Source organism: Tunturiibacter gelidiferens (assembly GCF_013410115.1).
Classification (GTDB): domain Bacteria; phylum Acidobacteriota; class Terriglobia; order Terriglobales; family Acidobacteriaceae; genus Edaphobacter; species Edaphobacter gelidiferens.
Window position 1 is genome coordinate 2,811,637 of the sequence record NZ_JACCCV010000001.1, and the last position, 57,671, is coordinate 2,869,307.

36 protein-coding genes and 1 tRNA gene (2 of these 37 only partly in view) are annotated in these 57,671 nt (G+C 53.4%); 20 read left to right on the forward strand and 17 right to left on the reverse strand.

Going from position 1 to position 57,671, the window contains the following annotated elements; all coding sequences use genetic code 11:
- The 8 genes in view from HDF12_RS11800 to HDF12_RS11835 are tightly spaced (at most 24 nt apart) and all read right to left on the reverse strand, a layout consistent with a single transcriptional unit that may run on beyond the window.
- Positions 1–357: the beginning of a methyltransferase domain-containing protein gene (locus tag HDF12_RS11800; RefSeq protein ID WP_373563900.1), read on the reverse strand. Its footprint begins 1,587 nt before the window's first position; only the first 357 of its 1,944 coding nucleotides appear in the window; it begins with the start codon at positions 355–357; the stop codon falls past the left edge of the window.
- Complete coding sequence (locus HDF12_RS11805) at positions 354–1,817, reverse strand: B12-binding domain-containing radical SAM protein (protein ID WP_179583066.1); 1,464 nt, start codon at positions 1,815–1,817, stop codon at positions 354–356. Before HDF12_RS11805 ends, HDF12_RS11800 begins: the two co-directional genes overlap by 4 nt.
- Positions 1,814–2,812 carry a class I SAM-dependent methyltransferase gene (locus HDF12_RS11810; protein WP_179583068.1) on the reverse strand — a complete coding sequence of 333 codons (999 nt, stop codon included), beginning with the start codon at positions 2,810–2,812 and terminating at the stop codon, positions 1,814–1,816. Before HDF12_RS11810 ends, HDF12_RS11805 begins: the two co-directional genes overlap by 4 nt.
- Positions 2,809–3,627, reverse strand: a complete 819-nt coding sequence (locus HDF12_RS11815) for a class I SAM-dependent methyltransferase (protein WP_179583070.1) — start codon at positions 3,625–3,627, stop codon at positions 2,809–2,811. The genes HDF12_RS11810 and HDF12_RS11815 overlap by 4 nt, the downstream gene beginning before the upstream one ends.
- A complete protein-coding gene (locus HDF12_RS11820; RefSeq protein ID WP_179583072.1) occupies positions 3,624–5,021 on the reverse strand; it encodes a B12-binding domain-containing radical SAM protein in 1,398 nt (465 codons plus the stop codon). Before HDF12_RS11820 ends, HDF12_RS11815 begins: the two co-directional genes overlap by 4 nt.
- On the reverse strand, positions 5,022–6,524 hold the full coding sequence (locus HDF12_RS11825) for a B12-binding domain-containing radical SAM protein (protein ID WP_179583074.1): 1,503 nt from the start codon (positions 6,522–6,524) through the stop codon (positions 5,022–5,024).
- 24 nt (positions 6,525–6,548) lie between these two features.
- A complete protein-coding gene (locus tag HDF12_RS11830; RefSeq protein ID WP_179583076.1) occupies positions 6,549–8,051 on the reverse strand; it encodes a B12-binding domain-containing radical SAM protein in 1,503 nt (500 codons plus the stop codon).
- Positions 8,045–9,562: a B12-binding domain-containing radical SAM protein gene (locus HDF12_RS11835; RefSeq protein ID WP_218892353.1), complete on the reverse strand. Its 1,518-nt coding sequence runs from the start codon at positions 9,560–9,562 to the stop codon at positions 8,045–8,047. The genes HDF12_RS11830 and HDF12_RS11835 overlap by 7 nt, the downstream gene beginning before the upstream one ends.
- A 141-nt stretch (positions 9,563–9,703) precedes the next feature.
- Between HDF12_RS11835 and HDF12_RS11840 the strand changes: the two genes are divergently transcribed.
- The 11 genes from HDF12_RS11840 (at position 9,704) to HDF12_RS11890 (ending at position 25,171) form a co-directional block, all read left to right on the forward strand.
- Positions 9,704–10,684, forward strand: a complete 981-nt coding sequence (locus HDF12_RS11840; protein ID WP_179583078.1) for a phosphoenolpyruvate carboxykinase (ATP) — start codon at positions 9,704–9,706, stop codon at positions 10,682–10,684.
- A gap of 569 nt (positions 10,685–11,253) precedes the next feature.
- Positions 11,254–11,622: a cupredoxin domain-containing protein gene (locus tag HDF12_RS11845; protein WP_179583080.1), complete on the forward strand. Its 369-nt coding sequence runs from the start codon at positions 11,254–11,256 to the stop codon at positions 11,620–11,622.
- A gap of 76 nt (positions 11,623–11,698) precedes the next feature.
- Entirely contained in the window at positions 11,699–12,907 is a 1,209-nt protein-coding gene (locus HDF12_RS11850; RefSeq protein WP_218892354.1) for a nucleotidyltransferase family protein, read from the forward strand.
- 220 nt (positions 12,908–13,127) lie between these two features.
- Positions 13,128–16,187 (forward strand): SLBB domain-containing protein, encoded by a 3,060-nt coding sequence (locus tag HDF12_RS11855; RefSeq protein ID WP_257025525.1) that lies wholly within the window; start codon positions 13,128–13,130, stop codon positions 16,185–16,187.
- Between the two features lie 155 nt (positions 16,188–16,342).
- Positions 16,343–17,620 (forward strand): GumC family protein, encoded by a 1,278-nt coding sequence (locus tag HDF12_RS11860; protein ID WP_179583084.1) that lies wholly within the window; start codon positions 16,343–16,345, stop codon positions 17,618–17,620.
- A 231-nt stretch (positions 17,621–17,851) separates the two neighbouring features.
- Positions 17,852–18,709, forward strand: a complete 858-nt coding sequence (locus tag HDF12_RS11865) for a glycosyltransferase family 2 protein (RefSeq protein ID WP_179583086.1) — start codon at positions 17,852–17,854, stop codon at positions 18,707–18,709.
- Between the two features lie 9 nt (positions 18,710–18,718).
- Complete coding sequence (locus tag HDF12_RS11870) at positions 18,719–19,888, forward strand: glycosyltransferase family 4 protein (protein WP_179583088.1); 1,170 nt, start codon at positions 18,719–18,721, stop codon at positions 19,886–19,888.
- Positions 19,889–20,301: 413 nt separating this feature from the next.
- The gene (locus tag HDF12_RS11875) at positions 20,302–20,985 is read left to right on the forward strand and encodes a response regulator (RefSeq protein WP_179583090.1); all 684 of its coding nucleotides are present in this window, start codon (positions 20,302–20,304) and stop codon (positions 20,983–20,985) included.
- A 46-nt stretch (positions 20,986–21,031) separates the two neighbouring features.
- Positions 21,032–22,834 (forward strand): sensor histidine kinase, encoded by a 1,803-nt coding sequence (locus HDF12_RS11880; RefSeq protein WP_257025526.1) that lies wholly within the window; start codon positions 21,032–21,034, stop codon positions 22,832–22,834.
- Positions 22,835–22,837: 3 nt separating this feature from the next.
- Positions 22,838–24,418, forward strand: a complete 1,581-nt coding sequence (locus HDF12_RS11885) for a hypothetical protein (protein ID WP_179583092.1) — start codon at positions 22,838–22,840, stop codon at positions 24,416–24,418.
- 60 nt (positions 24,419–24,478) lie between these two features.
- The gene (locus tag HDF12_RS11890) at positions 24,479–25,171 is read left to right on the forward strand and encodes a cupredoxin domain-containing protein (protein ID WP_257025527.1); all 693 of its coding nucleotides are present in this window, start codon (positions 24,479–24,481) and stop codon (positions 25,169–25,171) included.
- A 537-nt stretch (positions 25,172–25,708) separates the two neighbouring features.
- Here HDF12_RS11890 and HDF12_RS11895 read toward each other — a convergent pair.
- The gene (locus HDF12_RS11895; RefSeq protein WP_179583096.1) at positions 25,709–26,014 is read right to left on the reverse strand and encodes a hypothetical protein; all 306 of its coding nucleotides are present in this window, start codon (positions 26,012–26,014) and stop codon (positions 25,709–25,711) included.
- A 256-nt stretch (positions 26,015–26,270) separates the two neighbouring features.
- Between HDF12_RS11895 and HDF12_RS11900 the strand changes: the two genes are divergently transcribed.
- Positions 26,271–28,388 carry an alpha-amylase family glycosyl hydrolase gene (locus HDF12_RS11900; protein WP_179583098.1) on the forward strand — a complete coding sequence of 706 codons (2,118 nt, stop codon included), beginning with the start codon at positions 26,271–26,273 and terminating at the stop codon, positions 28,386–28,388.
- Between the two features lie 460 nt (positions 28,389–28,848).
- Here the strand turns inward: HDF12_RS11900 and HDF12_RS11905 are convergent, their stop codons facing one another.
- Both HDF12_RS11905 and HDF12_RS11910 read right to left on the reverse strand, forming a co-directional pair.
- On the reverse strand, positions 28,849–29,625 hold the full coding sequence (locus HDF12_RS11905) for a LytR/AlgR family response regulator transcription factor (protein WP_179583100.1): 777 nt from the start codon (positions 29,623–29,625) through the stop codon (positions 28,849–28,851).
- Positions 29,622–30,758, reverse strand: coding sequence for a sensor histidine kinase (locus tag HDF12_RS11910; protein ID WP_179583102.1), 1,137 nt, complete (start codon positions 30,756–30,758; stop codon positions 29,622–29,624). The genes HDF12_RS11905 and HDF12_RS11910 overlap by 4 nt, the downstream gene beginning before the upstream one ends.
- 357 nt (positions 30,759–31,115) lie before the next feature.
- Here HDF12_RS11910 and HDF12_RS11915 point away from each other — a divergent pair, with 357 nt between their 5' ends.
- From HDF12_RS11915 to HDF12_RS11925, 3 genes are all read left to right on the forward strand, one after another.
- Positions 31,116–32,333, forward strand: a complete 1,218-nt coding sequence (locus HDF12_RS11915) for an efflux RND transporter periplasmic adaptor subunit (protein WP_179583104.1) — start codon at positions 31,116–31,118, stop codon at positions 32,331–32,333.
- A 57-nt stretch (positions 32,334–32,390) separates the two neighbouring features.
- Positions 32,391–35,486: an efflux RND transporter permease subunit gene (locus HDF12_RS11920; RefSeq protein ID WP_179583107.1), complete on the forward strand. Its 3,096-nt coding sequence runs from the start codon at positions 32,391–32,393 to the stop codon at positions 35,484–35,486.
- A gap of 482 nt (positions 35,487–35,968) precedes the next feature.
- Positions 35,969–36,715 (forward strand): hypothetical protein, encoded by a 747-nt coding sequence (locus tag HDF12_RS11925; RefSeq protein WP_179583109.1) that lies wholly within the window; start codon positions 35,969–35,971, stop codon positions 36,713–36,715.
- A 387-nt stretch (positions 36,716–37,102) separates the two neighbouring features.
- Here HDF12_RS11925 and HDF12_RS11930 read toward each other — a convergent pair.
- The 5 genes from HDF12_RS11930 to HDF12_RS11950 form a co-directional block, all read right to left on the reverse strand.
- A tRNA-Ser gene (locus HDF12_RS11930) sits at positions 37,103–37,190 on the reverse strand.
- A gap of 70 nt (positions 37,191–37,260) precedes the next feature.
- Positions 37,261–38,940: a carboxypeptidase-like regulatory domain-containing protein gene (locus HDF12_RS11935; RefSeq protein WP_179583111.1), complete on the reverse strand. Its 1,680-nt coding sequence runs from the start codon at positions 38,938–38,940 to the stop codon at positions 37,261–37,263.
- 95 nt (positions 38,941–39,035) lie between these two features.
- Positions 39,036–40,667, reverse strand: a complete 1,632-nt coding sequence (locus tag HDF12_RS11940) for a carboxypeptidase-like regulatory domain-containing protein (RefSeq protein WP_179583113.1) — start codon at positions 40,665–40,667, stop codon at positions 39,036–39,038.
- Between the two features lie 188 nt (positions 40,668–40,855).
- Positions 40,856–41,146, reverse strand: a complete 291-nt coding sequence (locus HDF12_RS11945; protein ID WP_218892356.1) for a hypothetical protein — start codon at positions 41,144–41,146, stop codon at positions 40,856–40,858.
- Positions 41,147–41,479: 333 nt separating this feature from the next.
- Positions 41,480–43,573, reverse strand: a complete 2,094-nt coding sequence (locus HDF12_RS11950) for a sigma 54-interacting transcriptional regulator (protein WP_257025529.1) — start codon at positions 43,571–43,573, stop codon at positions 41,480–41,482.
- A 361-nt stretch (positions 43,574–43,934) separates the two neighbouring features.
- On the opposite strand from HDF12_RS11950, the gene HDF12_RS11955 reads away from it, so the two are divergent.
- The 4 genes from HDF12_RS11955 (at position 43,935) to HDF12_RS11970 (ending at position 52,216) form a co-directional block, all read left to right on the forward strand.
- Complete coding sequence (locus tag HDF12_RS11955) at positions 43,935–45,221, forward strand: radical SAM protein (RefSeq protein ID WP_179583117.1); 1,287 nt, start codon at positions 43,935–43,937, stop codon at positions 45,219–45,221.
- A 63-nt stretch (positions 45,222–45,284) separates the two neighbouring features.
- Complete coding sequence (locus HDF12_RS11960) at positions 45,285–47,072, forward strand: activator of (R)-2-hydroxyglutaryl-CoA dehydratase (protein WP_179583119.1); 1,788 nt, start codon at positions 45,285–45,287, stop codon at positions 47,070–47,072.
- A gap of 45 nt (positions 47,073–47,117) precedes the next feature.
- Positions 47,118–50,831 (forward strand): BadF/BadG/BcrA/BcrD ATPase family protein, encoded by a 3,714-nt coding sequence (locus tag HDF12_RS11965; protein ID WP_179583121.1) that lies wholly within the window; start codon positions 47,118–47,120, stop codon positions 50,829–50,831.
- Positions 50,832–50,923: 92 nt separating this feature from the next.
- Complete coding sequence (locus HDF12_RS11970; protein WP_179583123.1) at positions 50,924–52,216, forward strand: beta propeller repeat protein; 1,293 nt, start codon at positions 50,924–50,926, stop codon at positions 52,214–52,216.
- A gap of 227 nt (positions 52,217–52,443) precedes the next feature.
- Here HDF12_RS11970 and HDF12_RS11975 read toward each other — a convergent pair whose 3' ends face one another.
- Positions 52,444–55,938, reverse strand: coding sequence for a TonB-dependent receptor (locus HDF12_RS11975; RefSeq protein ID WP_179583125.1), 3,495 nt, complete (start codon positions 55,936–55,938; stop codon positions 52,444–52,446).
- A gap of 833 nt (positions 55,939–56,771) precedes the next feature.
- On the opposite strand from HDF12_RS11975, the gene HDF12_RS11980 reads away from it, so the two are divergent.
- A protein-coding gene (locus HDF12_RS11980) for a tetratricopeptide repeat protein (RefSeq protein WP_179583127.1) crosses the window boundary here: on the forward strand, positions 56,772–57,671 show its 5' portion. It continues 243 nt past the right edge of the window; 900 of the gene's 1,143 nt are visible here — the first part of the coding sequence; the start codon lies at positions 56,772–56,774; its stop codon lies beyond the right edge, outside the window.

A 57,671-nucleotide genomic window follows, 5' to 3' on the forward strand; every position in this document is an offset into this window, starting at 1 on the left:
TTCCAGGTAGCTCAAAACGAATGATGACACCACGAGGTCCATCGCGGCGGTTGGTATAGGTAGAGCGACACAGCTTCCGAGTCGTAAGGAACACGCTGCCCCAAGCTTAGTTGCAGCACGGTGCAGCATTTTGTGAGAGGAGTCAACCCCAGTTAGACTCGCGGGTCCACGAGATGCCAAGAGTTGAAGCCATCTGCCCGTGCCGCATCCAGCGTCCAACACATCAAGGCCGCTGACATCCGGGAGTATCTGACTGAGAAAACGTTGCTCCAGCATGAGCAGCGGATTGGGCTGCTCGTCATAGACCTGCGCCCAGGTATCGAATACATCAGACGAAGAATAGGCTGTCGCAGTCACAAACTTTCTCGCTTTGGCTTGCGGAGGCTGATGAATTCGTTGGCCCAATGAAGTTCAATTGGGAAGTGATAGAAGCGAAGTGCATATCGCCATGAGCTGAGACTCTTCAAGAGAAAGCGACTCCACCTCGGCGCACGGATATCCTGTACAGTCGGCCATCGTGAGCCGACAACGATCTCGAAGTTGTCGATGAGGTTTTTGGTCTTACGTTTAAGCCACGGAGCTTGCGTGTCAATGCGTAGAGTAAAGTCCATCCACCGCTTCGAAGCCCACTCTGCGGGAGTAGACGGCCACGCGATCTGGCCGTCAATATTACCGTACATATTGTCAGGTTGAGGCACCGGCGTGTAGTGATAGATGATGATCTCAGAGTCGGGATTAATCTTCTTCAGTTTACGTATGAAGGCAAGGGTCTCACGGGTGTCTCGTTCCGGGTCTCCCGGATTTCCGATGACGAAGGAGAACTCGGGAATGATACCAAACTGTTTTATCCGCTCTGCAATCGTTATTGTCTGCTCTGTTGTTATGCCTTTTTTCATCTCTTTGAGAGCCCAGTCGGAGCCTGACTCAGCACCAAAAAAAATCATGGTGCATCCTGCCCGTTTTAGCGCCGCGAAGGTTTCGTCGGTGTAACGTGACATGACATCGACTCGGGCCTCGCACCACCAGCGAAGGTTGAGGTGTTCAATTCGCTTCGCAAGCTCCAGGGCGTGATCCTCCCTCAGGAAGAAGTTCATATCGTAAAACTGAACGGAATCGGCTCCGTACTCTGTTACGAGATGCGAGAGAATGGCAGCCGTGCGTTCTGGCGACTCCATGCGTTCTTTGTTCCCATAAGCAGCGTGAACTCCACAAAAGCTGCAGTTAAAAGGACAACCAATACTGGCGTGATGGACAGCAGTGCGCTTGCCAAAAAAAGAAGGCCGAAGATATTTGTTGACGGGCAATTTGTGAAAGGGCGACCAAGGGAACTCATCGGGCCCCTTCATGGGCCGCTCGGCGTTGTTTCTAGGTAGGCCAAAGATGTCTTTGTAGGATAAGCCGAGAATGGACTCCGGTGTGCGTTTCCCGCGCAGTGCATCCAGGAGTTCCAGCAGTGTATCTTCGCCCTGACCCCTAACAATGTAGTCTACGTACTTTGCATTGAGTGCAGCGTCTGGATAGACGGAAGGGAAATAGCCTCCCCACACGATCTTCACGTGAGGATAAGCGCGGCGAACATCCCGTGACGTTTCCATCGCGGCAACCATCTGTGGCCCTGGCATCACAGAGACGCCGAGAAGTTCGACGTCGTGTTGTTCAATTAGCCGCAATACGGCTGCTGTCGGGTTGTCGTCTACATTGCCGTCGATAATCTCATATTCTTCTCGTCCCTCAAGAACTGCGGCAATAGCCAACACAGCGAGAGGAAGGCGGCGGTTGCGTGGTTTTGTGGCACGTGGATTGAAAAGGATGATCATTTCTTGACTCTAGCGGTATAGATTCGGAATTGAGACGGTTCGCGTCTGCCGAGCATGTTCGCAAGTAGCGGCCGCATAAGCCAGCGCATTCCGTAATTGGGGGTGTGTGCTTGCCAGCGAAGACTAAAGCAGGTCTCTATTCTTCGCAGACGTTCGTCTGTAAGGAATTCAAGACTTCCGAGGCCGTCGGACGGAAAACCGTAGCGTTGAGTGAAGGTCCTACGACGTTCAATGACCATCTGTCGACCGCTCGCTTCGTTGCTATACCACGGGGTATCAGCGATGAGAATCGTTCCCCCGGTGCGAGTACAACGTAAGGCTTCGGCTATGGTCTTCTCGTAGTCTTCGGAATAGTGAAATGATGCGTTATAAATAACAAGGTCAAACGAATCGTCCGTAAAAGGGAGGACGTCAAGCTCTGCCTGAAGACGAGGGAAGAGTGCAGCAAGCTGTTTCCGATAGTGAATTGCGGCGCCTACGCCATCGCGATCATTAGTAAGCAGATCTACCGCGACAGGCGCATGACCTGCAAGAGCCAGGCGATAGCTCATCCATCCATTACCTGCGCCGAGGTCGAGAATTTGAAGCGGTCTTTGGTTCTCGATCCGTAAATTATGAAGAATATTCTGTTCGATGTAATGAAACGTCCTGGCTCGCATGGTCCATTGCTGACTGTTGTTCCCAGACAAGTCGCGATAGGGAAGCGCCAGATAGTAGTCCGCACTTATGCTGCCACGGCCTTCTGCAGAACGAATGAACTCATAGTCTTTGATGAAGCGGGAGAAATGAGAGACCCGTTCAGGAAGTAGAGCTCTCCAGATGCCTTGCTCCCTCGATAGCTTCAGGCAACAATCCGAGCATACCAACATCATGTCACCTTTACTCGTATGCGGAAGAACTCCTATCTGTCCGTGACAGCGCGGGCATTGAAGGCGAATCTCGCCGTCTTCGGTAGCACTGCAAGAGATCGATCTAAGATGAGTCGTCACCATCATGCCTGAACTCTTTCGAAACGAATGAGCATGTGATCGCCAAGTACGCGAAACCCTGGACGGCTTGAGAGAACTTTATCGATCGCCTGTAGGATATTTAGTGATTTTGGATATTTGCGGATCCATGGTTCAACATAAGACGGTGGAACTGTGATGCCGATACCCACGCAGGAACGCATTATGAATGCTGGTGAAAATGATCTCCGCAACTGGCGTAAAGTCGGGTAGTAGACGTTAAAGGGAAACTCGTCAACCTTGACTAGTGTTCGACCCGAGCATCTTCGAAACGCTTTACTGAGCTTCCCGCGAAGCGAAAACCAGATCATCTCTGAGATGCAAAAGCGGGTGGAAAGGCAGACAATAAGCGGAGCACCCGGAGGCATAAGAGCTGCCAGGTCCCCTGCTGTATGGTTTAGATCGACGACACAATTAAGGCCGGAGAAATTTGAGAAGGCTCCGTCAAATTGTCTTTCGGGTCGGATCTGATGTATCAGTTCAATCGGCAGTTGACTGAATCGCACGAGAGGGTTCGGAGCCTCAGGGCGAAGACGTTGACTTGCGATCCGGATCATTTGTTCGGAGGCATCAAAGGCGGCCACTGAGATTCCGCTGCGGGCGAGGAACATCGCATCTTCCCCAGTGCCACAATTCAACTCGAGAACATAATCTCCAGGTCGGAACGTCTGACTCAATACATTCCACACGACGTCTCGTTGAGCGCGGCCAATAAGAGACTTGGTGAATAGATCGTCGTATCTTTCGGCTAAATGGTCGAAGGCAAGTATGGCTTGAGGCTGGACGGTAGCCATGTTAGTCATGCTTCCACCTCCATAGAAGTGGAAAGCAAACCAGCGCGAGCGGCCATGATGTCACGACGCAGACTGGCCGCTCGGTCGGATTCAGCCTCCGATGTGTCGGCTATGCGTGCGAGTTGGACCTCGTCTTGAAGGAGTTTATCCGCATACTTGTAGAACTTTTGAGAGTGGCGCCCCTTGATCTTGATGTCACGGTCGGAACTAACACCCCATGGCTTTAGTTGGACTAGACGGTCGGCGATCTTCTTGTAGTAGGGTGTTCCCTTGATGGGATAAGACACAGTTGTAAAAAAAATGTCGGGCTTCGTTATGCTGACATGCTTGATCGTGGCTTCGATGTCCTCTAGCTCTTCGCCTTCATAGCCCCACATAAGGAACATTCCGCTTTCTATCCCTCTTTCGCGGCTCATAGCGACGGCCCGTTGTACCTGCTCGATTGTTACACCGCGATCCATGGAATCGAGGATGCGTTGCGACCCGCTTTCAGAGCCGATCCAGATCCGAAAACATCCAAGCTCAGCGAGGAGATCGAGCATCTCCGGATTCAAACGATCCGCCCGAGAGATGCATTCGAACGGGATACGGAGATGACGACGACGCATCTCGCCAGCGTAGACGCGAAGCCACTGATGATTGATCGTGAAAACGTCGTCAGATATCCAGACCATGTCCGGGGAGTAGGTGTGGAGTAGCCATTCAACTTCATCGACGACAAGCAGCGGATCGCGACGGCGGTGGGTTTGGCCGAAGACCTGATGACTACACCAGCGACACTTGTAAGGGCATCCGCGCGCCGTGATGAAGTTGACCGAACCTTTACCATGCGCGTCTCGCCAGGTCTTGACGTAGCGACCGACATCAATAGCATGGCGGGCTGGCCATGGTTGACTGTCGAGATCGGCGATCTGATTGCGCTGTGCCGTTTCATGCATATTGCCAGCCGCATCAAGATAGGCGAGCCCAGGGATGCGGGTGCATGCGGCTGTATCGGTAGCTCGAAAGGCTTCGAGCAAATCCTGTGTGGTGAGTTCGCCCTCACCAAAGACTACATAGTGTGCCCCTGCCTGGAGATATTCGAGGGCGTACGCGCCAGGCTCCGGGCCACCGACGATGATCTTCCAACCGGCCTCGCGGGCCACTTTCAAGATTTCGACGACATTACCACGTGTCATAAGATTGGCATAGATGCCAACGACCGAGGGCGTCTCAGTACGCAGATGTTTGAAGAGGGTTTCGCGACTCGAAAACGTGGTGTCGAAAACATCTACTTTAAAACCTTGTTTCCGTAGATGAGAGCACAGGTACAAGATACCGAGCGGAGCGTAGGGCTTCAAGATATGAAGCTCTTTGGGATCTTCATATAAAAAATAGCCGTGAGTAAGTAGAAGCTCTACCATCTAAACCTGCCTCTCAGCCGGAATAATGTTCTGCAGAGGAACAAACTTTCTTTTGTCGGAACGACTGGTGATTTCGTCGGCGGGGAATGCTGCGAGCTTAGAATTTCTGCTGACAATTTCAAGTTCAAAAACATGTTGCCAAAGAGAGACCGGATCAATCTGACTCCTGAGCTTGTTTGCGCTGTTCCAGGAGTCGACCTCCGCATGGAGCGCGTTTCTTAGTGCTACGTAAAAATCGTTCTTATAGGCTGCGAAGAACATAACGCACAGGTCGTCGCTATCAGTCCAATTTCGTTTGGTTCCAATCTGCTCCTGAACGCGCTCGAAGAAACCTGTTCCAGGCAGGGGGTAAGAGAAAGAGATGCCGATATCATCTGGACGTGTGCTGCGTACGAGTTCGATGGTCTGTTGAATGTCTTCCCATGTCTCTCCTGGATAGCCGAATTGCAGGAAAAAGCACGCACGAAGCGCTTCGTTGGCGAGGAGAGACCGCGCGGTGATGATATCGGTTACGCGTAGCCCCTTATCCATTGCATCGAGCACCTTCTGCGAGCCAGATTCGACGCCCATCCAGATTTCCGTACATCCTGCTCGCTTGAGTCCCGCAACAGTCTTAGGAGTCATCAGATCAGCACGAGACTGAATTTTGAAGGGGAGAGCGCACTTCATTGCTTCAATTTCGTCTGCGAAATCCTGCACCCACTGATGATTCAGGGCGAAAACGTCATCACCGAACCAGATGTGCTCGACTCCGTATACTTCCTTTAGTTCGCGGATCTCCGCTGCCACAGATTTGGCGGAGCGGATCTGGAATTTGTTTCCTGAGATTGGCTTCGCACACCAGTTGCACCTATAAGGACATCCGCGACTGGCGACGATATTGGTTGAAAAGCGACCATGCGCGGTGGTCCAAGCTTGACGGTAGGGGGCTAGATCAATAAGTTCGCGGGCCGGTCTTGGCAGAGCACTCCAGGATGCGTTCTTCGGGACTTCTCTCGAACTTTTGTGAAGTTTCCCTGCGGCGTCGAGATATAGGAGACCAGGTATGTCCGAGTACGGCCGTGCAGAAAGAACGGCGGAACATAGCGTTACGAGTGTCTCTTCGGCTTCTCCCAGCAGAATGAAATCAACCTCGTTGCGGAGGTACGACTCGCCTTGGTCGGTCATGTCAGAGCCATGTGCAATGACAACGGATCCTGCCTCCTTTGCCAGTCGAGCGAGTTGCCAGGCCAGTTCGCGCATACGCGTTAGGCACATCTTTGAGAGAAAATTGAAGTCGTCTTCGTAGATCACCACAATCTTGGGACGATGTTGCAGTAAGGCCGTTGAGAAGCCAAGGTCGGGGTCCCCGAGCATCGTGTCGAACACGGCAACAGAAATGTTCCCAGCTCTCAGTGCAGACGCAGCGTATAGCGTACCGAGGGGAGGATACGGCTGCATCTTTCTTACCTGCTTGGGATCATAAGGAAGGTGATAAGAATGGGTTAATAGAACATCAGCCACAGATTACCTCCTCCCTTTGTCTGATTAGCACGCATTGACGGTCTCCTTAGGGAGTTCCTGACCAGTCACCAGCGAACGGCGAAGCACGATGCGTTCAGATAGATTAGAAAGCCAGAGTTCCCATGGAAATGAGTAGTTGCTCGAACGGAGCCGCCAACGGATTGGTGTCTGAACGATGAACCGCACGGCGTACCGCAGCCGGGAGTAGCTTTTTTGCTGACGATCGATCTGATTATTGAGTAAAAAGTACTTGAGCATACGTTGCAGTCGAGCGAGCTCATTTCCCTTAAGCCAAGGCAGCATGTTTGCACCCAAAGGCATCTCCATCCATTCATGAAGATTTTTCGGCTCAGGAACACCCAGTTCGCGCAACTGGGGCCAGATAGGAATTCCTGGATAGGGGGTAAAGATATTTGGCGAGAAACTAACATTGGCAAACTGACGACCAATGTCGCTCATGGTCTGAAAGGTCATGATGCGATCTGCTTCTGTCTCACCTGGATATCCGAAGATTAAGTTGAAGGTTACGCGAATTCCACCCAGTTGTGCCTTGCGCGCAGTTTCATACATCTCGTCGACACGTTGATGACGCTTGTTCATTAGCTTGAGCACGGAGTCTGAAGTTGATTCTGTGCCAAAGCCCATGTGTGAGACGCCGCTGGCGCCGAGCAACCGAACTTCATCCTCACTCATGCGACAGAGAAAGTCGGTAGAGGCCTGAAACGTCCACTTAAACTTCACTCCGGAATCAATGATGCCGCGGGCGATCTGAAGAGCTCGCGGCAACTGAACAGGAAAGTTAGAGTCAAGCAGTGCCACTTCTTCAATGCGGTAGCGAGTGACGAGCTCGATCATTTCCGCTACTGTCCGATCGGCGGAGAGAGCATTAAATCTCCGTTTGTAAAAGACCATGTCTGTACAGTAATTGCACGCATAGGGGCAACCAACGCTGGTCGCATACGCGAGTTTGCGAATGCCGGCGATTTCTTCGTAAGCATCAAAATTAGTAAGGTCGAATGCGGGGAGCGGAAGCGAGTCTAGAGATTCAATCTTCCGATCAACGTTGTGAGTATGTTGCCCGTTGCTCTTCCAAGAAAGCCCTGCAATGTTACGAAGAGATTTCTTATTAGCCAGGGCTTGGGCGGTTTCGACAAGTGTTATTTCACCCTGACCGCGGACAACCATATCTACAAAGCTTTCACCCAAGGTTTCATCGGGAAGCAGCGACGGGTGCCATCCCCCAAAGATGACTGGAAGCCACGGCGCGTGGCTTTTGACTATGCTTGCCACTTCTATAGCGCCGCGAATCATTGGGCCGGTCAGAACGGAGATCCCAACGCAAAGAGCATCCACGCTCTCGCACTCTATACGGGTTAAGTAATTCGGTTCGATCGCGGCATCAATCATGACGACATCGAAGTTTGCTTCACGCAGACTGGCTGCAAGAGTGAGTAGGCAAAGCGGTGCACCAAGCGGAGGCCCGTCATATGGCGGATAAAACAATACGACTTTGCCCTGACTCAGCATGTAACCTCTCCCGGTTCTGGGTTCGGTTCTAGTCGGCGAGCATCCACAACTGGCTTGAAACCCGCCGTCCGCTCCTTGAGCTTGTCATTGAGCCAAAGCTCGACGGGGAATCGATATAGGCCATGATCAAGTCGGAAGCGAGCTGGAAATGATATGCACTTCTGAGCAAGGCGAGTCATGCGAGTCCGACGGTCAATTCCGATCGGAATGCGATCGAAGGCAATACGTAGGTAATCGCGCATAACCTGTAACTCTTCGTGATCATGTCCGTTCAGCCAAGGGAGTTTGGTGTAACGCGGAAAGAACTCGGCCCATTTTTCAAGCGAGTCAGGAACCTCAATACCAAGCTCGGTAGCGTTGTTCATTACATTGGTGGCTGGATAGGGAGTAAAGATATTAGTCCAGAATTCCGTGCCCGGAAAGCGTCGGCATACATCCATAATGAAATTCATGGTCTCTCGACGCTCTTTTGCTCCCTCTCCAGGGTAGGCAAAGATAATGTTGAAAGAGGGACGCATTCCTGCGGCTAAGCACCGTGCCGCGCTTTCGTAGATATCTTCGAAGTTTTGAAAGGTTTTGTTCATGGCCTTCAGGATCTTTGGAGATCCGGAGTCGACACCTTGGCAAATTTGATGCAAGCCGCTGCGACGCAGCAATTTCAAATCCTCCAGCGAAAGCCTAGAGGTCAGATTTGTAGTTGCTTGGATACTCCACTGAAACTCTGCCTCGGCCTGCACTAGGCCCTCGCTGATGGCTCGCGCACGATCCAAGTCAACTAAAAAGTTATCGTCCACAATCCAAAGCATGCTGAGGTTGTACCTACGGCTTAGGTCAACAGTTTCTTCAACGAATTGCTCCGCCGGAAGAGCGTTCCATTTACGCTTATAAACCGCACCGTTGGTGCAATAGGCGCAATCGAAGGGGCAGGCAAGGCTGGAGGTGTACATTGCCCAGCGCCTTCCACACATTCGCTCATAGGCATCAAAGTCCGCAATCTGATAAGACTTTGGAGGTTGTTCCACAATAGGCCTTAGCGCGCGCTCGGGGGTAAATATAAGTTTATTATCTCGCTTGAAACCGATGCCGGAGACAAAGTCTGGAGAGGACTGGTTCTCAATGTGGCCGACCAATTCGAGGAAGGATTCTTCTCCCTGTCCACACACTACGTAGTCGATGTACCACGATTGCAGTGTCTGTTTTGGCAAAAGAGAAGGGTGCCACCCCCCAAGGACAATCGGGAACTCGGGGTCTCGAGCCTTAATAGCTTTGGCAATTTCAACGGTCTCACGGATCATCGGCCCGGTCACTAAAGAGATTCCGAGACAGATAGAGTCACGCACCTCTTCCAACACGCGCTGCTTATAATTTGGGGTGATAGTAGAGTCGATCAGAACGACCTGATAGCCGGCTCGGATCAATGGAGTGGCTACGGCGAGGATGCCTAGAGGTGCGGTCGCGTCAGAACTAGCGAAAGATGGGAAAAAGAAGACAATTTTGCGGGCCTTAGGCAATGCAATCTCCTCGCTTATTTTGGACGATATGACTTGAGATCGATGCAGTTGTCACATCCCTGTCAGCAATTTGTAAAGTTTCTAAGAGAGGCCGGAATTCTTCCGTCCATTGAGATAAAGTGAGATCCGACAGGTGTTCCGATGACTTCATTTTCAACAGATGAAACAGTTTTACCCCATAGCAAGGAGCTTAATTTCGCAGGTGCGGGTTGCGATCTGCACACAAACTCAGGTGAACTACTGAGTTTGTTGAGTAATATTTCGATTCCCACCAATCCCATCCTCACGAGCCGATTCAGCATGCGAGTTTTGGTCAACGAGGCTTCACCAAAGCCAATGGGAGAGCCGCACTTCCGTGGTTTACATCATGTGGTAACAGCTTCGTTCGGCAGTGACAACATTTTTGTCTTCGATATCTTACGTCGAACGGTTAACGCCAGTGTCTCGACGGTAGCGGCCAGAGACTTACGCTTCTGGAAGGAAAAGCTGGTCCCAATTTCTCTAGGCGTTCTAGGCGCCGCCATGGGAATGGTTCCCATGCACTGCGCTTGTCTGGAGTCCGATGGTGACGGGTTACTAATCGCTGGCCTCTCAGGAGCCGGAAAGTCCACGTTATCTGTCGCACTCTCACAAGAAGGCTTCAGTTATGTCTCTGATGACTGGACTTATATCTCACGGTTCCGTAGTTCGGTGGTTGCACACGGCACATCAGCCCCAGTAAAGCTATTGCCCGATGCTGTCATTCATTTTCCAGGCCTAACACGATACAAGCTTCAGACATCAATGAATGGCGAGTTAGCTTACGAAATAAACATCGCCGAGACATTTGGTACGCGGATCGAGAGAGCTTGTGAGCCGCGGTGGCTGATCTTTTTAGAAAGAACGCGACAGTCTGGAGCGAAGTTCACCACGGTGAGATCGTGCAAAGCCCATAGCTACCTTGATTCGAGCATGGAAAGATTGCCTGTTCAGCTGTTCGAAGCCTCGGCGATGCGTGACCTTACTGTCGAAGCCGTCTCACGGTTGCCGTGCTGGCTATTTCGATATGGAGGAACTCCCAGGTTCGCCGCGAGGCATCTCCGGGCGTTTGTAGCCAATCGCCAGGAGGAAGTGCTCGTTTGATGAGAAATCAAAGCCGCCCTCCTGATCTTCTACGACGTTTCGTCGCCACGCCATATCTGTTCACAAATGGCACCGGGCCCGATCGATTTTCTGTCCAATCGAATGACTTAGAGATCGCCATAGCCATTCGACGTCTCTGGATTAATGAAACCCATGGAAATAGACCGGCCGTCGTCTCCTGGAAGATTCTTCGAGACATAGTGCCCCCCGATAGCCTCGCAGAGATATCCATTCTCCACGATAAGAAACTGCGGACATTGATGATAGGTACAGGAACAATTCTGCTTTTTGACCTCGAAAGGGCAGAGTTTTTTGGGTTCATCTGTGCAAACATCACGGTCCAGCAACTAACTTCATCACTAATTCCCTTGCTGTTGGAGCCCTAGAGAGAGCCAGAAGAATATCTTTCGGGCTTTTACAAACAAGTGACAAACAACACATTGCACAATGACAACTGATTCACATAGCTCTACTAACCTATGGATAACGCGGTCGTCTGCGAGTCGGCGCGAGCTTTGTGTAAGCGGATTGTTAACCCTTGCCCCCAGCCTCGAAAGGTCGTGGTGTAAATGGAACTACCGGTCTCGGCAAAAGTGTTCATGGTTGGCATATTCACTCTTGGCGCTTTAGCACTATCTGGATTCACCGCAGCCTCGGATGCACCAAAGACAGTTATTGTTTCAGTAAAGCGGTATGCGTATGAGCCGTCAGAGATTACCTTGAGAAAGGGCGAGCCGGTCATCATCGAACTAAAAACTCAGGACGTCGCTCATGGTGTCAAATTCAAAGAATTGAACCTTACCACCAGGATTGACAAAGGGAAAACTGCGGAGCTCGCTTTCACGCCAACCCAGACCGGAGATTTTGTAGGCCACTGTTCAGTGTTTTGCGGGTCCGGGCACGGCTCGATGACCTTAACTCTTCATGTGACAGAATGACGATGCAAAAGACAGCCCTAGTAAAAGTGTTAGCCTCTCTAGCTGTAATCACAGAATAAACGCAAATAGGAAGGTTATGCCGCGAATGAATTACCGATTGGCACAGGCCGTGATTGCGACGTTCCAAACCGAGGATTCGCGGATGCTTGGCGAGCGCATTTCCAAATTTAGTTATCGGGCTTGGAAGGGAACTTATCCCTGGTTGGATGCGAGTGGTCTGGCAATTTATTTTTTAGACCGGCTCCATGTCCTGCACATGAACGATGCGATCCCTCCGCGCGTGTTGCTCCGTCTCAAAAAAAATGCTGCGGATAACCAGGAAAAGACGAATCGCTTGTTCGAGGAGTTTCTGAAGATTAATAGGGATTTCAAAAATGCAGGGATATCCTACGCCAACCTTAAAGGTTTCACTTTGGCTCCCGATGCGTTTTCGGAGGCTGCGCTGCGTTGTCAGCTTGATCTCGATTTTTTGATAGCTAATCACGACATCTCTCGTTGCGAGCAGATAATGCGACGACACGGGTATTTATTAACTGGTATCGGGAGTAATGTAAGGGAGTTCAAAGCAGGCGGTGAAGGTATGCCATGTTTGAGAAATCTCTATAAGGTGAAACCGCAGCGTTGTGTAGAAATACATTTTGCCGACGACCGTGGTTGGGACTGTATCCATTTTCAGGATGACCGACTATTCAGGCTGAGCTCTCGGCGTTGGCGAGATCTGGAATTACCAATTCTTTCTGATTCTGACAAATTTATCGCGCAGGCGGTCCATCTTTTTAAGCATCTGAAGGGAGAATGGACACGAGCTGCGTGGATTCTCGAATTCGTGAATTTTGTTAAGTTTAATCAGGAAAACCATACCTTATGGATTGAAGTACAAAGACATGTATCGAAGAGCGAAGAGATTGCCCTTGCAGTGGGAGTTGCGACACTCGTTTCGCGCGAGAATTTTGCCATGCCCTGCCTGCCGGAGGTGTTAACGTGGACAATCAGTCAATTACCTCGGCCCGTCAGTCTATGGATCGAACGGTACGGAAAAAGAATAGTGTTAGCAAAATTTCCAGGAACGAAGCTCTATCTTTTGCTCTGCAGAGCTTTGTCACACGCGGGGCGTGGGGAGCTCTGCGAAGTTAGCGATAAACTGTTTCCTCTGCGTCGACCCGCTAAGATTACGGTCACCAACAGGGAGACAAGATTATCGCTTCGGTTGCGTGGAGCACTAGATGAAATTGGATATTTTTTTTTCGGTTGCGCTTTCACCTGGAACAGGGTTGCTGTTACTTAATCGAAGCAGCTCGTTGGAGGAAGAGCAACACGTCTTCGGAAAGATAGGCTTCAGCTCGCCGTCATCGCCGCTTGGCGATATACCCACTGCTAATCTATTTAGAACAATCGTGATAGAGCGATTCAGGTAGGGAGTTGTAGACCTTGGTCGCATTTTTATCTGGATAGTGTTTACGTAGTTTGTGTCGTGGCCACTAATCGTTCTGTCTGTCGAGGCCATTATGAAAATGAATGTAGAAGATGGTGGCTTTGACTCCAAATTTTGTAGAAAACCTGTGAAGCACGTAGCCGGAACTGATCGGCGACGTATTCGAGTGCAGGAAGGAAGGCTACAAGTCTTTTATATGAGCTTTTTTGAGCTGGGTAGGAGACGGTGGTTCGCTATCTTCTTTTGCTGTTTGCTTTCATCAACGTCCGTCTGGTCACAGCAATTACAGGCCCCGACTTTGCCGGCCGGCCTGCCATCTGGTTCGCCTTCGTTGTCACCATCTCCAAGGACTCCCAATTCCAACCCAACCGATGATGACAGTGCAGGCCGCACAAGATTGAGTGCCGAAGGGGATAATACAAGTCAGGGAACAAACGGCGTCCTGACCACAGATCAAGTCCTCAAAGTCTTGCAGTCTCGACCAGAATTGATAGTGGACATCAAAGAGGTAATGGCCGACTATCTGCAACAGCAGGGAACTACAACGCAGTCAGATGCTATTACAGATGACATGCTGTACAAGGGCATATCCACAGATACGGGACTACGCGCCGTAATTACAGTATGGCTGAGGGCGCGTGGCTACTTGTCCGGTTCAGATTTAGATAGACAGAGTTCAGATATGCAAGAGTTCGACGAGTCTCTCAACCCAACGACCTCACTCGGTTCTGGAGGTCCTGATTCTTTGAGGGGCGGTGTAAAAGATGCAAATTCTCCTGGTTTCGACCGGCCGGATAATGTTAGTTCCGATGTTGTCCGGAAAAAAGGTGGATCAGGTTCTTCGGAACGGGGAGATCTCTCGCCACCGATCAAGTCTGATCGCAACAGTGGTAATTCGACTGAGGTAATTCATCAGACAACTCCTTACAACCTTCAGTCGCTTCGCGATTTATACTCCCAAATTCCGGAGCAGACTTCGAAGCTCAGACGCTTCGGGTCGGATATGTTTCTTGAGAGGGGATTGACTGCCAAACAGATGTCAATTGATGTGCCGGTCGGCCCGGAATATATTCTGGGGGCAGGCGATGGACTGATCATTAGTCTTTGGGGAGGAGTGTCACAGACCTTTCCAAGGAACATTGATCGTGAGGGGACAATTGTACTGCCCGACGTCGGGGCCGTCCTAGTCGCGGGACTGCCTCTCGGCCGCGCTCAGGAGTTAATTCAGCAGGAATTGGGGAAGCAATTCAGAGACGCGAAGGTTTCGGTAACTCTTTCGCGTTTAAGAACCATACGAGTGTACATAGTTGGTGATGTTCAACGTCCTGGAGCATACGACCTTAGCTCGCTAGCGACTCCGCTCAACGCGCTATATGCAGCCGGTGGACCAACCAACCTTGGCTCATTACGTATAGCTCGCCAATATCGCGGAAAAGAATTGGTGCGCGAGGTAGATCTCTATGACTTTTTACTTCACGGTGTTCGGCCGGACGGGGAAAGACTGGAAGCGGGCGACACGATTTTGATACCGCCCGTCGGACGACAGGTTGCAGTAGCAGGGATGGTTAAGCGCCCCGCGATCTATGAACTAAGAGGCGAGAGAGAACTATCTGAAGTGTTGGACGAAGCCGGTGGTTTGCTGGTGGCTGCTGCGATGAGCCGCATAACAATCGAAAGAATTGACGAGCAAGGGCACCGGGCGACGCTGAACCTGGATATACCGGAAGGAAGTACGAGAGAGGCGTCGCAGATAAGGATCGAGCAGTTTGCCGTTCTAGACGGCGATCGCGTTAACATCAACCCGATACTGCCTTATAGCGAAAAGGCGATCTACGTTGAGGGACATGTTGTCAGACCTGGAAAGTTTCCCTACCACGATGGAATGAAGTTGAATGATGTTCTTCGGTCGTACCAAGACCTCCTTCCAGAACCCGCGGATCGCGGGGAAATTGTTCGTCTGATGCCACCTGATTTGCGTGTTGAAGCTATTTCATTTAGCGTGCCCGACGTTTTTGTCGGGAACGAAGAACTTGACTTAAGACCTTTCGACACAATCCGGATCGCAGGTCGCTATGAAGCAGACGCTCCCAAAGTTCAGGTACACGGAGAGGTAATCCACCCCGGAGAGTATGCGCTTTCTCAGGGAATGACCGCCGCACAACTCGTTCGGATGGCAGGCGGCTTCAAGCGGAGTGCACTACTTGATGCCGCCGATCTTGCTAGTTATGACGTGAAAGATGGACGACAGGTTATAAGCCGTAGAGGGGCAATCCGAATCGGAGCGGCAGTCAACAATTACGATTCGGCCTCAGACGTAATACTCAAAGCCGGGGACGTGCTGACAATCCATCAAATATCGGGCTGGAACGATATTGGATCTTCAGTAAGTGTGTCCGGTGAAGTTGCTTATCCCGGTTCCTACGGTCTGCAAGAGGGGGAAAGATTGAGTTCAGTTTTGAAACGCGCAGGTGGGTTTCGATCTTCGGCTTACCCCTCAGGGGCAGTATTGATCAGACTTCAGGTAAAAGAGCTTGAAGACAAGAGCCGAAATGAGTTGATCCATCAGATTGAGACAACATCCGCTGGTGCGAGGCTGGCTCCGAGCCTCTCCGCACAGGACGATGCGGCGACATTGCAGTTACTCGTCCAGCAACAAAAAGAAGTGGTTTCTCGATTGCGCAACCAACCAGCAATTGGACGTTTGGTAATCAAAATTAACAGAGATATTTCAAGCTGGGAAGGCACATCCGCAGATGTCGAACTGCGTAATGGAGACGTCCTCACTATACCTAAAAGGCCAGGTTTCGTTTTGGTCACTGGTCAGGTCTATAACGCGTCTGCAATCACGTTCGTTCCGGGGAAGACCACGGGCTGGTATCTCCAGCGAGCGGGGGGTAGCACCGAAGGCGGTAACCGAAAAGAAATTCTTGTCATCCGGGCTAACGGCCTCGTGGTAGGGAGACGTTCGAATAACTGGCATGAGCCAGGGGTTCTTGATACAAAGCTTGATCCGGGCGACGTCGTTGTTGTTCCCCAGAAGGTCTTCGGTGGGTCGGCCTTGTGGAGAAATCTGTTCGCTTCAGCGCAGGTATTCTCTTCGGTGGGATTCGCAGCAGCGTTGGCGCTTCACTAGGAATTATGACGTGAGTCCAAAAGTGCTAGTTTCAGGTCTTTGTATAGACTAAATTTTATTTTATCGAGCGACACCTAGTATTTTAATATGACTCTTTATCTAAGACAAGCGGTTGGTGGTTCACGGAGTCCAGACTCATCACTGTCGAGGTAGCAATGCAGGCAAGCTTATCAACGCCCACGTCTCAAGCGCCCTCTCCGAGCCGCAACAAGCAGCAATCGGATGGTGTCGAGAAAACCTGGGTGACAAACGCGTCACTGTTCTGGGATAACCGGCGTATTTTTCTCCGCACAGCTGGAGCCACCTTCGCAATTAGTATTTTAGTCGCGTTCTCACTGCCTAAGCAATACGAGTCCGGAGCACGAATCATGCCGCCAGAACAGGGCGGCAATGGTGCTGCCATGCTTGCTGCTTTAGTGGGTAAGAGCTCAGCTAGCAGTCTCTCAGGTTTAGCTGGCAGTCTCATTGGAGTAAAAAACAACAGCGCCCTGTTCGTTGCGTTGTTGCATAGCGGAACAGTATCCGGGCATCTTATCGATAAGTTTGACCTGCAACGGGTCTATCACAGACGTTATCGAGATAGTACTGCAAAGCGATTAGCACATCTGACCAAGATTACTGAAGATTCGAAAAGTGGCGTGATCACAATCGTTGTAACAGATGGTGACCGCGAGCGTGCGCGAGACCTGGCTAACGCTTATCTAGATGAACTGAATAGATTAGTCGCTCGAGTTAATACTTCCGCCGCTCGTCGCGAACGCGAATTTATTGAGCAGCGCCTGAATACTGTCCAAACTGAACTAGAGCGCGCACAGCTGGAACTGAGTGACTTCTCCAGGAAAAACACCACAATTGATCTGAAAGAACAGACCAGAGCCACCGTAGACGCTGGAGCCAAGCTCGAAGGGCAACTTATAGCTGGCGAAACGGAACTGAGCGCTCTGCGCCAGATTTATGGCGATCAAAATGTCCGGGTACGCGCGGCGGAGGCAAGAAATGCAATCCTGCAACACGAACTACAGCGCGCCAATGGACGGAGCATTCAGGGAGTGGAAGAAGATAATCTTGATTCAACTCATCCATATCCAGCTCTACGAGAACTCCCTCGATTGGGTGTTCAGTGGGCCAATCTTTATAGGACTGTTCGCATTCATGAAACCGTCTTTGACCTACTTTCAGAAGAATATGAGACGGCTCGTATCGACGAAGCCAAATCCATTCCGACAGTCGGAATCATTGATTTTCCCGGTCTTCCCGAGCGAAAGTCTAGCCCGCATCGCTTCCTCATAGTCTTAAGCTCTACTGCACTCTCAATTGCCATGACAGCAATATACCTCTTGGTGACGCGATTTTGGCTCGAACTGGAGGAGTGTGATCCACGCCGAGTGCTGGTCGCTCGAATCAGAATGACGATGCACAACGGATGGGCTTGAGGATTGGTATGGGAACGTATCGACAGCACAGGCGCATAATTCTGCGTCTCCGAATGTCGTATTTGCGATCGGTGCGAGACGCAGGGCGACCGCTGGTTCACGGGCGGAGACTATCTGGTCGCTGCCAATCAGCTGTATCTCCGAGCACAAATTACACAACTAACGTTAATGACGTCAAGTAAAGGATAATCCGCCACCATCGGAAACCATATCTTTCATAGTGACAAATCAATGAAAAGTTCCCTGTCAATCTCGGTTGTCACACCATCATTTAATCAAGTTAGCTTCATTCAAGAAGCTTTGGAAAGCGTACGTCTTCAAAATTATCCGGTCTGCGAACATCTAATAATCGATGGAATGTCGACTGACGGCACAATCGACTTATTGCGGAGTCTACCGAGCGACAAGAATTGCACCAACATTACTTGGGTTGCCGAGCAAGATAGCGGACAGAGTGAAGCTCTAAACAAGGGGTTCCGCTGGGCTCAGGGCGACATCATTGGTTGGCTAAACTCCGATGACCGTTATCGACTCGGATGCTTTGAGCATGTAGTGAAGGTGTTTGAAGAGAACCCAGACGTTGATGTTTTGTATGGAGACTACCGCGTAGTAGATGAGTCGGGGCGGCTTATTCAAGTTCGTCCGGAGATCAAGTTCAGTAAGTTTGTGCTTTTTTACCATCGGGTGTTATATATCCCGACAACAGCTACGTTCTTTCGAAGACGAATTTTTGATGATGATAACTGGCTTGATGAGAATCTTCAATATGTCATGGACCTCGAGTTTTTTATACGCTTAACCTCGAATGGATATCGTTTTAGACATCTTTCAGAGATACTTGCAGATTTCAGGTTGCAGCCTGCCAGCAAGACGTGCCGCAATCCAGATAAACAACGTCGGGAGCACGAGCAGGTAATCTTCACATCTGTGCCATTGCTTCGAAGTATTGAACCAAAGTGTGTTAAGATCTGCGTTCTTTTGTTATTTCGACCATTAGCTGCTGTAAGACGATACGCAGAAAAACTACTCCGCGGTTCCTATCTGAGACAGTTGTGGTCGACCTACGTTAAAGCCGATTCAGAAATGTAAAGCGAAGCTATGAATATATTGATTACTGCGGTTTCGTCATCTACTGGCCCATCAGGTATTTGTAGACACGCATACAGTCTCGCGTGCTGTGCGGCTAGCCGTAAAGAGATCTCTCAGGTCACCTTGGTTGTTGGAAAGTGGCAAGAATCGTACTTTAAACACTCTTTTCAAATGGAAGACATGAAACTGAGCGTCGTAGTTGTCGATATACACAATGACGCTTTTGCACGAAACCTTTGGTACCTATGTGAGCTGCCAAGACTTGCAAATGCCGTGGCTGCAGATATCATTCATCTTTCGTTTCCCGTTCCCATCCGACGTGCCACCCTAAATCGACCCGTGGTGGTTTCGTTACATGATCTTTACCCATATGATGAACCAGACAATTTTGGATTCCCGAAGGTTTATTTTAATAGAGTATTTCTTCAACAATGTCTGGGGGAGGTTGACTTAGTCACCTGCGTTTCTGAAACTACCCTGTCGCGATTGAATACAAGGTTCCCTGCGGTTGCGAAGAAAAAAGGAGTAGTCGTTTACAACTGCGTAAACATTAAATCCAGCAGACACAGCTATTCCGTCATCACAGACCGACCGTTTTTTCTGATGGTCGCCCAGCATCGCGCAAACAAGAATATTACAATGGCACTCCGGGTTTTTGGGGAACTCTTGAAAAGAGAAAGAATTGACAGGCGAACGCTGTTGCTTTTGTTAGGTAATCATGGCCCTGAGACTACTACGATCAAGTCCGTCATTGAGCGAGAAGCTCTGGGAGACAGCGTAAAATTAATAGATGGCGTAAGTGATGAGGAGTTGATATGGCTTTACAAGAGCTGTGACATATTATTAGCTCCTTCTTTTATGGAGGGGTTTGGTCTACCGATCGTCGAGGGACTGCTGTGCGGAAGTCGTGTCGTGTGCTCCGATATTCCTACGTTCCGTGAGGTAGGCGGTGAGGCGTGCTATTATTTCGATCTTTATTCCGACAAAGGATCGTCTGGGTTGGCAACGGCAATCTGTGATGCATTGACGAAGCCGAAGCGTAAAGCAGAAGATCTTGAGAGGTTTTCCTTAGAAGAAATCGCTCGAAACCTTATGACTGTTTATTTTGGACTCCAAGAAAACTCGATTGAGGAGACGAATAGAGGTGAAACCGTAGCGCTGCATCCCGCTGGTTCTTGATTCAACTCTCAGTTTCGGCTCTCATTTATGGTTAGCCGCCAATCTAGATGTGTCGGTTTTACAGGATTCTCGCTTGCCGCGTTTTGTTGTTCTGCGGCGAGAGTTCTGGTGATGGTGATCGTCAACATCATGCAGAACGTCTGCAACAGACAGTTTGGTCACGCGTGTTATTTTCGGGCTCCCGGCGTCCTATGCCACATAAAATAATCTGCCGGAGAAGGCAATATTTATGCGTTCCTCGTTTGGAAGTGAATCTGGGAGCTCTGAATGTCTCCAAGTTGTCAGAGCTTTGTCATTTGATTATACGAATCAAACACTTAGGTGGGTGATCGTCAAAGAAACTTGACTTCTCTCGATAGAATATAAGAATCAGGAATCGGTGGGCGACCGAGATTCCTCGAGGAGCGAAAACAGTGAGCTTGATCTTGGTAATCGAAGACGATCCTAGAATTCAAAAGGCGCTTCATCGGCAGTTCACCACCGAGGGTTATGACGTACATGTGACCGGCGACGGCGCGCAGGGTTTGGCGACCTGTAAAAGCTTAAGGCCTGCCGGTGTTGTACTCGATCTGATGCTGCCAAGCATGTCAGGCCTGGAGGTGTGCAAGGGGATCAAGAACTGGTCAGCTAGTACTCCAGTTGTGGTTCTCAGCGCAGTTTCTGAGGTCGCAGATAAAGTTTTGCTATTGGAGTTGGGCGCAGACGATTATGTCACAAAACCGTTTAGTCCGCGCGAGTTGATGGCGCGGGTGCAGGCTGCAATTCGACGAACCCGCAAGCCGGTAGCGAACACTCGCGTTAGCTTTGGAAACGTGACTGCAGATTTCTCTGGCATGGAAGTTTTTAAAGATGGTGCGACTGTAGTTCTCACCGCACACGAGATTAAGCTTCTCCAGTATTTTGTCGAACACGCGGAACGTGTAATTACTCGAGAAGAGTTGCTGAACGATGTCTGGAACTACACGTCATACCCGACGACGCGCACGGTGGACAACCACATCATGAAGTTACGGCAGAAGTTAGAAATGGATCCGGCAAAGCCTGTATACTTCCGCACTATCCATGGCATTGGCTACAAATTTGTACGCGGAAGCTGATATCCCCACCGATCATGGGAGACCGAAACTGATGGACAGGCTGCGGATGAGGACGACGCTGCTGATCCCTTTGCTCATTCTCTCGTTCGGTTGCACACTGCTGAGTCTTCTGGTGATCCGCACCATCGTTCAACAGCAGACTCGGACGGATCTCGCATCTGACCTCCAACACTCAGTCAAGACCTACCAGAACCTACAACGTCAGCAGCGTGAACTCTTAGCGCGCGAGTCTGCACTTCTAGCTGACCTGCCAAGTCTGAAGTCTCTAATGACCACCTACGATCCCATAACCATCGAGGATGGCGGAATTGAGTTCTGGCAGGTGAGTGGATGCGACTTCTTCGCGCTACTTGATCAAAACGGAAGACTCATAGTTTCCTACAACCGCGGCGCGGCGCTCGACCATTCAGGGGTAGCACATGGGCTCGAGATGGAACGCTACAAACCTGGAGAGCCAATCTTGCTTTCCCTAGACGACCGCATATACGAAATCTCGACACAGCCACTCTACTTTGGGCTAAAGGAGCACGGAACTCTCCTCGGATTTGTCGCTGTGGGATACCCCATCGATGAACATGTCGCCCGCGAGGTTAGCGAAGCAGCTGCGGCGCAGGTTGCCTTCTCCGTTGACGGTAGAGTTGTGGTCAGCACATTGAGTCCAGTGTTACAGCAGGAGCTCGTCGCTCGGGGCGGGGACCTGTTGGAGATGCCGACGCAGAACAAGAAAATTCAACTTGGGAAGATGGACTATCTCGCGGCATCTGAGCGACTCACCACCTCTGCCAGACAGGAGAGCGCAATGGAGATACCTCAGCTTGTTGTCTTGAAGTCATTCGAAGAAGCCACGCAGTTGGTGAATAGAGTGAACCGCTGGGTCCTTGCGCTTGCTCTTGTGGCTCTAGTTGTCGGATCGGGAATGTTGGTTTCCATCTCACGTACCCTCACCCGCCCTATAGAAACCCTTGTAGAGGGTACTCGGGCTCTAGCTCAAGGTAACTTTGACTATCAACTCAATGAGGACGGAGCAGCGGAGATAAGGGAGCTAAGCAGAGCCTTTGAGCGTATGCGGATTCAGCTGCGTCGCACCCAACATGACCTGCTCGACGCAGAGAGACTTGCAACAATCGGGCGAATGGCGAGTTCCATTTCCCATGATCTAAGGCATTATCTTTCGGCGATGTATGCCAATGCCGAATTTATGAGTGGCGTAAATATATCTCAGCCGGAGCGTGAAGAGTTAATGCTCGAAGTGCAAGCGGCCGTTCAAGGGATGACCGATCTTCTTGACTCGCTGCTCCTCTTCACTCAAACCGGCCGAGCACTCCATCCCGAGTTTGAATCAATCGCACTTATGATCCAGCGAGCGGTGAGCATGGTCCGTTCCCATCCTGCGGGTCGAGACGTCAAAATAACTCTCATCGGGCTATCTTCACTCGAAGCATGGATCGACGCCAAAAAACTGGGCCGCGCCGTTTACAATCTGCTCCTGAATGCCTGTCAAGCTGCAAAGCGTGGCCAAGGTCCTCCTACCGTTACTCTGACTCTCATCGAAAACGAGCGGTCGATTCAGATCAGAATTGTTGATAGTGGACCGGGTGTGCCGGCCGCTGTTCGCCAAAAAATATTCTTACCATTCGTAAGCGAGAGCAGGGAAAGCGGGACGGGGCTTGGCCTGACTCTTGCTCAACAAATTGCGCAAGAGCACGGCGGCGGGATTGAGCTCGAAGAAACCGCCGAAGGCGATACCGTGTTCACGATCAATCTACTAAGAGCGTCGTTACTCGCACTCGGTGCCGCGGTCGAAAAGAAGACTTCCCCCACATATATCCCCGTCCATGAAAAAGGTTGAGGAATGAGAGAGACCGGTTTCTGCCTTCTCGCTTGTCTGATACTAACCGGATTGCGCGCCTCGTTGTACGCGCAATCGACCGTTCCTGTTTCGGCTGCAGCATCGTCGTTGTCTTCGCCTGCTGATGCGCGCTCCGCCAAACTGGAACAGAGAATCGAGACGATATCGTCATCCCTTGATGAGGCCCATCAGCAACTCGAGCAGTCTCGGAAGCAGATTCTGCAACTACAGCGAGAGCTCTTACTTATTAAGGAACAGCTGGCAGCCACTCAGCCTGTCCATTCCGAACAATCCAGCGCCGATAATAGTAATGTCGACGTGGCAAAGACAACTGCTTCAGCGATCGAAGATCTGCAGGAAAGGCAACAGACTCTGGAGGAACAGGTCAAGCTCCATGAGCAGACCAAAATTGAGAGTGATTCGAAGTACCCGGTTCGCATCACTGGTCTGATCCTCTTCAACTCTTTCATCAACAAGGGTATCGTTGACAATATTGACCTTCCGGAAGTTGCTCTGAGCGCGAGTAACGATTCAGGCGATGGCAGTGGCGGCGCAGGCTTTCGTCAGACCATTCTCGGCTTACAGGGGTTCGGTCCCAGAATCGCCGGGGCAAAAACCTCCGCTGACGTCAATTTGGACTTCTTCGGCGGGCTCGCTTATGGCAGTTCTGCGACTTCGGCTGGTATCGTCCGCATGCGGACTGCTAGTATCAATCTGGATTGGGAGCATGATTCAATTCAGGCGGGAATGGTCGGGCCGTTGCTCTCACCTCTATCGCCTACATCTTATGCGACGGTCGCCGAACCCAGTCTGTCCGGCGCAGGAAACTTGTGGACATGGTCGCCACAGCTACGCTATGCACACCAAACTCCTCTTCAGTCTGGTAGGCAGCTGCAGTTTGAATTTGGACTATGGGATCCGCAGACTGCGGGTTACAGTACAAATCTTCTCTTTCGCTCTCCCAGCCCAGGCGAATATTCCAAACAGCCAGCCTATGAGTCGCGGATATCCTATGGGACCGCGAAGGACTTCTACGGTAATTCTGCCAGCGAGCATCCTCTTCAGATCGGTCTAGGTGGATACTACAGCAGGCAGAGTTATCCCTACGGAGAGAGCTTGGATACCTGGGCGGTCACGGCGGACTGGCGCGTGCCCTTCAATAATCACTTTGAAGTCAGCGGTGAAGGATATCGCGGCCGCGGGTTAGGCGGGTTGGGCGGCGGAGTTTATAAGGACATTCTCGTCGGCATCAATCCTGTTACCGGCCAAGATTCCTACCGCGGCTTGAACGCGATCGGCGGCTGGGCCCAATTCAAAACGCGCTACAACCGATCGATCGAGGCTAACGCGAGTCTGGGTCTCGATGATGGCTTTGCGGGCGATTTTCACGCTCTCCAGTTTCCGGCGGCAGCAACTGCAGTGCAACTTCGCGCTCGCAACCAGATGTTTGTTGCCAACCTGATTTATAGACCAAAGACTTATATCATCCTCTCGCCGGAGTACCGAAGAATATGGACCTGGCCCATCTATGGTTCTGGCTCCACAGCGGACATTTTTACGCTTTCAGCGGGATATCAGTTTTAGGAGAATTAGATAGTGCTGAGGCTGCCGAGGTCGATGACCCTACGATGCTGGTTCCTTCTGATGGGAATTGCGGCGCCGCAGCTATGTGCCCAGGGTGTCGAGGTCTCCGCGAAGGTGCTTCTGCGTGCGTCGTCACCTTCGAATGATAGAAAAAACCATAACTCCCCCAGCGTTGAGAACGTAGTCTTATGGCTTTCACCCTTGAAGCCTGGAACAACGGTGCCTCCGTCACCGGCGCGTCAACCTCTATATCGTTTGGTCCAAAAAGATAAAATGTTCGCTCCACATCTGCTCGTTGTCCCTACTGGCACCTCCGTACAATTTCCTAATGAAGATCCCTTCTTTCACAATGTATTTTCGCTTTTTAACGGAAAACGTTTCGACCTTGGTTTGTATGAATCGGGTACAACCCGTTCTGTACGCTTCGACCGAGAAGGGGTCTCGTATATCTTCTGCAATATTCATCCCGAGATGGGAGCAGTTATCCTTGCGATAAGTACTCCCTACTATGGGGTCTCGGCAAAAAACGGAGTCGTCTCGATCCGCAACGTCCCACCCGGAGGCTATCGTCTAAGCGTATGGAGCGAAAACGGGGAGCCCGTGGATCAAACCGCGGGTGAGCAAGTCATCCAAGTTTTATCCGAACCGGTGAATCTCGGGAATATCACGCTGCAAACTACGGCCGATGCGCTAGCACGTCATGAAAACAAGTTTGGTCAGGACTATAAGCCAAGTCACGACCTCCACTATTAGTTTTTAAGCTGGCTGAGGTATAAGAGCATACTGAGGAGCGTCCGGTCTACGCGCACAATCTACTTCTACGGAAAAGGCCCAGGCTTTCGTATTTACATCCGGTGGATTCTTGGACAGATGGTTCGCACGCGCCGGCAGGTTAATCCGTCCTTCGATGATCCAGAGTCTTTTGTCTCTCCGCCCGACGCTCCCCTCAAGAACATCTCGATTCAACTCGAAGGCGACCGACTGAAACTGCACTGCACCATACACAAGGTCCTTTCCATGCCTATAGAACTGGTTGGCACCCTTACCCTACTTCAGACGGACGCGTGCAGTTTCACGTCACAAAACTAGACGTGCTGAAGATCCCGTTGAAAGAACTTCTTTGGGGATTTCATGTTGCACTATCCGAGTGGTCTCCTCCGCGGCAATGGACTGTGCATGCTCAGCCATGGCAGGTCCCACGAGGAAGCCATGCCCAGGGGTACTGGGAACTCCGTATCAAATCCGTGGATAACATCGAAGCCAAACAAGATGGGTATGTGCAGGCGCTGCTCAGTCATCGCAGATCTTCTGCAGACGATTAATCTCTTTCGGGTCGGTTAGGAACAGAAACGATCCCACCTCGCCATGTCTAACGCGGTCTTCATAGCTCACTGGATCGGTCTTGTCACCAGGGATTGGAAGTTTTATGTAGAAGGGCTGATTAAGCTGCCCTATCTTTTCTGCGGTTGTCATCTGTTTCAGTAAGGCATCTGCGCGATCCACATCGTCGGGCAATGTGGGAGTTTGGGTTTGCGCTACTCCACAAAGAAGCAGACCGGCGACGCTTAGGGAAAGACAGACTTCCAACCTGACCATGAAGACCTCTCGAAATTCTGTTGATCGGTGTCTGAATCAAGCCGCCCACAGCAACACAAAAATATAAACGCTTAGAAATAACAAACTGAACGGCACCAGTCGTAACAATCGCAAATGCGTCCAGACAGATGCAGAGAGGCTAGCACGTTTGCGCCAAATTGCTTTGTGCGGTCTCCATATGAAAGTAATGAGCTTCTGCTACTCTAACGTTTATCAAGACAGGGCCAGAAATTCTCAAGTTACCTTGGAGAGCGCCATGCCTTTCGATCTGATTTCACGCAAGTCTACTCATTTTGTCCTGTGGAGTCCCGGGACAGTGGCGAACGCTCCCGTCCTGATCATCGGCCAATTTCAGCAAGGCAATCCCCCTACCTTGGCGGTCGCAAACCGCTTTCCTATGACACCCGCAGCAGGGGTCACCGGTCTGTGGGAGATCGCCGCCACTTCTTGCGGGCTCGTGGATGGCTCTATCTACCACTACTGGTTTGCGGTGCAGAGCACCAACCCCAACCGTCCCGGCGGTCCCATCCCCTGCACTGACCCCACGGCTTGGACCGTTGACTGGCGGCTCCTTCCGCCGCCGCTCGCTTCCCCCTTCATCGACGAAGACCGGCAGCCTGCGGCGGTCGTGCTATTCCGCGACGGCCTCCTGCAGCCGAGCGATCCGGGCGGTGAGCAGTTGACCCTCTCCGATGATCCGCTCGCGAACACCCTCCCGCAGAACAATCAACTCGTTATCTACGAGTTGCCCACGGCATGGGCTCGCACCGCGACAGGGAGCGTTGGCATAGGCGCGGGGAGCTTTCAGGACGTCCGTGCGCTCATTGCAGCGGGTGCAACGGGCAAGAACCTCAGCGATCTCGCCGTCACCGCGGCCGGTAACACTTATCTCACCGATCTGGGCATTAACGCGCTCGAACTCCTTCCTCCCGCCGACAGTTTCTTCAAGCGAGAGTGGGGCTACGATACGGCACATTATCTGGCGGCGGACTCCGAGCTTGGTCAGCCCGATGGCAACAGCTGGCCGACCACAAACAGAGACCTTTCTGACCTCGTCAAGGCATGTCATCAACAGCAAATCCGATTCTTCGTCGATATGGTGATGGCCTTCTCACGCAACGAGGCCTACCAGCACATCGCGTTCGATCAATTTTGTATCGACGACCCCGCACACAATCAAAGCGATCCCGACGCGCTCACATCCCGCTCGACGTCCGGAAATCCACAGATCAGAGACGGCTTTGGGAGCACACTCTTCCGCTACACTCGCCCACTCACCGCTTCCTTCTACGACCCCGAATCTGGTGTGGACCAGCCAGCATTGGTTCCTGCCCGCCAGCACATGTACACCCAACTCACCCGCTGGATGACTGACTTTCACGTCGACGGCATTCGCATCGACAGCGTGGAGAACGTAGCTAACTGGGACTTCGTTCAGGGCTTCAAAGACCGAGCCCGCGCACTCTTCGCCCAGCGCTGGGCTACGCAGCGTCTCGGCGCGGGTGCAGACTCTCACTTCCTCGTGGTCGGCGAAGAGCTCTCCGTGCCTCTCGCCCTGCTAACGCAGAATCGCCTCGATGGCCTCTGGAACGATCACTTCCGTGTATTGGTGCGGGCCGCAGTTCGTGGCGTGAATGCCGCCGCAGAGGGCGAGCCGACCTTCGAGTGGACGGTGCGCAAAGCTATCGATTGCAGAAACCTCGGGTTCACCGACGGCACGCAGGCTGTAAATTACATCACCTCGCACGACGTTGAGGGCCCGGGACGGGAACGCCTCTTTACCTCATTCGCCAAATTTGCCGGCTTCGCGCCTGCTGATGCGGTCCGTCGCATCAAACTCGCCTTTACCTGCCTGCTCACAGCGGTGGGCGTTCCAATGATTCTGGCAGGCGAAGAATTCGCCGACCTGCACACTCGCTTTGACGTGAACGGCAATGTCTCACAGGATGGAGGCAAACAGGTGGCTCCAGTGCACTTCGAGTTGCTGGACAACGTCAACGACCCAATTCAGCAGGCAGTCGTGTTATTGCGTCAGGACCTTCTGGCTTATGTCTCTCGCTTGGTGCATTTGCGCACTAGCAGTCTGGCGCTCAGCGTCAACGACACATCTTTTCTCCATGTAGACTTCAACGACGGCAAGCGCGTCGTGGTGTGGCAGCGGGGCCCCGGCTCAGACGGCTCCCTCGTCATTGTGCTTGCCAATTTCTCCGACTTCAACACTGATACTTCCATTGGCTCCTCAGCAGAATATGTTGTGCCCAATTGGCCAAGCGGGCGGTCGTGGCGCGAGATCACACAGGAGAGAAACGTTCCTGCTAATTTTGCCGGTCGCGAGCCAATCTTTGCCTGGGAAGCAAAGGTGTACGTTTCGTAGAGACTGTGGGCTGTCTTCTATTGGAACATTGAGTGATTGGTAACCAGCGAACAGCCACCTTCTGCTTCTGGATTGCGTCCACCCTCCAAAACGCGGCCGCAAGCGAAGACGCCATAGCAGCAAGTAACAGAGAACCAAACTGAATGCTCGAAGCCGGCAACGGCTGCCGTTTTAGACGGGAGAGATGGGATCGAGCAAAGGCGTGAGCTGAACTCTCAGCATGAGGCGGACAGCAAGACCTCAGTCGAGATTTTCTAGGAGGAAATACCGATCAAAACGTGATAATGCTTTATTCACCTGTAGGCGTGTGGGTGGTCTGAGTTGCACGTTGTTGATTATGGATCTGACGGGAGACGGGGAATTCACGTTAGCAGGTAAATGCGCTTTTCTGTGCACTTTATGTTGTGAGCGGGAAAGGTTCGCCATTCAATCGGCAGGTGTGGACTCACTCGCATCTAATTCAAGATGACCTGTTGGCTGCTACTAAATTCAGCCATCCGCTCTTGCTCATCTTCAGTCTTTGTCCACGTGTTAGGGTCACCGATCCCTCGCTACGACCTTCTCGCGCCACCTCGCGGACATAGTCCATGTTCACAATCGTCGAGCGATGAATCCGCACAAACCGATTTGGATCAAGTGTGTTGGCCAACTGCTTGACTGTCTCCCGCAACATGAAGCTCTTTGTCCCAACGTGCAGGCAAGAGTAGTAGTCTGCGGCCTCGATCCACTCGATCTCTTGAATATTGACCACGATGTCTTTTGTGCCGTTCGGTACGAGCAGCCGCTTCGGATACTCCTTCCCGCCGACTCCGTGCATTCCCACTTCGGTGAGCACCTGTTTCAGACGCTCCTGGTTCAGTAATGCGGTGTTCGAAGCGACCCGCTCCTTCGCGCGGGCCAAGGTGGCTTTCAGCCGTTCCGGCTCTACAGGTTTGGTCAGGTAGTCGAGCGCATGCACCTCAAACGCTTGAAGCGCATGTTGGTTGTGGGCTGTCACAAAGACTGTCACCGGCATTTGGGTTGGACGCATCTGCTCGATCACTTCGAAGCCTCCCCTGCCTGGCATCTGAATATCGAGAAACAGAACATCGACCTGTTGTGCCTTCAGCAAAGCCAACACCTCGCTGCCGTTTCTGCACTCGCCAACCACTTCTATCTCGTCGTCTCCGGCGAGAAGAAAGCGCAGCCGTTCGCGGGCTAGTGGTTCGTCGTCGGCAATGAGTGCTCTGAGTGTCATCTTCGCTGGGGCTCGTACGGTATGGTGATCGCAACCTCAAAGCCGCCCTCGTCAAGCGGCTGCGCCTTCATCGCGAACTCATCGTTGTAGAAGTGCATAAGTCGCTCTCGCGTATTTTTTAACCCGATCCCGTGTCCGTCCTGCGCCGTTATGCCAGCTTCCGCTCCTGTATCCCGTACCTTCAGGTGCAGACTTGCTCCATCAAGCCTTGCAGAAGCCTCGACCTTTCCTTCGCTCACACAATGCGCTATCCCATGGCGTATCGCATTCTCGACGATGGGCTGTAAGAGAAAACACGGCACCATGCCATCCAGTGCTCCGGGGTCGACCTTGATTTGCACCTGCAGCCGGTCTGCAAATCGGATCTGCTCGATTGCGAGGTAGTTATCGATCATCTCCAATTCCTGCGAGAGGGGGACCTTCTCAGGTGTTGTCCGCTTCAACGTGCTCTTCAGGATCAGGTTTAAATGGGACAGCATCTCGACAGCCTCGCTCTGTCGTCCCAATTCCACCAGCGTCGTAATTGCGTTGAGAGTGTTGAAAAGAAAGTGAGGCTCCAGTTGCATCTGGAGCGCTCGCAGGTGGGCGGACGAGAGCTGTTTCTGGAGCTCCAGCGATCGCATAGCATCCTCCTGCGCGCGCAGCTTGTACTGAACGGTTCCAGCGATCCCAATAATGAATCCATAGATCAGAAGCTCGATGCCAAATCGATTTATGTTGAACAGAATCGCCCACATCTCGTGTTCCCCCACCGGACCCCACCCAAGCGGAAAGCCGACACTCCACAGCATCAGCAGATGAACGAGCGCGAGCACTGATCCAGCAACCGAGTGCAGAAGAATTGTCTTCACTGAAAGGCTAGACACAATCGGCAGACGCGGAGCCAGCTTCCAAAGAACACAGGCAATCGTGCCCCACCATCCCCACAGGACTGTGCCGTATATCAGTGAGGCCGGACGCATTATGGACCCGCACTCTCCTGCCGTAGCGAGCGCCAGTATCGCGGCGAGCGATAGGATCATCACGTAACCGTTGAGATGCCTGCTCACGGGCGTAGCAGCTTCGCCCGCTGTTTTCTCTTGAGAGATCGCTGGCGCATGTTGGTATTCCAAGGAGGTCGTGAAAGCGTTCATTGCGTCCTTTCTTTCTCCCTGCGACGGCTGCTTCTTTCTAGGAACAATCAACCTCGTTCCGTCATTCATTCACCAGAACATTCAAGAATCAGGATCCACCATCCGCCCGATACCACCAAGATGTTTGCAGCCAACCCCCATTTTTCTGCAGGCAAACGTGATCCATTCCACTCTCCGGCATCGCTAGTCCAGGCAGGGAACTCCCTCGAACCGATCTAACCGTGGCAAAGTTGACCATGGAGAGATCTCTTCCGCGGCAGATTCAGCATTTCTCCCTGCAGCTTTTGCGCTTTCGGCTGCATATCAGTTTTCCTGTGCAGGGGAAGGGGAGATTCTGGAGACTGAGGTACGACAGCCATGCAGGCAAATGGAACGCTCTCGCTTCTGTGCATTTTTTTCTGCATCCCTCTTGCGTCGTGTTCGCGTGTCGTGGCCCACGCCAATACAGCCGCCCCGGAGGGAGTCCCCATTCATGTCGCCCGCGTCTTGTCGCAGGATGTTCCACTTGAGATCGCGGCGGCAGGAAACGTTGAGGCCGGCGAACGGGTTGACGTCAAGCCGCGCATCGCAGGGCAGATCAGAAACGTTGAGTTCGCCGAAGGGCAAAACATTACCAAAGGCCAGCTTCTTTTCTCCATCGATCGCGACACGATGAGTCGCCAGCAGGCGCAACAGCAGGCCGAACTCGAACGCGATATCGCTATGGAGCAACAGGCCGTCGCGGTTGCGGCGCGAGATGCAGCTTCCCAGAAGCAGAGCCAGTCCGAGGCCGATGTTGCGGTCAAGTTGGGCGACCTCGGCGTGCTCTCGGGTCAGTCGGTGAAGCAGGCGATCACGGCGAGTGACACCACGCGTTCCAGCCTTCAGGCCGATCAGGCCGCCATCGCCGCCGCAGCCGGGGCGGTTCGGGCCGACCATGCGCGCCTGTCGCAGATAAAGTTACAACTCAACTTCGCTGATGTTGTCGCTCCCATCGCCGGGCGCGCTGGCGCCGCTATGGTCAAGGCCGGCAATGTGGTTCTTGAGAACGATACAACCCTCGTCACGCTTCTTCAGCTCGCTCCTATTCGTGTCGTGTTCGGGGTTCCTGAACAATCGCTCGCCGAAATACAGCGTCTCAGCGCCGCGGGCTCCCTAGAAGTGGAGGCTGGTACAGGTGACAACCGCCTTGTCGAGGGCCATCTCGATTTCATTGACAATACTGTCGATCCCACTACCGGCACCGTTCGCATGAAAGCAACGTTTTCCAATAGCGATCAGGCGCTCTGGCCGGGCCAGTTCGTCAACGTCCGCCTCCGTTTACGGGTGGACCCCCGCCAGATCGTTGTTCCACAATCCGCCATTCAACAGGGACTCGAGGGAAAGTACGCGTGGCGGATCCAATCAGGCTTTGCAACGATGGTGCCGGTCACCGTGCTCCGTACCTATAGGCCCACAACCTCATCGCAGCCGGGCAGCGAAGTTGCAGTTCTTGGCAGCGGTCTTAGTCCCGGAGACGTCATCGTAACCGAAGGCCAACTGCGCCTCACTCCTGGTTCACGGGTTTCTCCTATCGATACGCCGTCTGGCCCGTAATTTCAGGTTCATCCGTCAAGAAGGGCGTACGCCACATCTACATGCGAGGTGTTCCTCTTGCGCTTTTCAGATTTCTTCATCCATCGCGCTACCACCACCACTCTCTTGATCTCTGCCATCGCAGGTTTCGGCTTGCTCAGCTATCTCTCGCTTCCGGTCAGTAACCTGCCCGAGGTCGATTACCCGACGATCCAGGTATCAGCGGCACTGCCCGGCGCCAACCCGGATTCCATGGCCGCTACCGTCGCGACGCCGCTCGAGAGCGAGTTCTCGCGCATTCCCGGCATTGAGAATATGACCTCCAGCAGCTTGGTCGGCGAGACGAACATTACGCTTCAGTTCGCCCTTAGCCGCAGTGCCGATGCGGCCGCGCAAGACGTTCAGGCCGCCATCTCCCGCGCCGCGGGCAGCCTCCCTGCGGGCATGCCGGAACCGCCCTCCTACTCCAAGGTCAACCCCGCGGATGATCCCATCATCTGGCTCGAAATGCACTCACAGACGATGTCGTTTGAGGATTTTTCGCGCTATGCCACACAGATCGTTTCTAAGCAGATCTCCATGGTGAACGGAGTTTCGCAGGTCGAAGTGTACGGACCCGAGCGCCCAGCGATCCGCGTCCAGGTCGATCCTGCACGTCTCGCGGCCTACAGCCTTGATCTCGAGCAAATCCGCACCGCGCTTACCAACAACAGTGCAAGTCTTCCCACAGGCACGCTCTATGGTAAAGCTAGGGACTACTCTCTGCAGGCGAACAGCCAACTCACCACGGCCGATCAATTCTCGGATCTGGTGGTCGCTTATCGTAATGAGCTTCCGCTGCGTCTCAGCCAGATTGCCCACGTCCTGAACAGCTCCAGCAATGACAAGCGCACCTTCTGGATCAACGGACAGCGCAGTGTGATCCTCGCTGTACGCAAACAACCCGGTGCGAACACAATCGAAGTCGCGGATCGGGTGAAGGCCGCGGTCCAGACTCTGCGCGACGTTTTACCTCCCGGTGTAGCGTTCGGCAAAGTCGCCGACAACGCCGACATCGTCCGCGGCTCCATCGCAGAGGTCAACCATACGCTCGTCCTCACCATCGTGCTCGTCGTGCTGGTCATCTTTGCCTTCCTTGGGACGCTCTCTTCGACGCTCATCGCCAGCGCCACCATTCCGGTCTCGATCTTCGGCTCCTTCATCGCCATGCATCTACTTGGCTATACCGTGGACATGTTCTCCATGATGGCCATCACGCTTTCGGTGGGCTTTGTCGTCGACGACGCCATCGTGATGCTCGAGAATATCGTCCGTCATCGTGAGATGGGTAAGTCTCGTCTGGACGCCGCGGTCAACGGCGCCGCTGAGGTAGGCTTCACGATCCTCTCGATGACTCTTTCGCTTGTCGCAGTCTTTCTTCCGATTCTCTTCCTCAACGGCGTACTCGGACGGCTTCTTCGTGAGTTCGCCGTCACCATCTCGGTCTCCATCCTGCTCTCTGGCTTCTCAGCGCTTACCCTCACCCCAATGCTCTGCAGCAGGTTTCTCAGCGAGCGCGTTCATGGTGACAACTGGTTCCTTCGCCGGACGGAGGGTATCCATGCCGCACTCAAGAGGGGCTATCAGCGTTCACTCGATTTTGTTCTGCGCCATCCACGAGCGACGATCGTCGCCAGCATCGTGATGACAGCAACCACCGTCGCGTTGTTCGCAATCGTGCCCAAAAGCTTTATGCCTGCTGTCGATACCGGTGGATTCTCCGGAAGCATGGAAGCCTCGCAAGACAGCTCCTTCGCCCAGATGATCTCCTACGGCGAACAGGTCAACAAAGCACTCGCTGCGGTTCCATGGATGGAAAGCAACTTATCGGGTGTTTTCTCACAGAATGGAGGCTGGCTCTGGGTCAATCTCCGTCAGGACCGCCGACGTCCAAACGTCAAGGTCATCATCGCCGACCTCCAGAAACAGCTCGACCGCATACCCGGGCTCAAGGTTTATCTCCGCCAGCCCGACTTCGTCGACCTCGGACAGACTGAATCCCGGTCCCAGTACTCGGCTGCACTTCGGAGCCCCGACGCTGACGAGCTTTACCGCTGGGCCCCTCGCCTCAAGAGCAAGCTGGACTCTCTTCCCGAACTTGCTAATGTTTCGACGGACCTGCAGATGAGCGCGCCGCGCGTCAACGTCGACATCCGCCGAGATCTTGCAATGTCTCTCAACGTCGACCCTGAGAAGATTGCCAACACCCTCTACGATGCCTTCGGAAACCGCCGCGCCAACACCATCACTGTCGCATCGCAGCAGTACGATGTCATCCTCGAGGTCGCCCAGCAGTATCAGCGAGACCCTGAGACGATTGGTAGTATCTATCTCGCATCCAATACGGGCAGCCTCGTTCCTCTCTCGGCCGTCACTACACTCAGCCAGACCGTCGCTCCGCTGACAGTCAATCATCTCGGGCAGTTTCCAGCCGTCACGTTTCACTTCGATCTCAAGCCCGGCATCTCGCTCGATAAGGCCACATTCGAGGTGCGTCGAGCTGCAACCGAACTTGGCATTCCCGCCAGTATGAACTTCACCTTTCAGGGGACCGCGGCACAGTTCCAGGGCTCCCTGAAAGGTCTTGGACTCCTGCTCATAATCGCGGTGATGGTCATCTATCTCGTCCTCGGTGTTCTCTATGAGAGTTTCATTCACCCCATCTCGATCCTCTCTGGTCTTCCCGCAGCCGCTATTGGTGCGCTTCTCACGTTGCTGCTCGTCGGCCAGGATCTCAACCTCTACTCATTCCTCGGCATCATCCTCCTGATAGGCATTGTCAAAAAGAACGCAATCATGATTGTCGATTTCGCCATCGACGCCGAGCGCAATCTAGGTATGACGCCTGAGCAGGCCGTCTACCGAGGTTGTCTCCAGCGCTTCCGCCCCATCATGATGACGACCATGGCAGCGCTACTGGGCGCGGCTCCAATCGCATTGGGCCAAGGCATCGGGGGTGAAGCCCGCCGCCCGCTTGGTATTGCAGTATGCGGTGGTCTTCTGCTTTCACAGACCGTAACCCTATATGTGACACCAGTGATCTATCTCTTTCTGCACCGTCTCCAACGGGGGAGACTCCAGAAAATTACCGGCGGAGAAGCCGTTCCATCGACTGAATCTCTAAGCGTCAGTTGAAACTCCCTATTCAGTTTCAGACACGGCTAAGATGGAACATGCAACCAAACCAACGTTTCCTTTCGGGTCTTCCAACTTAACTATCAGACGGAGGGGGTATGTCATTGGCGGTTCGAAGAAGCTGGAACCGTCGACGCGGACGTGGACAATGCACCCCTTAGACCGGATAGACTGTGACCGTATGTGACGCAGCAAATCTCAACTAACGATCCATCGCCGAGTCCCTCAGCGAGAACCGATTAGTACCGATATGTCAGCTTCTCGTCAGTGATCGATTAATGACGCGAAGCGCGTTTGTCGGGACATATCACACAAGGCGAATCGTTGTCCCTCCTGGGAGCAAAACCTGTCTCCCGCCCGTTGCCGATCCCACCGTCAGCTCACGGCTCCTTTGTCAACCCGTCTACACTACCAGTGGCGGCCAACCCCGCCGGACATCCTCCGGCCCGGCCCGCCCCGGAACACCCAAGGACCACCCACCCATGCCGCAGCCCCTACCCACCGGCGTTTCCACTCTTACCGCTCCCCACTTCTATATCACCGGCCGCCAGCCGCTCCGTCCCGGAGCCATTCTGCTCGCTACCGTAGCCGCCGTCGCGACGCTCTCTTCGGTCCTCTATGCTCTGGGTCACACCGAACATGAACATTTCATCTCCGGCAGCTCCAGCGCTGCCCGTTCCGCCGCCACCACATCCGGAGCCGCCTCGGCTGCCGACGAGAAAGACGATCCATCCCAGATCGACACCATCGTCCTCGGTGATCCTGCCGATGCTCCTGTGCCAGCCCGCCGGGGAGACCACGTCAGCAACGTTCACCCCACCATCCTCGTTCACCTACCCCGCTTTGGCGACCAGGTGGGTCTCATCCCCGACACCCCCGCTGGCCGCCTCCTCTACGGCTGGCTCGCCGCCTTCAACCAGGCTAGCTACCCCGCGCTTGGCAACGCTCTGCCCAATGTCGCGCTCGTCTCCGCGACCACTGCACAGATCGAGCTCCGGCAGCGAACCGGCGGCTTCAACCTCCTCTCTGCCAAGGAGGTCCAGCCCGGCGTCCTTGTCTTCCGACTCCGCGATCAGACCCCTTCGGCGATCGAGGCCCTCGGCACCCTCCAGGTGAGTCCGAACTCCGGCCCCGCCGCCATCGCGAGCTTCAGCCTCCGCGCCGTTCCCTCACTCCGCCAGGACGCCACCGCGGGGACTGCCACACTCTCGGAAGCCTCACCGCGATGAGCCGACAATCGCCCGCGCAAGCTCGACCTCTAGACCTGCTACACGCGAACATCATGGTATCGGACGAAACCACCGAACCCTATGTGCGAACATCCTTTTGAGTGCGAAGCATCATAGGCCTGTTCCGCAGCCTTTGCGTTTGCGCCAAAAGGCGCAAACACTTCCTGAATGGTCCTCGCACGAGAAATGCCCGTGTCCATGCTTCCCTACGGTGATTTCCGTTGTACCACTCGAGTGCCATCACTTTCGTTCTAGGAATCATCAGAGCGCCATCAGCGAGTCTGAGATTCCATGATACCTAGCGAGACTATCGTGGACTACATCGCGTTGATTGTGTTGGGTTTTGAGAGCCTTCAAGGCCATCTTGGACTAGATGAGATCAGTCTATGGCGGAGAGACAGGGATTCGAACCCTGGATACCTTGCGGTATACACGCTTTCCAAGCGTGCGCCTTCAGCCACTCGGCCATCTCTCCGCAGTATTGCGGGCCTTTTTGAATCTAACACAACTTGAAGGCTTCCGATGCCCGGCACATCCACTTACCCTTATGGAGTCTGGGCAATTACGTTCTGTTTTACGGTTGCAGACGGCTTCAGCTCCATCGGCACGCCTTGCGTCAGATAGCGGCGCAGCGTAGATCGATCTCCCAAGTTGATCTGCCACCCACGATCGATGGCTAACAAAATGTATTTGCCCGGGATTACGTTATCGATGTCGAAACTCCCATCTGTATTCGTCTGGTCCTGACGCAAAAAACCAATGGAGTCAGGCTCTTCAATCGTGATAGGAACCAGCAGGACCATTGCTGCCATCACAGGTTTTCCTTCAAGCGTCGCGATTCCGCTCAGGTTAGTACGGCCATTCGCAACATGCACCGTAAGTGTCGTCTCACCCGCAGGCACCGTCACATACCGTCCCGAGACGTCGGCTCCCTTGGTGGTTAATCCAATCAGATAGACGTTCGGTCCTCCCTGCAAAACAACTTCGTAGCGCCCTGGAGGAACCTCAAGGGTGCGGTCTGTGGTTGGTTCTTTCGAGACGCGTCGGCCTGCAAACCGGCCTTCATTGCCCATGGAAGAGAACGTCCCATGCTGCGTATCAGTATCGATCAGGTTGACGCGAAGCCCACCGCCGCGTCGGTTGCCTGACTCTTCGGCAGTCCCACCAGTAAACCCATCGATGTGCATCGTAATTCTTGCGATATCGCTCGCCGGAGCACCGAGATCGAGTGTTCGAACAGAGTTGGCCTTCACGTCGACCATCGTGGAGCGCGCCTCCTCGCCTGGCATCAAAAGCCGCACCTGGTACAGCCCTGGCGTTAACCCGCTAACATCAAATTCTCCTTGTGGGTCTCGACGGGTCGTAACCGAAATTGCGCGGGGGCCGTTTGAACCCGGAGTAATCTCTTCCACCATCGGAAATGCTTGTCCTTGGCGACCGTTGACCGCCCCCGACCCAACAGTTCCTGTTGGTGGAATGATCTTCAGATGGATCGAGGGGATCGGAACCAGATGAAAGTCTGCCTGACGTGTATCACCGGCATGGAGAACAATCGTCTCAGAGGTCGAAACGTCGCTGCTTCCTGGAAACCAGGTTGGCGGATATGCGACGTCGAAAGACGGATCGAGCGGCGGTTCGTCATCAACCGATGATCCACTTTGCTGCGTGGCCTCAGCGTACCAGGGATGCGCCCGAACCATCAGGCGATAGCTTCCAGGCGACAGATTCGCCAACTCATACATGCCACGATCATCGGTTCTAGCGTTCGCTCCCGCGCTTCCGTTAGCTGGCGGACCTCCTGGACTTGGCGGTGGCACCAGGGAAAGAGAGATCTGTGCGTCTCTCACTGGCTCCCCGGCTTCATCCAGAACGAGGCCCTTGATGCTGGCCTCGGGACTGAGCGTGAAGCGTATATCGATCGTCGGCGAATCGGCTGTCAGTACAACCGACGATGAAAAGGCACCGTGTTCTTCAAAAGACTGCGTAACGTAGCCGCGAGCACTCGCCATCAGGTTCCACGCTCCCGCCGAAGGTACCGGAATCGAGAAGCGACCATGGTCATCGGCCGCAAAACTGTCAGTCGAGGCAGGGAAGCGGCGATTCCCGAAGCTCCCATGCACCTCGAGCTTCGGTGTCAGCCTACAGTGAGGAACTGGGCTCTCATCAATACTGCTGACAACGATACCGGTGATCGCATAATGTGTAACGACTATACTGTGCTTCATCTCCGGTTTCGTCTGCGCTCGAGTTTGTGCCCGTACCATCTCTCCGCACAAAGCTCCGGCAAAGAGCAGCGACAGAGGCCCAACAAGACTCCATCTCATGGAATCGCCTCAGTCGCCGGCACGACATCAAGGTTCAACGTGGATTTATCGCCGGCATTGACCGTAACCGATTGCACGTGATCACCAAACGGCGTCAGGCTCTCGGGATCACGGTAGTCGGCCGAGTGCCGTCGCGGAAATGCAATAGCCTGATAACTCCCGGGCGGGAGATGAGAAAAACTGTAGCTGCCTGTCGAACTGCTGCGGGTACTGTACTCCACCTGTGCGCTTGGGCCTCTCGGAATCACACACACCCAACTAGCCACAGGGGCGCCGTCGAGGTGCACCGTTCCCTGCAAAGCCCCTGTCTGATTGCTGACTAGAACGCGTATCGGAGTGCCGGAGGCTCCCGGCGCTACGACCAGTTCCTGTTCCAGCAGATCAGAGTCGCCATAGCTGGCAGACTTGATATACCAGGCGCCGCTATTGCGCCCCGCCAACCGATAACTGCCTGGAGGAGCCGAGAAGAAGAAGGCCTGATTAGCCCGGGGAGACAACCCCAGACTCGCGTACCCGCCGTCCAGATCAGTCTGCCCGCTTTGCAGGCTGAGGCCTAGCTGCTGCAGTCCAGGCGGAGTTATGTCGGACGAAGAAGATTCATCGATCAACAGCTCCACCGGAATAGACGGCACAGGCGAGAACCGCAGAACCACCCCAGAGATATCGTGATCCGGAACCGTAACCGTTGTCTCCGCCATCTCGGCACTATCTATATCGGCCACCGTTCGGACCGTCAACGCATAGGTTCCCTGAGGAAGCTGTATCTTCCTCTCGCCGCCATTCTCCAGCATCGAGTTGACCTGCAACGCGTCTCCATCGCTGGCGCGGGCAGAGACCCTCATGAAACCTCGATCGGCCGAAGATTGCGAGATTCCGACGGTACGGATCGGACTGACTGTTGGCCTCAGCTCAAAAGTTTGTTCTTCTCCACTGTGAATCCGAACTAACGGTGAAGCGTTACTTGTGCTTCCACTCGGAACTGCAACTGCAAGCACAGCTTCGGCAATGGGCGTATTTAGTAGAGAGTAGTGCGTTTGCACTCGATATTCGCCTGCTGGAACAGGAATTCGGAAACGTCCATATGAGTCTGTTTGGCGCTGATCAACGGGAATCCAACGACGCCCCAAATCGTCGTACACACTTCTGATCGCATTCACCGAAATACCTGGAAGCGGGGTTCCATCGGGAGCCAGCACTACGCCGGTGAGCAGTGCTTCCGGAAAGATTCGAAGTTCAAGCGGTGCGGCTAGTTGGCTGGACTGGAGATAGAGATTACCGGCATCGCCATACTCCGCGCTGGCATAAAATCCGGGCTTGGTAACCAGAATGTTGACGCTGCTTTCTTTGTTCTGTTCGAACCGAAACCTGCCCTCGCTATCGGTTAGTACTGCCCGGTTGTTCAACCGAACCAGCGCTCTCCGAACCGGTTGGTCGGTGGCAGCATTTATCACCGTCCCGGAGACCAGGTCGGGAGCCCCTGAACTCGCAATCGACGTGCCTGCTCCTGCGGTGCCGCCAATCTGGGCGGGACAACGCATCTGCTGACCCAGCAGAGTACAAACCAGAATCACAAAAAAAGGTATCGAATCGTTGCGTCGAACGCTGCAGACGATTCGGTTTGTGTACACGAAGCGGCACCTCGCCAGAAATAAGACGTCTCAGATTCAGATTAGTGAGAACAGAATACTTCTGCCGAACCCGTGCCCCAATCTAAACCATCCAGTCCCGATGCACGCAACCATCGAGTCCTGGCGCTAGCCAAAGTTTTTGGATTCTGCTGTAGGCAGATCGAAACAAATCCGACGTCTTAGTTTGTCTACGTTTTTTCGGACTCGACTTGAGAGTTCGCATCGCTCCGTGAAAGCGATTCCAGCAGATGCTTGGTATACAAACCACTTGCTACGAACTTAGCTCTATCCCTGATCATCATGAGGAGGACCTGTTCACCGTCTTTATCGATGCACGTAACCTCGTCGAGATCAACAACACGGTTCAAAGTTGGTCGACGATCTCGATTGGCGCGCCAACTTGCTATCAGTTCCTCCAGAAACGATGCTGTCAGCCGACCTTGAAGCACCCACCGCTGCTCCGACTTGTCCTCGGTCATCGTGATTCGTAACATCTTGCTCGTCCTTACAATCCGATGTGTCGGTGAGTGTCTTCCAGATTCACTACATCACTGATTCTCCCATCCGGATCGCATGCTCAAGAGTCGGCGACGTCCCGACACACCTAATCCCCGGCCTCGCAGGGTATACCTGGCATCTCTCTCTGCAAGCAATCCGCATACCTAAAATGCGACCAGTCTATTGATGTTGGTAGTTGAGGCGATTAGTAATAAATCGATGTGCCGAACACTGTCGGGTAGATGCCGATAAGTTGGCAGGATGCCAGATCGTTGGCACGTTTCTCACCGCTTCTTTCGTGCCAAACTTAAGTTTCAAAGTTTTCTAGGGCGAGAAATTCCCAGCTTTTGCATCCTAAATTGCAGCGTGGGACGCTTAATTCCAAGCCTTGCGGCAGCTCCGTTCGGCCCCGCAAAGACCCAGTTAGTCTGCTCCAGAATCGAGAGAATATGCTTTCTTTCAATCTCTTCCAGGGTCGTAGCTCCGTTCAACTGACCGTTCGCATCGGTGGGTTTCGTCTTCAGTCCTGCGAGCGGCACCTGAAGCTCAGGCCCCTTCGATAAAATGACCGCCCGTTCGATGACGTTTTGAAGTTCACGAATATTCCCGGGCCACGGATAACTGACCATCGAATTCATCGTTTCAGTCGAGATCGTATCGATCTCCTTCGACATGTTGCGGGCAAAATGCTGGGCAAAGTGCCTGACGAGAAACGGGATATCTTCCTTGCGCTCTCTCAGTGGTGGAACATAGATTGGGAACACGTTCAACCGATAGAACAAGTCGGATCGAAACCGTTGTTCTTCCACCATCGCATTCAGATCGCGGTTCGTGGCTGCAATGAGACGGGCGTCAGTACGCAGAGTGCGCGAGTTTCCTAACCGTTCGAACTCCCGCTCCTGCAGGACACGTAAGAGCTTCGGCTGAAGATCCAGAGGGATCTCACTGACTTCATCAAGAAAGATGGTCCCTTGCGACGCTAGTTCGAAACGGCCCATCCTCTGAGCGATGGCGCCGGTGAATGCTCCCTTCTCATGCCCGAAGAGTTCGCTCTCCAGTAAACCCGTCGGAATGGCAGCGCAGTTCAGCTTCACAAAGGGGTGGGTGCGACGGCGGCTGAGGTTGTGGACCGCACGAGCGATCAGCTCCTTTCCGCTTCCCGTCTCTCCTTGGATAAGAACGGTTGAGTTAGTTGGCGCAACTGCTTCAACCTGGCGTAGCACCTGTCGGAGCACAGCACTGTTCCCAATGATCTCCTCGAAGTTAAGCTCGCTGCGGATCTCATCTTCAAGGTAAAGCTTCTCCTGCCTGAGCTTGTCGGAAAGCTCGGTAATGCGCTGATAGGCAAATGCATTGTCGATGGCAATAGCCACTTGGCCTGCGATTTGCGAGAGAAATTCAATATCTTCCCTCGTGAATCCGCTCTTCTGCGCCCTCGCTAAACAGAGGACGCCCAATACATTCTTGCAACGGATCAGCGGGATCATGCAGATGGTCACCGTGCCATCGCCCAAGCTGGCCCTGTTCTCAGAACTAGATATATTCCACTCTTCGCGATCACCCACCCACGGCTTCCCGGAGCAAAAGACCTGCCCCGCGAGTGAACCTTCGACTGGCCCCGACATGTGCTGGAAAAGATTCTCTTTACGATCTGAAAAATCCACGGCATAGAGTTGAAGATGTTCGTGTGCAGTATCGGGTAGCATGACAGCTACGCTTTCCAGCCGCATGGTTTTGCGAATATTTGGCGAAACGGACCGAAGCACTTCTCCAAGTTCCAGGTTGGAAACTACGCTGTTATTCAGATCGAGAATGAGATTAAGCTTGGTCTGTTCGCTCTCCAACTGGGCTCGAACGGCCTCCGAATGTGCCAGGTTGAGTCTGTCGTCAATCGCCAAACCAACATAGTCCGATAAGAAAGAGAGAAGGCCGACCTCTCTTTCCGAGAAGCCATCAGGTTCCTTTCTTGCAAAGCAGAGAGCCCCCGCGCGACCGCCTGCCTTATTTAGAGGAAGTACACAAAGCGATTGATTTCCGTGCGTGCGGAAGAATCGAACAATCCCAGGAAATCTGGCCTCCCTATCAAGCGATGCCAAAACGACTGGCTGCTGATGCGCGGTTAAGAACTCACTGATCTCATCTCGCCTTTGCGGCAGATCGGGTTGCAGGCCGATTGCAGATGTCTCACCGTCTACCGCGTACCAGGAAAGATCCGTACCGGTCATCTGAATCAACGCAGTCGTATTGGAGACCACAACAGACGACAGTTCCGCCGGCAGACAACGCAGAAGTTGTTCCGGATCGCGATAAGCATCCAGGTTGTGCGCGAAGCGTAAAAGATCCCCCATTTGTTCGACGTTTGTAGCGATATCGACCGGGGAAATATGGTGGAGAGGCGAACTCCTCATACCCGACTGATAACCTCCCTCCTTCCATCGATTTCTGATAGATGAAAATTAGAGGATTAAAGTGGCAAACATTGATAGATTCGGGACTTCCCGTTTGCGTCAACCAACAGCGTAACTCAGATCGGCATATGGCTGCCAATTGATTGGCACCCAGTCAACAGGCTGGCATACATCGTCGGATCCCTGCGTCTTCCATAGAGTACGACAGACATTGCCTCTTTTGTCATCAAGAGTTTACGGTCGAAACAAAATTGTAGATCGTGTGGCCCTGCGGTTGCTCTGGGTGGGTCGTACCTGCGACTAAGCGCTCCATCTTCCAGTATCTCGGAATAGTGTCTCTATCTTTCAAAGGGGGGCCCGGATGCACCTCGAGGAACACACCGAACCACCACCGAGCTTTCGGCTTGATGTCCCATTGCACGACCTACTCACCAAATCCACCGCAAATACACCGGGCCTGCAGCCCGTCGGAACACCACAAACTTTTCCCGACCCTGTGTTTCCGCAGCATCCTGAACTTCTCGGACCAATCGATTGGAATGATGGGTGGGTCACACCTGAAAAACGCAAATGGGCTCCCGGCCAGATCTACCATGCAATGCAGGGCTGGCTCTTCCCTTATGTTCGTTCGAGAGTCACTGCAGGCGACTTCCATCCACTCATCGCATACCTCTTCACTGAGTTCAAGTGCAATCTCGACTGCCATTATTGCTGGGCTTTCGACAATCAAGTGAAGGGGATGACTGAGGATACGGCGAAGCGGTCCATCGACTGGCTTCACGGTACAGGGTGCCGGGTACTTGCCTACATGGGAGGCGAACCCCTTCTCCGGCCCGACTTGATTCACCGCATTACCTACTACGCGGCGAAGAAGAACTTCTGGATCTATCTCCCCACCAACGCGCGCCTCTTGCGCACCGATGTAATCGACAAGTTGGCCGACGCAGGCATGTCGACGTTCAACATCGCCGTCGACGCAGTCGACGTAAAACAAGGATTGCCGAAGGCGCTTGTTCCGATTCGCAAGCAGTTCGACTACCTCGTACGAAAGCAGTACGGATACGGATACTCCGTCTTCCTCAACATCAACATCTGCCGCAACAATTTGGACGATGTCCGAGAGCTGACCGAGATAGCTCATAACAACGGTATCGCGACCGACTATCACATCAACGAGTCTCCGCTTCTTGAACAGGACGAGCACTTCAAGCACGCAGCCAACAACGTCACCTACATCACCAAGGATGACTGGCCCGCTGTCGAAGAGACGATTCAGTGGTTGACCCAGAAGCAGGACGCCGGGTACAAGATGGTCAACTCCAACTCGCGCCTCTGGCAGATGGTCGACTTCATGAAAGGGAACCACTTTCCCTGGAACTGCCGCGCCGGTCAAAACTCAATGATCATTCGCGTCGACGGAACATTGGCTCCTTGTTTCCCGATGTACACAGCGAGTTATGACTGGGGCGTGGTCGGTAATCACAAATTCGAAACCAAGCAACTCGATCATCAGAAAGAGACCTGCCAGACGCACTGCTTCTCAACTCTCAATCACATCCTAGGCTGGTGCTACAACGACCAGCGTGTCATCAAATATTTCTTCAAACAGCTGGCTCACGGATTCCAGGGAGTGAAAGGCCAGATGTAGCGCCGAAGAAATCCCGAGATCCGACCCATCGAAAAACCACAGAGTAAGTATAAGGAGACGCAAATGCCGGAAATCGAAGAGATCGTTCAAACCGACTTCGAAGTAGAGATCCAGGCTCGTATCGACGCCGAACGTGCCCGTCTTCGTGCCGAAGCTGGATTGGCGCGCATGCGCGAGTTCAAAAAGCCGATAGAGCGCACATTCAAGGCGGACGAACGCGACTACGTTACGATTCTCTTTGGCGGACTCACCTGGAAGCACGAGGAGATGATCAAGGCGGTCTTCCACGGCAGCGGCTATCGCTGCGAGAACATTCCCACACCGGTCGTCGCTGATTTTCAGGCAGGGAAGGAGTTCGGCAACAACGGACAGTGCAATCCGACCTACTTCACTGTGGGCAATCTGGTGCGCTATCTTCAGATGCTGGAACAACAAGGCCAGACGCGTAAACAGATTATCGATAACTATGTCTTCTTCACGGCAGGATCCTGCGGACCTTGCCGCTTTGGCATGTATGAAGCTGAGTACCGATTTGCCCTTCAAAATGCGGGCTTCGAGGGCTTTCGCGTGCTGTTATTTCAACAAACCGACGGCATCAAGGCCGCAAGCGGAGAGCCCGGTCTAAAATTTTCAGTCGACTTCGGAATGGGAATGTTGAATGCCCTCAATCTAGGAGACGTAATCAACGAACTGGTCTACCAGGTGCGCCCCTTCGAAGTTAATAAAGGCGAGACAGACCGCGTCATACATGATTCGGTGAAGGTATTAACCGACACTTTGCGTGACCGCAAGCGGTGGCACATCATGGAGGCGGCCCCAGCGTGGGCAAGACCATACATCGAGAAGAATAAGATGCTATCCGGCATTGGCTGCACTCTTGGGAAGGTCGGTCATAATCTATACGGCAAGGAGTATGTGGATGCGCTGCACGCATGCCGCGACAGCATCAACGCAATCCAAGTAGACCGCCTTCGCGTAAAGCCAGTCATAAAGATTACCGGAGAGTTCTGGGCTCAGACCACCGAAGGGGACGGCAACTTCAACATGTTTGCCTTCCTTGAAAAGGAAGGCGCGCAGGTGTTGGTCGAACCGATCGCCACTTGGATCGCATACATGATGTACGTCGCCAAAGAAGGAGCGAAGGCCCGCGCCGACGCCGAGGCTCCCTACCGCGACCCCAAGTGGTACGAACTTAAAAAAAGGCTCGCAAACGACTTCAAAGTATTCAAAAAAACCGGAGGCCTCAGCGCCGGCAGCGCCATGTGGACTTTCTTCTATCACCGCACGATCAAACATCTGGGAGACACGGCCCACCATTTGATCCCGCAAAAAGAACTCTCGCGCCTGGCACATCCCTTCTACCATCAGCTAGCTCGCGGTGGAGAGGGCTACATGGAAGTCGGCAAGAACGTCTACTACACCGTGAATCACCTGTGTCACATGGTGCTCGCTCTGAAGCCCTTCGGTTGCATGCCTTCCACGCAATCCGACGGAGTTCAATCTAGAGTCGTGAACAGGTACAAAGACATGATCTTCCTGCCGATAGAAACCTCAGGCGAGGGCGAGGTCAACGCGCACAGCCGAGTTCAGATGGCGCTCGCCGAAGCCAAAGCGAAGGCACGCGCCGAATTCGACGGTGTTCTGGAGCAGACAGGGAAGTCCCTCGAAGAACTGCGAGCCTACGTCGAGCATCATCCCGTCCTGAAGCAGGCCCTCTACAAGGTTCCGCATCGGAACGGCATCGCCGGGACCGCAGCCCAGTTTGCCTGGCATGTCAGCGACCTCATCGACAAAGATAGCGCTTATCGTCGGACGGCTCGCACGTCGGCTCCGCTGCAGCAAGTGGCGTAAGCAGTCAAGCTTTCCATTCGAACAATCGGCATAGAGGAGAAGAGAATGGATCAGTTTCTGGTTGGCTTGGACGTAGGTTCTACAACCGTCAAAGCGATTGTGGTCGATGCCGCATCTGACAAGACCATCTGGCAGGATTACCAGCGCCACGAGACGCGCCAACCAGAAAAAGTCCTCGAGTTTCTGCGCCGCATGGAAGCGGACACCGGAATCTCACCGGGTAATACACGCATCTTCATTACAGGATCGGGTGGCGGAACAATCGCCGAGATGATCGGCGCGAAGTTCGTCCAGGAGGTCCATGCTGTCTCACTCGCCGTCGAAAAACTTCATCCCGAGGTGTACTCCGTCATCGAGTTAGGCGGACAGGACGCGAAGATCATTGTCTTCAAAGACGACGAAGAGACGGGCCGCAAGAAGAAGATCCCATCGATGAACGACAAATGCGCCGGCGGCACAGGAGCGGTCATCGACAAGATCAACGCCAAGCTGAAAATTCCTGCAGCAGAGCTCGCAAATCAGGGATACCACGACATCAAGCTGCACAAGGTAGCAGGGAAGTGCGGTGTCTTTGCTGAAACCGACATCAACGGCCTGCAGAAAACCGGCACCCCTTCGGACGAACTGATGGCCTCGCTCTTTGAAGCCATCGTGCTGCAAAATCTCAGCGTCCTAACTCGCGGGCACACGCTCCGTCCCCACGTCCTTCTGCTTGGTGGCCCGAACGGTTTCATCCGCGGCATGCGCGAAGCGTGGCAGACCAACATTCCGCGTATGTGGAAGGAGCGCAAGGTTGAGATTCCCGACGGCATGACTCCCGAAGAATTGATCAAAGTCCCTGAGAACGCCCAATACTTCGCGGCTCTGGGGTCGGTCGAGTTCGGTAAAGAGGAAGAGTCAGAGGTAGGACGATATCTTGGCGCCGACAAGCTTGTCTATTACATCGACTACGGGCGCGCAGAAGAGAAGGCCATATCAGGAGGAAAGGGCCTCGTCGCAGAGGACGCAGAACTCGTTACCTTCAAATCCGCGTATAAGAAAAAGAAGTTCACCCCTGCGGAGTTTCTGCCAGGTCAAGTCGTCTCCGGATTCGTCGGAATCGATGGCGGTTCCACCTCGACCAAGGCAGTAGTACTCGGTACCGACGGAGAGATTCTCTGCAAGACCTACCAGCTTTCAAACGGCAATCCGATTCAGGATACGATCGAGATGTTTGAGCATCTCCGCGAACAGATAGAGAGCAAGGGCGCAACCCTCGAGGTGCTCGGCGTCGGCTCAACCGGCTACGCAAAGGACATCATCAAGGATGTCTTAAACGCAGATGTGGCGCTCGTCGAAACCGTGGCCCATACAGAATCAGCGCTGAAATTCTATGAAGATCCCCACGTCATCGTGGATGTGGGGGGCCAGGACATCAAACTCATCGTCCTAAAAGACGGTCGCGTAAAAGACTTCAAACTAAACACTCAGTGCTCAGCAGGGAACGGATACTTCCTGCAATCGACTGTCGAGGGATTCGGCATGAAAGTCGAGGAGTTCGCCGATCTGGCCTTCTCCGCAAAATCGATGCCATCCTTCGGCTACGGTTGCGCTGTCTTCATGCAGTCGGACATCGTTAACTTCCAACGTCAAGGCTGGCGCTCGGAGGAGATCCTCGCAGGTCTAGCAGATGTGCTACCCAAAAATGTCTTTCTATACGTAGCCAGCATCCCAAATCTGGCAGCTCTCGGTTCACGTTTCGTGCTTCAAGGCGGAACGCAAAATAATCTCGCCGTAGTCAAAGCCGAAGTGGACTTCATCAAATCAAGCTTCCGCGCCAACGGCAAAGAGCCGGAGATCATCGTCCACGAGCACTGTGGCGAATCCGGCGCAATCGGCGCGGCCCAGGAGTCTCTGCGTCTCTGGCGCAACGGTCGGAAAACCACATTCGTCGGCCTCGAAGCTGTCGCGAACATTCGCTATCGCACTACGCGCAACGAAGACACACGCTGCTACTTCTGCAAAAACAACTGCCTTCGAACCTTCATCGATGTCGACGTAACCGGACAACAAAGCTCCGAACACTCTCACGCCCATGCTGTCCATGAAGATCGTGCTGCCACTCCGGCAGAAGTTGCGGAGGTCATGAATACTCTGCCGCCGCTCGAACAAATCGAAGCCAATCTCCCTCCCGTCGAATCTCACGGGTCATGCAGCACAAGTGGAAGCCTCAGTTCGCCATCTGTGTTCAAGGCCAAGATCGAGCCTCTCGTTCAGATCCAACTTGCGCCCGGATCAAGCAAAGTGGTCGAACTACCAAAGCCCGTAGAATTCCAGCCTCGTAAAACCAAAGTTCCTCTACGAAAAGGTGAACAGCGTCTGATCATCGCAACCTGCGAGAAGGGAACCGTCGAAGACCTCGACGAGATGAAGGACATCAAAGCCGACATCGACGAAATCAAAGCCGTTAATCCCAACTACGTCGACATCGCAGCCCACGATGTCTTCCGTCAACGTGATGTTGAAGTTGTCTCAGATTCGTTGCCGTCCACTAAGGGCTTGTTCATCTCTAGGGCCACTAAGGAACGGGCTGCTCGAATGACGCAGCGCAAAGACTTTCGTGTGGGCATCCCACGTCTCTTGAACACCTACACCTACGCGCCATTCTTCAACGCATACTTCACCAGCCTCGGGGTAAAATCCGAAAACATAATCTATTCGGATTACACAACACCAGAGCTATATCGTGCAGGGGCGAGTCGCGGCGCCATCGATCCCTGCTATCCGTCGAAGATCGGGATCGCGCACGTCTACAACTTACTTGCGGTCAAGCACGCGAAAAAACCTCTTCACGCGATTTGGTTCCCAATGTACGACGTCCTGCATTCACATCTCGTAAATCTCACCGGCTCGAACGCCTGCCCGACCGTGACCGCAACACCCGAGACGGTCAAGGCGGCCTTCACCAAAGAGAGCGACATCTTCGCTGAAAACAATGTCCTCTACCTCGATCCAATCCTGAACCTCCAGGATGAAAAAGTCTGTGCCGACCAGATGTTCAAAGCCTGGGAGCCAATCCTCGGCCTCACCCGAGAAGAGAACGAGCGGGCCATCGCCGTCGGCTTCAAGTCTCTCCACGAATGCGAATCAGACATCCGTCGACAAGCGCGCGCAACGCTCGATCAACTCGAACGCGAAGACCGCATCGGCATCGTCATGCTGGGCCGCGTCTACCACCACGACCCAGGCCTGAACCACGAGATCATGGAAGAGTTTCAGAAGCTTGGCTATCCGGTCTTCTCACAAAGCACCTTGCCCCTCGATGAGGACCTGCTCGACCGTCTCTTCGGAGAAGAGGTTCGTGCAGGTCTCATCACGCACCCGCTCGACATCAGTGATGTGTGGAAGAACCGCTACTCGACCAGCACCAACCATAAGGTGTGGGCAGCGAAGTTCACGGCTCGCCATCCAAATCTGGTCGCTCTCGAGGTCTCAAGCTTCAAATGCGGTCACGACGCCCCGATCTACGGGGTCATCGAAGGCATCATCGAACAGTCAGGCACACCCTATTTCTCCTTCAAAGATCTAGATGAAAACAAACCCTCTGGTTCAATCCGTATTCGCGTTGAGACGATCGACTACTTCCTGCGTCGTTATCGCGAAGACATTGTCAAACGACGAAACGCGGAGTCTAATATCGAAACACAGATCGCCGCCTTCGAGCAGTCCCTCCGTAGTCAAACAGGGAATCACTACGAGATGGCAGTTGCAGGAGACTGATTCCCGCCAATCACCCAGATACGCTCGGCAGATCCTGCACCTTGAAGTAAATTTGAGGTGTTGGTTCCAGCCAAATCGAAGGCGTTCTGGTTATGGCACACAGACACACAAGTCGCGTCGCCCGCAGCGGGAGAGGTCTATTCCTGATGCTGGCGCTTCCCTTGACGGGGACGGGACAGACTTCACCACCTCAAACTCCCGCACCGAACCACGGTGTCGTCACCAGCTCGTCGCCGGCCAATTCAGGAAGTGACACAGACAGCTGTTTCGTTCATCGAGTAACCAGCCTTCCAGGAAGTCATCGGTTCGCAAGTGATTTTATCGAAGCCATAGCCAGCGACCCCGATCCTGACGCCAGCGATCCCGACGTAATTTGGGGTCTTACTGCGGACCTCAGCAGCGAGGTTCCCGCTCAGCAAAGAGCCATGTACATATCGAAGTCGACCGATGGCGGCGCGACATGGACTCAGATCGCACGAGTGGACTCCCGATACTTCGATGCGCGAATCGGCGAGGGGCTTCGTAACGGCTTCATTGTGTCTCCCGGCGGAGCCTACTTCGTGATCACAACGCAAAGGGGAGCCTTTCAGGTATTTCCTCGACCAGATACGTCGGACACTTTGGTGAAACCTATAGCCGGTCCTCGCGTTCCGGATTCACCTCCCAAGACCCCCATCACGAAAAAAGCAGGTGACCCCATAAGGGCAAACGTAGTCCAAATAACGGCCGACGGAAAACATCTCCTTATCGGTTATGGCTACTTTGACCTCGAGCCCCAGCTACTTCGCTACCACAAAGATAATGATGGCTCATGGATCGAAGATGGCCCCATCGCTCATCTTCCAACCGACATGGATCTTCTCTCCATTCAGTTTGACGATCCCAAAAGATTGGACCCAGGCTTCCTCTATCTAGGAACGGGGGATCAGGTCTACCTTCTCAACCTACATTCCGAGAAATGGAGCCGCATCGAGGGAGTGGGCCCTGACTCTGCGATCCATGGAATGAGTGTGGTCGGCGGTCTTCATTTAGCTGCATGCTGGGGTGTCTATAACCCATCAGGCCCGGGCACCGTAAGGAGAGTCACCAATGCAAGGTTTCTCCTGCACAGAACCACAGATGAAACAGGTTCCAACGTTCGGGCCTACAGCATAGAGGTCGACCCGTCCAAACCAAACCGAGAGGTCGTTACTTCGCTCACAGGCGTCTACACCAGTCAGGACAATGGTGAAAGCTGGAGGAGGCTCAACGATCTTCCAGAAGAGGAGTTCCGCTCCGCACATTTCAACTCCGACGGAACCATTCTTGTCTCTGGAATAGCGGGTACGTTCCTGGCTAATCCATTCTCAGACGCTTGCTCGCCCCATCTTAAGATCCGCCAATAGATAGCTCTACCCGCGTTGCTCGCCTTCGAATCATCATTCTCGCTTTCCCGAGCAAGATCTCTCAAACGCAGGGATTGCAGCAAGCTAAGGATTACGCCAGATTACATATGAGCGAGCCGACCGGTTGGCAGCGCTGAAGGGTTTCACTATGACATACATCGTCCATTCGAACAACAATCCCTACGCCGCTGCCGTGGAGGCGAAGGCGTTTCTCCGAGGAGAATGCCTCAGAACTTAACCTTCAGAGCAAACTGACCGAAGCGACGCTCATCGTTCGCACCACCATTGACGCCACCTTTCTTTGCCTGGATAGGGATGGTTGCGCCATCATAGCCGTAGTTGGCAACGTCGTTATTGGACTCAGTAATGTAAAGGTTATGGTGGTTGAAGATATCAAAGCCTTCTGCTCTCAATTCAATCTCAATACCTTCTCTAATCAGAAGGCTTTTACTTGCCGCAAGATCGAAGTTCCACGCGCCAGGTCCGGAGAACGCGTTCCGATGAGTCATCGCAAAGGGATATGGCCCGAAGTCGGATATCCCCCCCAGAGCCGGATTTCCGTAGCTTACGGCTGCCGGTAAAGAGACCAGGTCGTAGAGGTTCGCGCCGGAGCCATTCTTATCTTTCGCTTTTGTGAAACTGTAGTTCGAGATGGTTGTGCCCGGCGTGTAGCGAGGTATGCCGACCCCGGCGCTGCGGTTCAGCGAGTTACTGCTATCTGAGACCGTGAATGGCGTTCCAGTGCGGACAGTGTAAATACCAGTGACCTCATATCCTCCCAGGAGTCTCCCGGCGAAGGAATGATCATTTTTAAACCACTGGGTCCTGTAAATCGGCGCCAGAACGAATCGCTGACGGATGTCAAAGTCAGATGCCCCATGGTCCAGTCCAGGATTGAAGGGATCGAGATAACCAAGATTCCCAATGCCATTCACCGAGCTATTGCTCTCTGAAAACGTCGAGCTCAGATTGTCAGTCGAATGCGCGACTGTATAGTTGGCCGTGATAATGAGCCCCGTGCGTTCGAGATCTGTCATCTGAAAACCAAGGTTCAAGCCGTTGTAGTAAGAATCTCCCTCACTCCCACGATTATTGATCGACCCATACTGATTATTAAGCCGCGAGTAGATGAAGTTGCCGCTAGCGTCCTGAACAGGGTCGCCGAGATAGACGTTCCCGGCGCCAAGCATGTTGTAGCCCTTCACGTCGTAAAGATGTGTCCCCCGCGAACCGACATAAGCGACGGATGCAACGACGTTATTCGCGAGCTGCCTCTCAACCGTCAGGCTATAAAACTGCGTTGCCGCCGTACGAATGTTTTCATCTACATTTCTCAAGCTGGTTGGCGGAAGCGGGACCGTTCCGCTGGAGCCGCCAATGGGACCAGCGTTGTTCGTCGTTATAGGCGAGGGTGTCGTGATCTGGACCACGGCGTAGTTGGGAGGATTCTGGATGACATTGAACGTCACATTTCCAAAGTTCCTCTCGTAAGCTATTCCATATCCGCCACGCAGACTTGTCTTGCCATCACCGTTGATGTCGTAAGCAAAGCCGATACGAGGTCCCACAGTGCCGTACTGCGGATTCCACAATTTACCGATCGGACTATTAGGAGCCGTGAACACCTGGCCACTACGAATCTGTTCTTGAAGCGTAGCACCAGGGCCGTAGTAGAAGTTGGCATCGAGGCCCTGCTTATTGTTGTGCTGAATCCCGTAGTATTCGTAGCGCACACCATAGTTGAGCGTGAAGCGCGGTGTGATCTTCCATGCATCCTGCGCGTACACCGCCCAGTCCTTGAACCGGTCGCTACGGGCAAAGTTCGGTTGCGACGCGGGTAGAGTGATCTGGCATTGCGGCGTCTGGACCAGATCGCCAGTCGCGTAGTCCCGTACACAAGGCAGCGCTCCTTGTGGGTCAACGGCGCCCTCAAAGATCGAGAGCGTGCCGTTCAAAAAGTTATCCAGTCCCGTTGGAGCACTTGTACCGATCCCCTCAACTGCCTGCGCATAGGCGCCATAGGTGATGTTGTTCTGGATATAAAGCAATTGAGTACCGGCCTTGAAGGAGTGTTGACCCTTCGTCCAGTCGATGTCCTGGCTTATCTGGACAGTATTCTGTGGTCCTCCGGATGGAAGTCCTCCTGTTCCTTCAAACTGACTGTAGAAGCCAGGAAACTGAACCAGATTTCCTCCAATCGTCGCATTGTTATAAAGAAATAAGGTAGGGGTGTGCTGCTGCGACGTATCGAACGGTTGACTTAGCGTGTGACGAGTAAAGCTCAACTTCGTGCTGGACACCAGGGAACCGGAAAACTCGTGCGTCAGACCGAAGAGAGCGGCGTTATCCCGCTCGGAACTCCCAACGTTATATTGCGAGTACGGCGTACTGAACATGGCGCCAGTCTCATCCAGCTCGTTGTAAAAGACATACCGCCCGTACATCTGAGTTCTTGGGGTTGCATTAAAATCCACACGTCCAATCAAGTAATACGTGTTCTGCGGAGAGCCACCTCCGGCGTTGGTAGGAGAAGTGAACGGAGCTATTCCGAACACCGGCGTGCTTCCCGACAAAAGATCAAACGGCCCACCAGCAGTCGGAGTCACACCCGAAGCCACTACGTCGTCCTTGCTCAACGTCTGGGTAAAAGCCGGAGCCGGAGAACCATATTGCGTGAAGAAGGCCTGCGTGGCCGAATTGGAGGCCGCCAAGAACTGCGGCGTCGGCACCAGCGAGATCTGATTGCCCGCGCTACGCACCCTCACCCACTCAGTACTCTGGAAGAAGAACAGTCGATCTTTCAAGATTGGTCCACCGACGTCGTAGCCAAACTGGTTGCGCGTATAGCCGCCCTTCGGCACCCCACTCTGCGCATTCTGAACAGTATTGGCAGTATAGGCCGCCAAGCGATTGAACTCCCAGGCGCCCCCATGAAATCGATTGGTCCCCGATTTGGTAACGACGCTGACGACACCGCCTGACGCGCGACCGTACTGTGGCTCAAAGTTGCTGGTCGTAATGCGATACTCCTGCACCGCATCGATCGGCACCGTGACCTCGGGGCCGGTCACGTAGGAGTCAACATTCTCAACCCCATCCAACAGGATCTCTGTGCCACTGGACCGTTGGCCGTTGAGCGAATATCCAACGCCACGCGTCGTGTCATTCTGATCGCCGGTGGTCTTTGTCGCGCCACTCTGCGCTACTTTGTCTCCAGAGCTGATATTGCCGGAGATCGAGACAAAATCGTAGGGATTGCGAGTAAGGCTGGGCAGCTCCGAGACCTGGACACTGCTCACGATCTGCGACACTTCCTGAGTCTGCGTATTGACGGTCGTCCCGCCCTGATCAATCACGGTCACTGTCTGTTGCGCACCACTGAGAGCGAACTTTATCGGAACCGTCGCGTGCCCACCAACAGTGACTTCGACCCGCGCCTCAAACCGCTGAAAGCCTGGAGCGTCCGCCCTGACCGTATAAATGCCGGCAGACACAGGAGGAAACGTGTACTCGCCACTATGATTCGTAGTCACCGTCCGTTCAGCGTTTGTCCCCGTATTGGTGAGCGTTACCGTAGCATCGGAGACGAGAGCCCCACTTTGATCGACCGCTAGTCCCGACACGATGCCGGAATCGGTCTGCGCTGTTAGCAGAGCTGGAGAAACAGACAGGAAAAGCAGGACGAAAAGAATCGACGCGTGAACCGAGATGCGTTTGAACATGGCTGGACTCCTTCAAGTGTTGATGCAAGCCGGCCTTCCGTTCCGACTCCGAATCATCGCAAAATGGAAGGCTTCAAGGCCTTCGTATCGTTGACTTCAAGTCACATCTGAGCCACTCGTAGTGAAGGCAGTTACTGCTCGTGCCGCGTGCTGTTTCGCACTCTCCCGGAGCATGGATCGTCTTGCAAGGCAAACAGATTCACAACCCGCAACCCGGTGCAGTGCATTATGTGCCTAACTTCTGGGTCAACAACAGCGTTGTGACGAGTGCCCCACAGAATGTGACAAACGGCAGAATCTGCGGGTCGATTTGCAGGTGACGAATCTCCGCGCACCGAGAACTGATTACTGCGACTGATGACTGATGTGAGATGACAACAGTTCATTTATTCTCCGCCGACCCACATTCTTCCCGAATTTAGCTAGCTTCGTCACTCCGCGCCGCTATCCGTCACATGTCAGCTAGTCAGCACACATTTCAGATGTATGGTTGCACAGTAAGTTCCTGTGTCGAGGCCAGTGACTTATTGTCAGAAAAATTATTCAGCGGAACCGATAACTACACTTCCGCCTCTCAACGAAATTGCCAGGCAGACAAGAGCGGCGCGATTACATTAGTTCCAATTATGTGACGAGTTGCTCCTGGCCACGATCAACAGCATGCCAGTGTCGTTGAGTTGTCTTTGCAGGTGACGAGTGATCCCATAATCATGAAACCAACCGATCACCCGCCCGTAATCGCGCAAGTCTACGTAGCGCCGGCTACGCTTCATGGGATGTAGTTAGTTGAAAGACCCAGAGACATGGCCAGATCCCACAAGCTGGAGGAAATCATGGTTCGAACAACTAGCAACCCTCTCTTGGTCTCCGTAAAACTCGTAAGAGCCCTGTTACTCGCTATCGGTGTAACCCTGCTTGTAGGCTACGCGGCTTCAGCAGAGGGAATAGATATCACTCAGCTAAAGGCAGATGCTCAAAAGGGCTACGCTTCTCGACAAATTGAACTGGCCGCGGCTTACTTCACAGGCAACGGAGTAACGCAGGATGCGAAGCAGGCCGCGTACTGGTACCAAAAAGCCGCTGAAGCCGGAGATCCTGAGGCGGAAAATGAGATCGGCTTCTTCTATCAGGCTGGCATAGGTGTTCCGGTCGATCAAGCACGTGCCTTGCACTGGTACCAACTCGCCGCCGCCTCTGGCCTCACCAGAGCCAAAGTGAACCTTGGCGTAGTGTACGTATGGGGACTCGGTGTGGCTAAAGATGAGGATTTGGCCATGCAGTTCTTTCGCGAAGCGGCCAGCAGGGGAGACGGAGCAGCCGCCAGTTATCTGGGCGACCTCTATTACTTTGGGATCGGTGTGAAGCAGGATAAAGCAGCCGCCGAAACCTGGTACAAAACCGGCGCGCAGTTCCATGATCCTGTCGCCGCCTACAATCTCGGCACACTCTTCTCGGTGGATGCCGACCATCCCCACGATCTTCGCAAAGCCGAGGCTTTTTTGCGTTCATCTGCCGCCGATGGGTACATTCCGGCCATTCACTCGGTGGGCCTGCTCCTGGTCAACCATCCTGATCTAGCAACGTCTCCACAGGAGGGACCATCCCTCCTGGAAACCGCAGCGAGCGCAGGTTACTGGAAATCTTCCGTAGTGCTCGGAGCCCTTGCACGCGACGGCAAAGGTGTTCCCGCAGACAGCAAAGCTGCCTACCTTCACTTCCGTACGGCCGTTCTC

What these genes read in the sequence shown, in the direction of transcription:
- HDF12_RS11805 (WP_179583066.1), bottom strand. Translation starts at nt 1,817, where the DNA reads ATGATCATCCTTTTCAATCCACGTGCCACAAAACCACGCAACCGCCGC.
- HDF12_RS11810 (WP_179583068.1), bottom strand. Translation starts at nt 2,812, where the DNA reads ATGATGGTGACGACTCATCTTAGATCGATCTCTTGCAGTGCTACCGAA.
- HDF12_RS11815 (WP_179583070.1), bottom strand. Translation starts at nt 3,627, where the DNA reads ATGACTAACATGGCTACCGTCCAGCCTCAAGCCATACTTGCCTTCGAC.
- HDF12_RS11820 (WP_179583072.1), bottom strand. Translation starts at nt 5,021, where the DNA reads ATGGTAGAGCTTCTACTTACTCACGGCTATTTTTTATATGAAGATCCC.
- HDF12_RS11830 (WP_179583076.1), bottom strand. Translation starts at nt 8,051, where the DNA reads ATGCTGAGTCAGGGCAAAGTCGTATTGTTTTATCCGCCATATGACGGG.
- HDF12_RS11840 (WP_179583078.1), top strand. Translation starts at nt 9,704, where the DNA reads ATGACTTCATTTTCAACAGATGAAACAGTTTTACCCCATAGCAAGGAG.
- HDF12_RS11845 (WP_179583080.1), top strand. Translation starts at nt 11,254, where the DNA reads ATGGAACTACCGGTCTCGGCAAAAGTGTTCATGGTTGGCATATTCACT.
- HDF12_RS11850 (WP_218892354.1), top strand. Translation starts at nt 11,699, where the DNA reads ATGCCGCGAATGAATTACCGATTGGCACAGGCCGTGATTGCGACGTTC.
- HDF12_RS11855 (WP_257025525.1), top strand. Translation starts at nt 13,128, where the DNA reads ATGAAAATGAATGTAGAAGATGGTGGCTTTGACTCCAAATTTTGTAGA.
- HDF12_RS11860 (WP_179583084.1), top strand. Translation starts at nt 16,343, where the DNA reads ATGCAGGCAAGCTTATCAACGCCCACGTCTCAAGCGCCCTCTCCGAGC.
- HDF12_RS11865 (WP_179583086.1), top strand. Translation starts at nt 17,852, where the DNA reads ATGAAAAGTTCCCTGTCAATCTCGGTTGTCACACCATCATTTAATCAA.
- HDF12_RS11870 (WP_179583088.1), top strand. Translation starts at nt 18,719, where the DNA reads ATGAATATATTGATTACTGCGGTTTCGTCATCTACTGGCCCATCAGGT.
- HDF12_RS11880 (WP_257025526.1), top strand. Translation starts at nt 21,032, where the DNA reads ATGAGGACGACGCTGCTGATCCCTTTGCTCATTCTCTCGTTCGGTTGC.
- HDF12_RS11885 (WP_179583092.1), top strand. Translation starts at nt 22,838, where the DNA reads ATGAGAGAGACCGGTTTCTGCCTTCTCGCTTGTCTGATACTAACCGGA.
- HDF12_RS11890 (WP_257025527.1), top strand. Translation starts at nt 24,479, where the DNA reads ATGGGAATTGCGGCGCCGCAGCTATGTGCCCAGGGTGTCGAGGTCTCC.
- HDF12_RS11895 (WP_179583096.1), bottom strand. Translation starts at nt 26,014, where the DNA reads ATGGTCAGGTTGGAAGTCTGTCTTTCCCTAAGCGTCGCCGGTCTGCTT.
- HDF12_RS11900 (WP_179583098.1), top strand. Translation starts at nt 26,271, where the DNA reads ATGCCTTTCGATCTGATTTCACGCAAGTCTACTCATTTTGTCCTGTGG.
- HDF12_RS11905 (WP_179583100.1), bottom strand. Translation starts at nt 29,625, where the DNA reads ATGACACTCAGAGCACTCATTGCCGACGACGAACCACTAGCCCGCGAA.
- HDF12_RS11910 (WP_179583102.1), bottom strand. Translation starts at nt 30,758, where the DNA reads ATGAACGCTTTCACGACCTCCTTGGAATACCAACATGCGCCAGCGATC.
- HDF12_RS11915 (WP_179583104.1), top strand. Translation starts at nt 31,116, where the DNA reads ATGCAGGCAAATGGAACGCTCTCGCTTCTGTGCATTTTTTTCTGCATC.
- HDF12_RS11925 (WP_179583109.1), top strand. Translation starts at nt 35,969, where the DNA reads ATGCCGCAGCCCCTACCCACCGGCGTTTCCACTCTTACCGCTCCCCAC.
- HDF12_RS11935 (WP_179583111.1), bottom strand. Translation starts at nt 38,940, where the DNA reads ATGAAGCACAGTATAGTCGTTACACATTATGCGATCACCGGTATCGTT.
- HDF12_RS11945 (WP_218892356.1), bottom strand. Translation starts at nt 41,146, where the DNA reads ATGACCGAGGACAAGTCGGAGCAGCGGTGGGTGCTTCAAGGTCGGCTG.
- HDF12_RS11950 (WP_257025529.1), bottom strand. Translation starts at nt 43,573, where the DNA reads ATGAGGAGTTCGCCTCTCCACCATATTTCCCCGGTCGATATCGCTACA.
- HDF12_RS11955 (WP_179583117.1), top strand. Translation starts at nt 43,935, where the DNA reads ATGCACCTCGAGGAACACACCGAACCACCACCGAGCTTTCGGCTTGAT.
- HDF12_RS11960 (WP_179583119.1), top strand. Translation starts at nt 45,285, where the DNA reads ATGCCGGAAATCGAAGAGATCGTTCAAACCGACTTCGAAGTAGAGATC.
- HDF12_RS11965 (WP_179583121.1), top strand. Translation starts at nt 47,118, where the DNA reads ATGGATCAGTTTCTGGTTGGCTTGGACGTAGGTTCTACAACCGTCAAA.
- HDF12_RS11970 (WP_179583123.1), top strand. Translation starts at nt 50,924, where the DNA reads ATGGCACACAGACACACAAGTCGCGTCGCCCGCAGCGGGAGAGGTCTA.
- HDF12_RS11975 (WP_179583125.1), bottom strand. Translation starts at nt 55,938, where the DNA reads ATGTTCAAACGCATCTCGGTTCACGCGTCGATTCTTTTCGTCCTGCTT.